This is a genomic window from Accumulibacter sp. (genome assembly GCF_023806635.1).
In the GTDB taxonomy this organism is placed as follows: Bacteria; Pseudomonadota; Gammaproteobacteria; order Burkholderiales; family Rhodocyclaceae; genus Accumulibacter.
In genome coordinates this window covers 1-57,671 of the sequence record NZ_JAMTDQ010000083.1, presented here as the reverse complement: position 1 = coordinate 57,671, position 57,671 = coordinate 1, and the positions used below count along the sequence as shown (strand labels likewise).

General features: G+C 66.7%; 44 protein-coding genes (1 of these 44 running past the window's edge). 34 read left to right on the top strand and 10 right to left on the bottom strand.

What is annotated here, in order from left to right:
* From NFW30_RS14540 to NFW30_RS14515, 6 genes are all read left to right on the top strand, one after another.
* Positions 1-641, top strand: the 3' portion of a protein-coding gene (locus tag NFW30_RS14540; protein ID WP_295356875.1) for a CHAD domain-containing protein. The gene continues 418 nt to the left of window position 1, outside the view; only the last 641 of its 1,059 coding nucleotides appear in the window; its start codon lies beyond the left edge, outside the window; it ends in the stop codon at positions 639-641.
* 102 nt (positions 642-743) lie between these two features.
* Entirely contained in the window at positions 744-1,454 is a 711-nt protein-coding gene (locus tag NFW30_RS14535; RefSeq protein ID WP_295356872.1) for a hypothetical protein, read from the top strand.
* A 99-nt stretch (positions 1,455-1,553) separates the two neighbouring features.
* On the top strand, positions 1,554-2,267 hold the full coding sequence (locus NFW30_RS14530) for a hypothetical protein (RefSeq protein ID WP_295356869.1): 714 nt from the start codon (positions 1,554-1,556) through the stop codon (positions 2,265-2,267).
* Positions 2,268-2,429: 162 nt separating this feature from the next.
* A complete protein-coding gene (locus tag NFW30_RS14525) occupies positions 2,430-4,643 on the top strand; it encodes a SulP family inorganic anion transporter (protein WP_295356866.1) in 2,214 nt (737 codons plus the stop codon).
* Between the two features lie 204 nt (positions 4,644-4,847).
* A complete protein-coding gene (locus tag NFW30_RS14520; protein ID WP_295356863.1) occupies positions 4,848-5,354 on the top strand; it encodes a universal stress protein in 507 nt (168 codons plus the stop codon).
* Between the two features lie 49 nt (positions 5,355-5,403).
* Positions 5,404-6,069 carry a DNA-3-methyladenine glycosylase gene (locus tag NFW30_RS14515; protein ID WP_295356860.1) on the top strand — a complete coding sequence of 222 codons (666 nt, stop codon included), beginning with the start codon at positions 5,404-5,406 and terminating at the stop codon, positions 6,067-6,069.
* Positions 6,070-6,147: 78 nt separating this feature from the next.
* On the opposite strand, the gene ppc is transcribed toward NFW30_RS14515, so the two are convergent.
* The 3 genes from ppc to NFW30_RS14500 form a co-directional block, all read right to left on the bottom strand.
* A complete protein-coding gene (gene ppc, locus NFW30_RS14510) occupies positions 6,148-8,904 on the bottom strand; it encodes a phosphoenolpyruvate carboxylase (RefSeq protein WP_295356857.1) in 2,757 nt (918 codons plus the stop codon).
* 293 nt (positions 8,905-9,197) lie between these two features.
* Positions 9,198-10,436, bottom strand: a complete 1,239-nt coding sequence (locus NFW30_RS14505; RefSeq protein WP_295356854.1) for an OmpA family protein — start codon at positions 10,434-10,436, stop codon at positions 9,198-9,200.
* Complete coding sequence (locus NFW30_RS14500; RefSeq protein WP_295356850.1) at positions 10,433-11,491, bottom strand: toll/interleukin-1 receptor domain-containing protein; 1,059 nt, start codon at positions 11,489-11,491, stop codon at positions 10,433-10,435. Before NFW30_RS14500 ends, NFW30_RS14505 begins: the two co-directional genes overlap by 4 nt.
* Positions 11,492-11,784: 293 nt before the next feature.
* Here NFW30_RS14500 and NFW30_RS14495 point away from each other — a divergent pair, with 293 nt between their 5' ends.
* The 5 genes from NFW30_RS14495 to scpB all read left to right on the top strand — a co-directional run bounded on the left by NFW30_RS14495 (position 11,785) and on the right by scpB (position 19,584).
* Positions 11,785-14,001 carry a SulP family inorganic anion transporter gene (locus NFW30_RS14495; protein ID WP_295356847.1) on the top strand — a complete coding sequence of 739 codons (2,217 nt, stop codon included), beginning with the start codon at positions 11,785-11,787 and terminating at the stop codon, positions 13,999-14,001.
* A 152-nt stretch (positions 14,002-14,153) separates the two neighbouring features.
* Positions 14,154-15,122, top strand: coding sequence for an acetyl-CoA carboxylase carboxyltransferase subunit alpha (locus NFW30_RS14490; RefSeq protein WP_295356844.1), 969 nt, complete (start codon positions 14,154-14,156; stop codon positions 15,120-15,122).
* Between the two features lie 27 nt (positions 15,123-15,149).
* Positions 15,150-16,598 (top strand): tRNA lysidine(34) synthetase TilS, encoded by a 1,449-nt coding sequence (gene tilS, locus NFW30_RS14485; protein WP_295356841.1) that lies wholly within the window; start codon positions 15,150-15,152, stop codon positions 16,596-16,598.
* Positions 16,599-16,871: 273 nt separating this feature from the next.
* Positions 16,872-18,770: a potassium transporter Kup gene (locus tag NFW30_RS14480; protein ID WP_295356904.1), complete on the top strand. Its 1,899-nt coding sequence runs from the start codon at positions 16,872-16,874 to the stop codon at positions 18,768-18,770.
* A 34-nt stretch (positions 18,771-18,804) separates the two neighbouring features.
* Positions 18,805-19,584: a methylmalonyl-CoA decarboxylase gene (scpB, locus tag NFW30_RS14475; protein ID WP_295356838.1), complete on the top strand. Its 780-nt coding sequence runs from the start codon at positions 18,805-18,807 to the stop codon at positions 19,582-19,584.
* 61 nt (positions 19,585-19,645) lie between these two features.
* On the opposite strand, the gene NFW30_RS14470 is transcribed toward scpB, so the two are convergent.
* Both NFW30_RS14470 and NFW30_RS14465 read right to left on the bottom strand, forming a co-directional pair.
* On the bottom strand, positions 19,646-20,245 hold the full coding sequence (locus NFW30_RS14470; protein ID WP_295356835.1) for a response regulator: 600 nt from the start codon (positions 20,243-20,245) through the stop codon (positions 19,646-19,648).
* The gene (locus tag NFW30_RS14465; RefSeq protein ID WP_295356832.1) at positions 20,242-22,233 is read right to left on the bottom strand and encodes a PAS domain S-box protein; all 1,992 of its coding nucleotides are present in this window, start codon (positions 22,231-22,233) and stop codon (positions 20,242-20,244) included. The genes NFW30_RS14470 and NFW30_RS14465 overlap by 4 nt, the downstream gene beginning before the upstream one ends.
* 195 nt (positions 22,234-22,428) lie before the next feature.
* Between NFW30_RS14465 and NFW30_RS14460 the strand changes: the two genes are divergently transcribed.
* The 13 genes from NFW30_RS14460 to NFW30_RS14400 all read left to right on the top strand — a co-directional run bounded on the left by NFW30_RS14460 (position 22,429) and on the right by NFW30_RS14400 (position 35,867).
* Entirely contained in the window at positions 22,429-23,442 is a 1,014-nt protein-coding gene (locus NFW30_RS14460; RefSeq protein WP_295356829.1) for a TRAP transporter substrate-binding protein, read from the top strand.
* 83 nt (positions 23,443-23,525) lie between these two features.
* Complete coding sequence (locus NFW30_RS14455; RefSeq protein ID WP_295356826.1) at positions 23,526-24,224, top strand: TRAP transporter small permease; 699 nt, start codon at positions 23,526-23,528, stop codon at positions 24,222-24,224.
* Entirely contained in the window at positions 24,221-25,504 is a 1,284-nt protein-coding gene (locus tag NFW30_RS14450) for a TRAP transporter large permease subunit (RefSeq protein WP_295356824.1), read from the top strand. Before NFW30_RS14455 ends, NFW30_RS14450 begins: the two co-directional genes overlap by 4 nt.
* A 246-nt stretch (positions 25,505-25,750) precedes the next feature.
* Positions 25,751-26,179 (top strand): nucleoside-diphosphate kinase, encoded by a 429-nt coding sequence (gene ndk, locus NFW30_RS14445; RefSeq protein ID WP_295356821.1) that lies wholly within the window; start codon positions 25,751-25,753, stop codon positions 26,177-26,179.
* A gap of 30 nt (positions 26,180-26,209) precedes the next feature.
* Positions 26,210-27,331, top strand: a complete 1,122-nt coding sequence (gene rlmN / locus NFW30_RS14440; RefSeq protein ID WP_295356817.1) for a 23S rRNA (adenine(2503)-C(2))-methyltransferase RlmN — start codon at positions 26,210-26,212, stop codon at positions 27,329-27,331.
* Positions 27,322-28,122 (top strand): type IV pilus biogenesis/stability protein PilW, encoded by an 801-nt coding sequence (gene pilW / locus NFW30_RS14435; RefSeq protein WP_295356814.1) that lies wholly within the window; start codon positions 27,322-27,324, stop codon positions 28,120-28,122. The genes rlmN and pilW overlap by 10 nt, the downstream gene beginning before the upstream one ends.
* Entirely contained in the window at positions 28,119-29,042 is a 924-nt protein-coding gene (locus NFW30_RS14430) for a helix-turn-helix domain-containing protein (protein ID WP_295356811.1), read from the top strand. The genes pilW and NFW30_RS14430 overlap by 4 nt, the downstream gene beginning before the upstream one ends.
* A gap of 25 nt (positions 29,043-29,067) precedes the next feature.
* The gene (gene ispG, locus NFW30_RS14425; RefSeq protein WP_295356808.1) at positions 29,068-30,312 is read left to right on the top strand and encodes a flavodoxin-dependent (E)-4-hydroxy-3-methylbut-2-enyl-diphosphate synthase; all 1,245 of its coding nucleotides are present in this window, start codon (positions 29,068-29,070) and stop codon (positions 30,310-30,312) included.
* Positions 30,309-31,607, top strand: coding sequence for a histidine--tRNA ligase (gene hisS / locus NFW30_RS14420; RefSeq protein ID WP_295356805.1), 1,299 nt, complete (start codon positions 30,309-30,311; stop codon positions 31,605-31,607). Before ispG ends, hisS begins: the two co-directional genes overlap by 4 nt.
* Entirely contained in the window at positions 31,607-32,290 is a 684-nt protein-coding gene (locus NFW30_RS14415; protein ID WP_295356802.1) for a tetratricopeptide repeat protein, read from the top strand. The genes hisS and NFW30_RS14415 overlap by 1 nt, the downstream gene beginning before the upstream one ends.
* Positions 32,290-33,432 carry an outer membrane protein assembly factor BamB gene (bamB, locus tag NFW30_RS14410; protein ID WP_295356799.1) on the top strand — a complete coding sequence of 381 codons (1,143 nt, stop codon included), beginning with the start codon at positions 32,290-32,292 and terminating at the stop codon, positions 33,430-33,432. Before NFW30_RS14415 ends, bamB begins: the two co-directional genes overlap by 1 nt.
* Complete coding sequence (gene der / locus NFW30_RS14405; protein WP_295356795.1) at positions 33,429-34,868, top strand: ribosome biogenesis GTPase Der; 1,440 nt, start codon at positions 33,429-33,431, stop codon at positions 34,866-34,868. Before bamB ends, der begins: the two co-directional genes overlap by 4 nt.
* Before the next feature lie 465 nt (positions 34,869-35,333).
* Complete coding sequence (locus tag NFW30_RS14400) at positions 35,334-35,867, top strand: low molecular weight protein-tyrosine-phosphatase (RefSeq protein ID WP_295356793.1); 534 nt, start codon at positions 35,334-35,336, stop codon at positions 35,865-35,867.
* A gap of 42 nt (positions 35,868-35,909) precedes the next feature.
* Here the strand turns inward: NFW30_RS14400 and NFW30_RS14395 are convergent, their stop codons facing one another.
* From NFW30_RS14395 to NFW30_RS14385, 3 genes are all read right to left on the bottom strand, one after another.
* Complete coding sequence (locus NFW30_RS14395; protein ID WP_295356790.1) at positions 35,910-36,584, bottom strand: hypothetical protein; 675 nt, start codon at positions 36,582-36,584, stop codon at positions 35,910-35,912.
* Positions 36,557-41,173, bottom strand: a complete 4,617-nt coding sequence (locus tag NFW30_RS14390) for an EAL domain-containing protein (RefSeq protein ID WP_295372310.1) — start codon at positions 41,171-41,173, stop codon at positions 36,557-36,559. The genes NFW30_RS14395 and NFW30_RS14390 overlap by 28 nt, the downstream gene beginning before the upstream one ends.
* Before the next feature lie 265 nt (positions 41,174-41,438).
* A complete protein-coding gene (locus NFW30_RS14385; RefSeq protein ID WP_295356784.1) occupies positions 41,439-42,266 on the bottom strand; it encodes a formylglycine-generating enzyme family protein in 828 nt (275 codons plus the stop codon).
* Positions 42,267-42,535: 269 nt separating this feature from the next.
* On the opposite strand from NFW30_RS14385, the gene NFW30_RS14380 reads away from it, so the two are divergent.
* From NFW30_RS14380 to NFW30_RS14360, 5 genes are all read left to right on the top strand, one after another.
* Positions 42,536-43,243, top strand: a complete 708-nt coding sequence (locus NFW30_RS14380) for a TIGR04283 family arsenosugar biosynthesis glycosyltransferase (protein ID WP_295356901.1) — start codon at positions 42,536-42,538, stop codon at positions 43,241-43,243.
* Positions 43,218-43,871, top strand: coding sequence for a TIGR04282 family arsenosugar biosynthesis glycosyltransferase (locus NFW30_RS14375; RefSeq protein ID WP_295356781.1), 654 nt, complete (start codon positions 43,218-43,220; stop codon positions 43,869-43,871). Before NFW30_RS14380 ends, NFW30_RS14375 begins: the two co-directional genes overlap by 26 nt.
* A 112-nt stretch (positions 43,872-43,983) precedes the next feature.
* Complete coding sequence (moaA, locus tag NFW30_RS14370; protein ID WP_295356778.1) at positions 43,984-45,075, top strand: GTP 3',8-cyclase MoaA; 1,092 nt, start codon at positions 43,984-43,986, stop codon at positions 45,073-45,075.
* 78 nt (positions 45,076-45,153) lie between these two features.
* Positions 45,154-46,437, top strand: a complete 1,284-nt coding sequence (gene glp, locus NFW30_RS14365) for a gephyrin-like molybdotransferase Glp (protein ID WP_295356775.1) — start codon at positions 45,154-45,156, stop codon at positions 46,435-46,437.
* Between the two features lie 91 nt (positions 46,438-46,528).
* Positions 46,529-48,055, top strand: a complete 1,527-nt coding sequence (locus NFW30_RS14360) for a mechanosensitive ion channel family protein (RefSeq protein WP_295356772.1) — start codon at positions 46,529-46,531, stop codon at positions 48,053-48,055.
* A 12-nt stretch (positions 48,056-48,067) separates the two neighbouring features.
* Here the strand turns inward: NFW30_RS14360 and NFW30_RS14355 are convergent, their stop codons facing one another.
* Entirely contained in the window at positions 48,068-49,174 is a 1,107-nt protein-coding gene (locus tag NFW30_RS14355; protein WP_295356770.1) for a lipocalin-like domain-containing protein, read from the bottom strand.
* 740 nt (positions 49,175-49,914) lie between these two features.
* The gene (locus tag NFW30_RS14350) at positions 49,915-50,520 is read right to left on the bottom strand and encodes a plasmid pRiA4b ORF-3 family protein (RefSeq protein WP_295356767.1); all 606 of its coding nucleotides are present in this window, start codon (positions 50,518-50,520) and stop codon (positions 49,915-49,917) included.
* 302 nt (positions 50,521-50,822) lie between these two features.
* Between NFW30_RS14350 and NFW30_RS14345 the strand changes: the two genes are divergently transcribed.
* The 5 genes from NFW30_RS14345 (at position 50,823) to NFW30_RS14325 (ending at position 57,647) form a co-directional block, all read left to right on the top strand.
* On the top strand, positions 50,823-53,957 hold the full coding sequence (locus NFW30_RS14345) for a DUF499 domain-containing protein (RefSeq protein WP_295356764.1): 3,135 nt from the start codon (positions 50,823-50,825) through the stop codon (positions 53,955-53,957).
* 3 nt (positions 53,958-53,960) lie between these two features.
* Complete coding sequence (locus NFW30_RS14340) at positions 53,961-54,587, top strand: DUF3780 domain-containing protein (protein WP_295356761.1); 627 nt, start codon at positions 53,961-53,963, stop codon at positions 54,585-54,587.
* A 95-nt stretch (positions 54,588-54,682) separates the two neighbouring features.
* Entirely contained in the window at positions 54,683-54,916 is a 234-nt protein-coding gene (vapB, locus tag NFW30_RS14335) for a type II toxin-antitoxin system VapB family antitoxin (protein WP_287670474.1), read from the top strand.
* On the top strand, positions 54,913-55,314 hold the full coding sequence (locus NFW30_RS14330) for a type II toxin-antitoxin system VapC family toxin (RefSeq protein ID WP_295356755.1): 402 nt from the start codon (positions 54,913-54,915) through the stop codon (positions 55,312-55,314). The genes vapB and NFW30_RS14330 overlap by 4 nt, the downstream gene beginning before the upstream one ends.
* Positions 55,311-57,647 (top strand): DUF1156 domain-containing protein, encoded by a 2,337-nt coding sequence (locus tag NFW30_RS14325; RefSeq protein ID WP_295356752.1) that lies wholly within the window; start codon positions 55,311-55,313, stop codon positions 57,645-57,647. Before NFW30_RS14330 ends, NFW30_RS14325 begins: the two co-directional genes overlap by 4 nt.
* The last annotated feature ends 24 nt before the right edge of the window (positions 57,648-57,671 follow it).

Below are 57,671 nucleotides of genomic sequence, written 5' to 3'. Positions count from 1 at the left end.
TCTGGCAGGCGCTGGCGAGGCAACTCGGCGAGACCCGCAACTGGGACGTCTTCCTTGCGGAGACCTTGCCGACGATCCTCGCCGCCTTCCCCGAATGCCCGCAGGCGCATGAACTGACCGATTACGCGCGCCGACGCTGTGCCGTCAATCGCCAGGTGGCGGGCAGTGTGCTGAGTGCGGGCGACTACTCACGCCTGCTGCTCGACTTCACGGCCGCCGTCCTGGCCCTGCCCGAGCGCGACACCCGTCGTCTGGACCTGTTTGCTCCCCGCTGCCTCGACAAGCGCGCGCGCAAGGTCTGGCAGCTGGCGCAGGAGGCATCGGGTGGCGACGCGGCCGCGCGTCATCGTCTGCGCGTCGCGTACAAGCGCCTGCGCTATGCGCTCGAGTTCTTCGCGCCACTGTTCCCTGGCGACCTGTTGCGCGAGTACCACCTCGCAGCCAGCGGACTGCAGGAAATGCTGGGCCAGCTCAATGACCTCGCGGTGGCGCGCGAGCTGATCGAAGAGGCACTGCCGGGCGCTCGTGGCGATCGCGTCCGCTGCTGGCTGGAGGCACGCAGCAACGGCCTGCTGCCGCAACTCGGAGGGCTGCTCGACGACTTCCACGGGCAGCGGGTTCCCTGGCATCCGGGTTCCTGACCCGGACGCGACGGGGAGCAGGTGAGGGCTGTGGCGATGATTGAACCGAGCTCGATGGTGCGAAGGTCGCGGCCGATCGCTCCGGCTGCCGGATGGTGTGGCGTGTTCAGCACGATGGAGCAGCAGGCGCAGACGCTCGTCCGGCTGGCGAAAGCGGCTGATGCGGTCGTGCAGGGCAGGGAATCGGCGCATTCGGTGCGCCTGTTCGATCTCGACCAGTGCCGCGAGAATCTCTGGCGGCGCAGTTGTGCCGTCATCGACTCGCTGGCGGATCACGGTCGCAGCGGCGAACTCGAAGACCTGCGGTGCACCAGCGAGCGGCTCGACCGGGCGGCTGCCGGCTTGTTCCGGACCGCCACCGCCTGCCGCTGTGTTCACGCCGCGTCCGGTGCATTGATCGGCCAGATGCTGCGACGCATCCGCTGCGAGGGCGAAGGTCTGCGGGACGCCTGTGCCGGCCTTGCGAGCGGCGAGCCGTCGGTGCCGCCGTCCGCCGCCGGCGATGCCTGCGGCAGCCTCAACCCACTCGGCAGCTATCGTTCGCTGGCCCTGCTGGAACTGCTGCCGGGTACCGGGTTGGTCTGGCGGCAGGCGCCGGACGAGCTGGCGGCGATGCCAGGGCCGCATGCAGCCAGTAGCGAGTCCTGGGCCACGCAGATGCATGCCGCCCTGCACGAGGTCGTGCGCGAGTTGGCAGGTGCCGGAGAGATCCTGAGACGTCTGGCGCAGCGACTGGCCGACGGCCTCGCACTGCAGCAGCATGGTGCGGGTGATTCATGTCTCGTCGCGCAGCAGGGGTACGCGGCGACCTGATGCCGACGCCACCGCGAGCGGCGCTGGCTACGGCAGGCGCAGGCAGACAGGACACCAGGGGCGAGAGCAGTTTTCTTTTTTTTGTGCAGGAGAAGTCAAATGGAAACGCAGCTTCGAGTGGCAGAGCGGTCGGCTATCTCGACATCGATCGAATACAGTCTCGACAGCTATCTGGACGGCGTCGCCGATGCGACGATGATCTTCCGGTCGGCCGTCGATGCCCACCTGCACGATGGCTCCGAAGGGGCCTGCTGGCAGCTGGCCAGGCGCATTGCCGACCTCGTCCGCGGCCTCGAGGACATGCAGCAGGCGCTCGAGATGCGCCCTGCCGCGCTCGCGCCTCTGGAAGACGCGAGTGGAGCCGCCACGCTCGCGACGCTGACGGGTCTGGGCCGCTTGCTGCGCGACATGAAGCGCCAGGTCACGGGCCTTGCCATCGAGTCCGGTTTCACCCGGCGCGGCCGTCGCGTGCCGGCGCATCTGGCCGTCGATGTACAGGAGCTGACGGACGAGGTTTGCGCCGCGATCGATGCGCTGGTCGAAACCTGCCGCCCGGAAAGGCAGCAAGAGCCGGCTGCGGAGGAGGGCAGGCGCGGCGTCGGCTGGCATGAAGCGCAGGCAGATCGCCTGTCGATGGCCCTCCTGCGCCGGATTCTTGCCGACGAAGCGCTGGATGTCGACACCCGGCTGCTGCTCGCACAGTTCGTCGAGGAGATCGACCGGGTCGCCGACCAGGCCGAGGCGGTGGCCCGTGAGCTGCCGACCGACGGCCGCGCGGCAGTCGGCACGCCGGGTGGCGCTTATGCCCATTGACCGACGGCTCGCCGTTTGGCGAGGGCGATGCGGGTGCACCCGTTCGGTGCCCGGAGAGGCCCTGTCGGCGGCTGACCGCGCGCGCTGTCCGGGCCTGGACGACCGGCCGCGACCGGGCTGCCCGCAGCCGCTCGGGAACCGTGCAACCAGGGGGTCGGACCGGTGGAATTGACCGCAACCCTGCGCAATGACCGGCTGGTCGGCGACTTCTGGGGCGGGCTGGCGGCGATGCTCGTCGCCTTGCCGTCGGCGATTGCCTTCGGGGTCACCATCTATGGCGCCATTGGCCCGGCCTACGCCGGTCTCGGCGCGCTCGCGGGGATCCTCGGCGCCACTGCGCTGGGCCTGGTGGCGCCGGCGTTTGGCGGTACCAACCGGCTGATCACGGCGCCCTGCGCACCGGCGGCGGCGGTCCTCTCGGCCTTTGCCATCGAGCTCGTGCAGCATGGTGTCGCGGCGCCGTCGATCGTCCTGATGCTGACCGCGCTCGGGCTGGTGTCCGGTGTGGTGCAGTTGCTGCTCGGCTTCATGGGTATCGGCAGCCTGATCAAGTACATCCCTTTCCCCGTCGTCAGCGGTTACCTGACCGGCGTCGGCCTGATCATCATCGGCAGCCAGATTCCGAAGTTCCTCGGCGCGCCCGGCGGCACCTCCTGGTGGCGGACCCTGATCTCGCCCGAACTCTGGCAGTGGCAGAGCGCACTGATCGGCGCCGTGACGGCGGCCGTGATGCTCGGCGCGCCGCTGCTCACGCGCGTCGTGCCGGCAGCGATCCTTGGCCTGCTGGCCGGCGTGCTGAGCTACTTCGGCCTGGCCTCGATCGACGACTCGCTGCTGGTGATGGAAGGCAACAAGATGATCATCGGCCCGCTCGGTGGCACGGCGTCGAGCATGCTCGAGGCGATCACCGATCGCTGGCAGGAGATCGGCGAGCTCAAGCTCAGCCAGATCGGCAGTCTCCTCGGGACCGCCTTCACGCTGGCGGTGCTGCTGTCGATCGACACGCTGAAGACGGCGGTCGTCCTCGACGCATTGACGCGCGGCCGGCATGACTCCAACCGCGAGCTGGTGGCACAGGGCCTCGGCAACGTCGCCTCGGCCTGCGCCGGTGGCATGCCCGGCGCCGGGCAGATGGGGGCGACGCTGGTCAATCTGGCGAGCGGTGGCCGGACGCGGGTCTCCGGCGTCGTCGAGGGCGTCCTGTCGCTGATTGCCTTCCTCGCCCTCGGCAGCTTCATTGCCTGGATTCCGGTCGGCGCGCTGGCGGGCATCCTGATCGTCGTCGGCATCCGGATGATCGACCGGCACAGCCTGCACCTGCTCGAGTCGCCCTGGACGCTGCTCGACTTCATGGTGATCGTCGCCGTGGTCGTCGTTGCCGTCGGCTACAGTCTGATTGCCGCCTCGGGCGTCGGTATCGCCCTGGCGATGTTCCTGTTCATCCGCGAGCAGCTGAGCAGTACCGTGATTCGTCGCAAGCTGGATGGTGGCAGCCGCTATTCGAAGCGGGTGCGCCTGCGTCATGAGATGGAACTGCTCGAGAAGCAGGGGCATCAGACCGCCATCCTCGAGTTGCAGGGCAGCCTGTTCTTCGGTACCAAGGACCAGTTGTACACCGCGCTCGAACCCGAACTCGCCAGGCGCCGTTTCGTCGTTCTCGACATGCGGCGGGTGCAGTCGGTCGATGTGACCGCCGTTCATCTGTTGAGCCAGATCCGAGACTCGCTGATCGAGCGCGACGCTTTCCTGATCTTCAGCAGCCTGTCGCACGTGCTGCCGAACGGACGCAACATCGGCGAGTTCTTCGATCAGATGGAACTCACCCGGATGACCCAGCATGTCAAGGTATTTCCCGAACTCGACGACGCGATCGAGTGGATCGAGGACCAGATCCTGGGCCAGAGCCCGGCGCAGGATCCGACGCTGCCGGCGCTGGAGTTGAATGACCTCGAGCTCTTCCGCGACCACAAGGAAGAGACCCTGATCGACCTCGAAGCCTGTCTCGAGCGCCGTACGATCGAGAAGGGCGGCAAGGTGTACACCTTTGGTGACCCGGGCAACGAACTCTACCTCATCCGCAAGGGTGCGGTGCGCATCACGCTGCCGGCCAGCGGCGGCGACGCCGCCGGGCACCACGCCCTGACCTACGGCCGCGGCGACTTCTTTGGCGGCATGGCGTTCCTGTCGCAGATGACCCGCTTCAACGATGCCACCGCTCTCGAGGAGAGCGAACTCTTCGTCCTGCAGCGCGAACAGTTCGAGAAGCTGCGGGAAGAGCACAAGCGCCTCGCCTGTCATCTGGTCGAGGCGGTCGCCAAGGTGCTCGCGCTGCGCCTGCGTTACTCGGACAAGGAACTGATGGCCATGCAGGAGTAGGCCCGGCGTGTGCCGGCGATCCTCCAGTCGCCACGGTGGCGCTCATCCCGCCGGCGGAACGCCGCAGCGGGTGCGTTGTCGCGCCGGTCCGTCGCTGGCGGACTCTTGCAATGGCGCCGGAATCGGGCAACCGCCGTCGGTTCCGGGTATCATCCGAAGTGCGCCGTGGGGACCAGCCGGCGGAGCCCCTTGGGAGAAAAAAGAATGTTCCAGCATATCCTGCTGCCGACCGACGGCAGTCAACTGTCGCGCGACACCGCTGAACGGGCCGTGTCCTTTGCCAAGGCGGCCAACGCGACGATCACCGCCCTCTACGCGAAGCCGATCGGCAACACCGACAACATCGGTGATCTCGTCGAGCCGGCTGTCCTCGACCGTCTGGTTGCGGGTGCCGACAGCAAGTCGAAGGATTATCTCGGCTTCATCAAGAAGCTGTGCAAGGAGGCCGGGGTCGAATGCACGACGCTGTCGGTGGCCAGCGACTCGCCATGGGAAGCCATCGTGAACGTCGCCGAAGACAACGACTGCGACCTGATCTTCATGTCGAAGCATGGGCGCGGCGGTCTGACGTCGCTCTTGCTCGGCAGCGAGACCTATCGCGTGCTGACCCATTCGAGCATCCCGGTGCTGGTCTACCGGCCGCCCGAGATCGACGCGAGCCGCCGCAAGGCCAAGGAGAAGGCCAGGGAGAAGGAGCGGAAACGGGCCTGATCGCAGCGGCAGCAGCACTCGTCCGCGCCACTTCCGGAGCGGCGACCGGGTGCCGGGGCGGCGCCAGCAGGCGGCAGGCTGCCTGGCCGTCATCGTGCTGACACCACCCTACTGGCAACAGGCTTCGAGCGAACTGGCGCTGGCCGATCCAGTCCTCGGCGGCCTCGTCGAGCGCTTTGCCGGCATGGCGCTGGTTTCGCGCGCCGATCCCTTTCTCACGCTGCTGCGCTCGATCGTCGGCCAGCAAATCTCGGTCAAGGCCGCCGACACGGTCTGGGCGCGCCTGCAGGTGGCCGTGCCCGACATCACGCCGGACAGCATCCTCGGTTGCCCGGTCGAGGGCTTGCGCGGCTGTGGTCTGTCGGCGCGCAAGGTCGAGTACGCGGTCGATCTGGCCGGGCATTTCGCCAGCGGGCGGATCGACGTCGAACGCTGGTCGCGGCTGGCCGACGACGAACTGGTGGCGGAGCTGACCAGGGTCCGCGGCATTGGCGTGTGGACCGCCGAGATGTTCCTGATCTTCAACCAGTTGCGGCCGGATGTCCTGCCGCTCGACGATCTCGGGCTGCAGCGCGCGGTGGCGATTCACTACCACGCCGGCGAACGGCCGGCGCGGCGGGTGCTCGTCGCGCACGGCGAGCGCTGGCGGCCCTGGCGTTCGGTCGCCACCTGGTATCTTTGGCGCAGCCTCGACCCTCTTCCGGTGGAGTACTGAGGCTTTGGCGCCAGGCGGCCGGCGGCCGCGGCGCCAGCTTGCCGGTCGAGCCTGCAGCAAGCCGGCGCAGACGCTGCTTCAGCCGCTGTTGCGCAGACCGGCGGCGATGCCGTTGATCGTCAGGTGAATCGCCCGTTTGACGTGTTCGTCTTCGTTGCCGGCGCGCAGGCGCTTGATCAGCTCGATCTGCAGGTGGTTCAGTGGATCGAGGTAGGGGAAGCGGTGGCGGATCGAGCGGGCGAGCAACGGATTGTCGGCGAGCAGCCGGGTCTGGTCGCTGATCGCCAGCAGCCCGTCGACCGTGGCGTGCCATTCGGCCTGCAGGCGGGGGAAGATCGCCGCCCGCAGCTCCGCGTCGCTTACCAGTTCGGCATAGCGCCGGGCGATCGCGAGGTCACTCTTCGCCAGCACCATGTCCATGTTCGAGAGCAGGGTGCGGAAGAACGGCCACTCGCGGTACATCTGTTGCAGCAGCCGCAGGCCATCCGGGTGCGCCGCCAGGAAGTCGTGCAGCGCGCTGCCGAAGCCATACCAGCCGGGCAGCATCAGGCGGCACTGCGCCCAGCTGAAGACCCACGGGATCGCCCGCAGATCCTCGATGGCGGTGGTCTTGCGGCGCGAAGCCGGCCGGCTGCCGAGGTTCAGGTGAGCGATCTCGGAGATCACCGTCGATTCCCAGAAGTAGCGCTCGAAGCCGGCAGTTTCGTACACCAGCGAGCGATAGGCGCGATGCGCCGACCGCGACAGTTCGTCCATCGCCTCGAGATAGTGCGGCTGCGGCGCGGCAGCCGCCGGGGCGAGGAGGGTGGCTTCGAGAACGGCGGCGGCGACGATCTCCAGGTTGCGCCGGCCCAGCTCGGGGTTCGAGTACTTGCTGGCGATCACCTCGCCCTGTTCGGTGACCCGCAGCCGGCCCTGCACGGCGCCGCCGGGCTGCGCCAGGATGGCCTGGTAGCTCGGGCCGCCGCCACGGCCGACCGAGCCACCACGGCCGTGGAACAGGCGCAGCCTGACGCCATGGCGGGCGAACACCTCGACGAGCGCAATCTCCGCCTTGTACAGCTCCCAGCCCGAGGTCAGGAAGCCACCATCCTTGTTGCTGTCAGAGTAGCCGAGCATGATCTCCTGCAGATCGCCGCGGCTGCGCAGGAGCTCGCGGTAGGGGGGCTGTGACAGCAGCTCGTCCATGATCCGCGGGCAGTTGCGCAGATCCGGAATGGTCTCGAACAAGGGGACGATGTTCACCGCCAGGCTCCGCCCCGACGGCAGCAGCAGCCCGCATTCCTTCAGCAGCAGCGCCACTTCCAGCAGGTCGGAGACGCCGTCGGTTTTGGCGATGATGTAGTTCTCGATCGCCTGCGCGCCGTAGGCCCGCTGTGCCGCGGCTGCGGTGCGGAAGATCTCGAGTTCATCGCGCGTCTCATCGCTGTACGCCAGATGCTGTGAGGAGAGTGGGCGCGCCGAGCCGATCTCCGCCAGCAGCAGGCTGACGCGCCCGGCTTCGTCACGCTGGTGGTAGGCGGTGCCGGGCATCGCCATTTCCAGAAGCTCGCCGACGACGCGCTCGTGCACCTCCGAGTTCTGCCGCAGGTCGAGCGACGACAGGTGAAAGCCGAAGACCCGTGCCGCCCGCCGCAGGTCCCGCAAGCGGCCGCGTGCCAGCAGCGCCGAGCCATTGGCGACCAGCGAGCGGTGGAGGATGTCGAGCTCGCCGACGTATTCACCGGCGTCGGCGTAGGGCGCCGCTTCGCCGACCGCATGCCGCTCCGGTTCGATGCCGTCGAGACGGCGCGCGGTCGCCGCCAGGCGCGCGTACACGCCGGTCAGCGCGCGTCGGTACGGTTCGTCGCTGCGGGCGGCGGAAGCATCGGGTGAGCGCGCGGCGAGTGCCTGCAGCGCCTCGGAGACGCTGACCAGGCCGTCAGCGAGAGAAAGCTCGGCACCGAGGGCGTGCACCTCGTCGAGATGGAAGCGCAGCGCGCGCGCCGATTGCAGGCGCAGCGCCTCGCGCGTCACCGTTGCCGTGACGTAGGGGTTGCCATCGCGGTCACCGCCGATCCAGCTGCCGAGGCGCAGAAAGGCCGGCAGTTCGGCGTTGCGCAGTCCGGCCTGGGTAGCCGCCAGATGATCCTCGAGCCAGCCGTAGAGGCGCGGCAACTCGCGCAGGAAGGTGTAGTCGTAGTACGACAGTCCGTTGGTCACTTCGTCGAGCACCAGCAAGCGGGTGTTGCGCAGCATGCGCGTCTGCCACAGGCCGAGAACCGCGCGCCGCAGTCCCTCGTCGACAGCGTCGTGTTCGTCGGGCGTGAGCTGGCCGCGGTCGCGCCGTCGCAGCAACTCGGCGATCTCGCGCTGGGCGTTGAGGGTGCTCTTGCGCTGCACCTCGGTCGGGTGGGCGGTGAGTACCGGCACGATCGTCGCTCCGTCGAAGAAGCCGCGCAGGCACGTCGCATCGATTCCTGCCGCTGCGGCCCGCTGCAGCGCGTGCGCCAGGCTGCCCTCGTGCGCTGGCGATCGGGCGACGAGATGGGCGCGTGAGCGGCGGATGTGATGCTGGTCCTCGGCGATGTTCGCCAGGTGCGAGAAGTAGCTGAACGCGCGGACGATGGTCTGCGTCTGCTGCCGCGACAGGTTGTCGAGAATGGCCGTCAGCTCCTGACGGGCGTTGCTGTCATCGTCGCGATGGAAGCGGATGGCGCTGACGCGAATGCGCTCGACCAGTTCGAAGCTCGCCTCGCCCTCCTGCGCGCGCAGCGTATCGCCGAGGATGCGGCCAAGGCACCGGATGTCCTCGCGCAGCGGCAGATCCTTGTCAATGGTGTCGTCTTCGGGCATTGCCTTCTCCTGTCTCCCGTCGGTGGTTTGCGTACCGGCTGCGGCGGCGACCGCCCCCCGTCCAGGTGGCCGCCGTGAACCGTCCGGGCCACGACGCCAGGCATGCGCGGTCGCTGTCCGCGGATCGCTGCCGGCCACGCAGGGAGCAACTTTACGGCACTCGGCAGCCGCTGTGAACGGCATGCACGGCGATTGCTCCCGCCTGCGACGGCCGTGTTGCCCGGGGCGGGCGAAGCCGCCCCTGAGGGCCCACCGCATGCGGCTGCGGCGCCGGGCCGGGTGCGGCGGTGCAGTCAGCAGTCGAGCACGCGGAATTCGACCCGTCGGTCGAGAGCGTCGCCGGCATCGTCGGTTCCGGTGCCGACGAGGTTTTCACGCGAGCCGACGCCGCTCGCCACCGTGCGCCTGATGAGTTGCGGCTCGCTGCCGTCGAGACGGTCCTTGATCGCTTGCGCCCGCAGGACCGACAGCCTCTGGTTGATCGGCTCCGGGCCGCTGCGGCTGGTGTGGCCGACGATCTCGAGGCAGGCCCTGTTCTGGACGCTGCGCCGCGCGATCTGGTTGAGCCACATGGGGTAGGGACCGCTGATCTGCGCATCGTGGATGAACTGGGTCGACCCTGGGCGAAAGAGGAACTTGAGGGCGAGTTGGCGGCTGGCGAGACCGTGGTCGACCAGACGGGCGAAGGCCTGTGTCGCCTCGTCCCGTCGTTTCAGCTTCCAGGCTGCGAGGTAGGCGCCGTTGTGCGCGCGCAGTTGATCGCCGCCGGCGGTGTCGAGCGCGCGTCGATAGAGTTCGAGCGATTCCTGGTAGCGGCGGCCGTTGTAGGCATTGCCGGCGTCGTTGAGCAGGGCCGCGGCCATGATCCGCGCGACATAGACCGGGTTGATCGGGTCGCCTGCCTTGCTGCCCTGACAGGTCCTGATGTAGCCGTCGATCGCCGCATCCCGGGTCCACGCGGGGCTGTCGGCGTCGAAGGGCAGTGGCGTCGTCTGCACCCCATCCGGGCGGGCGCGGGCGACCCCCTTGGCGATGACCTTGCCGCTTTTCAGGTCGGCGAGCGCGAGGCAGATGCGGAAAGCATCGCGTTCGCCGCTCGGCTGGCCGGCGCTGTTGTTGATCGGCGTCAAGGTGCCGACAAGCACCAGGGGTTGACCGGCGAGGTTGCTCGTACTGAAGGCCTGCACTTCGAGCTGCGGGTAGTCGCGGCGGACGATCTCGACGAGCCGCTGTTCCATCGAGCGGGTAGCGAGCGACTGGCTGCCGGTGACGCCATCCACCAGCGGGTCGATCAGCAGCGCCTGCCGCTGGCCGCCGGCCAGCGGCAGTTGCGCCTTGGCCAACAACTCCTTGGCAGCCTTGAGAATGGCGTCGTCGAAGGCGATCGGCGCCGGCGCTGCCGGCGTCGGAGCCGGCTGCTCCGGGTCGCGTGGTGCCGGCGCCTGGCAGGCGAGCAGTGCAAGGCTGCTGGCTGCGAGCAGCAGCCAGCGATCGAGCCGCCGCCGGCGAGGGAACAGGTCGGGTGGGTTCATCGTCTGCATTCCTTTTGAAAGTAGGACCGTTCATCGGCGCTCAGGGAGTCGCCAAGGCTCTGGCGCTCGATGAGGTCGGTGCAGCGGCCAGCGCGGGCAGGGCGCGCGCCGGGCTCGACCGCCGGCTTCGCCGGTCTGCCGCCACTGGCGGCGGCACTGGTGAGGGTCGTCGTCTCCCCGGGCCGGACCGGCGCCGGATCGCCGCGCGGTTTCGCCTCGTTGCCGGTCGCGGCCGTCTCACCCGGGCGTAGCGATGCCGTGGTTGCGGCCTTGCCGTCGCGTGTCGACACGGTGCTTGCCGCAGGCGCTGCATCTTCCGTGCTGCCGCGACTGGCGGTACTCGTGCTGGCGGCTGGCCGCGCCTGCTCCGGCGCTGGCGCGCTGCTGCCTGCCACTCCGCCAGCTCCGGGCGGCGATCCAGTCGCTGCCGTCGACAGTGACTGTCTGCCGGCCGCTGGCGGGCTGTCGGCAGCCGGCCCGCTCCCGCCGTCGCCTCGTGTCGCCGATGCCGCTGGCGCTGCATGCTGCGCGTACCAGAACCACGTGCCGACGGTCAGCACGAGCAGCAGGCAGGCAGCGACGCCGGCCATCCAGCGTCGGCCGCGGTCGCTACCATGGCGGCTGGTGTCGGCACCCGCGGCGACCGGCCTGCCGGCACCGCTCCGGCCAGGGAGGAAACCCTCGACGCCCGCCACCAGGTGGCGGAAGCCGGCTGCTTCGCCGGAGCCATCCCAATCGATCAGGTCGGCGGCCTGGATGCCGCGAAAACCCAGCGGTGGCAGGACGGCCTCGATCAGTGCGGGCACCAGCTTGCCGCGCATGCGTGCCTCTTCGGCTTCCTCGCTGACCCAGGTGCTGGCGAGCGAACTCTGCGACCAGAGAACCACCATGCAGCCCATTTCGTTCAACGCTGACTCGATCACCTGCCGCCAGGTCATTCCCGCCGGGATCTTCCGGTCCCACCAGACGCTGAAGCCGAGCGCTTCGAGCTGATCGGCCACCGCGCCGGCCGTCTCGCGGTCCTCGGTTGCATAGCTGAGAAAGATGTCTGCCACCTGCCGCTTCCCCCGGATGACATGGTTGAGACCATATTACAGCAGCCCTCGTTCGCCGGTTCGGTCAATCGCCATGACCGGCAGGATCCCTAAAAAGGCCGGCCGGGCGCACAAAAGATGTGCCGAAGCGCGATATGGCGCGTGTTTCGTGCGCGCCAGGGGCTGCAGCGGCGCCCAGCGTGTTAGGATCCGGCATTCCTGACAATCTTGATCGGGAATTGCGCCGTTTCCCCCGCCAGGGGGAGGCTGCAACGGCGTTTCTGCAACGCGGCATCCTGCATGGGAGGCGAGCCATGGAACTGGCGATGACGGTCAAGAACGACAAGCTGATCGGCGATTTCTGGGGCGGACTGGCGGCGATGCTCGTCGCGCTGCCGTCGGCGATCGCTTTCGGCGTCACCATCTACGCATCGATCGGCCCGGCTTACGCCGGTCTCGGTGCGCTCGCCGGAATTCTCGGCGCGACCGCCCTCGGTCTTGTCGCGCCGGCCCTCGGCGGCACCAATCGCCTGATCACGGCGCCCTGTGCGCCGGCGGCAGCGGTGCTGTCGGCGTTCGCCATCGAACTCGTGCGGCAGGACGTCGATCCCGTGTTCATCGTCCTCATGCTCACCGCGCTCGGCCTGGTGGCGGGAGTGATCCAGCTCCTCCTCGGCTTCATGGGAATCGGCAGCCTGATCAAGTACATCCCCTTTCCGGTCGTCAGCGGCTACCTGACCGGCGTCGGCCTGATCATCATCGGCAGCCAGATCCCGAAGTTCCTTGGTGTCTTCGGCAATGTTCCGCTGTGGCGGACGCTGATCTCGCCCGACAGCTGGCAATGGCAGAGTGCGCTCATCGGTGGCGTGACGGCGCTGGTGATGGTCGGCGCGCCCGTGCTGACGCGTGCCGTGCCGGCGGCGATCCTCGGCCTGCTGGCCGGCATCGCGACCTATTTCGGGCTGGCGCACTTCGTCGACGAGTCGCTGCTCGTGCTCGAGGGCAACAAGATGATCATCGGCCCGCTGGGCGGTTCGGCGTCGAGCATGCTCGAGGCGATCACCGGTCGCTGGCGCGACATCGGCGAACTCAAGCTGAGCCAGATCGGCAACCTGATGGGCACCGCGCTGACGCTCGCGGTCCTGCTGTCGATCGACACGCTGAAGACGGCGGTCGTGCTCGATGCGCTGACGCGCAGCCGGCACGATTCGAACCGTGAACTCGTGGCGCAGGGTGCCGCGAACGTCGTCTCGGCCTGCGCCGGCGGCATGCCGGGAGCCGGCCAGATGGGCGCGACGCTGGTCAACCTGGCGAGCGGCGGGCAGACGCGCGTCTCGGGCATCGTCGAGGGGGTGCTGGCGCTGATGGCCTTCCTTGCGCTCGGCGCGTTCATCGCCTGGATCCCGGTGGCGGCGCTGGCCGGCATCCTGCTGGTCGTCGGCGTGCGGATGATCGACCACCACAGCCTGCACCTGCTGCAGTCGCCGTGGACGATACTCGATTTCGTCGTGATCGTCGTCGTCGTCATCGTCGCCCTGGCCTACAGCCTGATCGCCGCCTCGGCGGTCGGCATCGCGCTGGCGATGTTCCTCTTCATCCGCGAGCAGCTCGGCAGCACGATCATCCGCAACAAGGTCGATGGCAGCAGCCGCTTTTCGAAGCGCGTGCGTCTCGCGCACGAGATGGACCTGCTCGAGCGGCGGGGCGAGCAGACCATCATGCTCGAACTGCAGGGCAGCCTGTTCTTCGGCACCAAGGACCAACTGTTCAGTGCGCTCGAACCGGAACTCGGCAAGCGCCAGTACGTGCTGCTCGACATGCGTCGCGTGCAGTCGGTCGACGTCACCGCCGTGCATCTGTTGAGCCAGATCCGGGACTCGCTGAGCGAGCGCGGCGCCTTCCTCATCTTCAGCAGCCTGACGCACACCCTGCCGAACGGGCGCAACATCGCCGAGCTGTTCGGGCAGATGGATCTCACCACGGACAGCCCGCAGGTCAGGGTCTTCCAGGAGATGGACGACGCCGTCGAGTGGATCGAGGACCAGGTGCTCGGCGAAAGTCCGCAGCGCAGCGCCGAACTGCCGCCGCTGGAAGTCTGGGAGATGGAGATCTTCAAGGACGTCAAGGAGGACGCGCTCGTCGACCTGGTCGAACGTCTCGAACGGCGGGTCGTGCCACGCGACGAGAGACTCTTTTCGATCGGCGACGCCGCCGACCAGCTCTTCCTCATCCGCAAGGGCGCCGTGCGCATCTCGGTGCCTGTCCCGGGAACCAACCTCAGCCGACATCGCCTGACCTACGGTCGGGGCGATTTCGTCGGCGGCATGTCGTTCATCACGCACGCCGCGCGTTTCAGCACCGATGCCACTGCAATCGAGGACAGCGAGGTCTACGTGCTGCGCCGTGAGGATTTCGAGCTGCTGCGCGAACAGCATCGGCGACTCGCCTTCCAGCTCATCGAGGGGGTGGCGCGCGTGCTCGCCTTTCGCCTCGGCTATGCCGACAGGGAACTCCTGGCGATGCAGGAATGACCGGAGCGATGGTGCCGCGATGCCGCCGCGCGGGACGGCGTCGCGGTCGCTCGCGGTGTCGGTCCGGGGTTGGGGCGACGCCGAGGATGGCGGTTTTCGGGTTACAATCGCAGCCCTCACCACCCACCTGCACGCCGCTTCGGCGGGGCCCGATGAAAACCAGCTTTCTCGACTTTGAACAACCGGTTGCCGACCTGGAGAGCAAGATCGAAGCGTTGCGCTCCGCACAGGAGAAGTCCGGGGTCGACATTTCCGAAGAGATCGACGGCCTCGAAGAGAAGAGCCGGCTGCTCACCCGTGACATCTATTCCCGCCTGACGCCGTGGCAAGTCTGCCAGGTGGCGCGGCATGCGCAACGGCCGTACACGCTCGACTACCTCGACCTGATCTTCACCGACTTCGAGGAACTGCACGGTGATCGCGCCTTTGCCGACGATCGTGCGATCGTCGGCGGGCTGGCGCGGCTCGACGGCGAATCGGTGATGGTCATCGGCCACCAGAAGGGCCGGGACACCAAGGAAAAACTGTTCCGCAACTTCGGCATGCCGCGGCCCGAAGGTTACCGCAAGGCGCTGCGCCTGATGCGCCTGGCCGAGAAGTTCGGCATCCCGGTGCTGACCTTCATCGACACGCCCGGCGCCTATCCCGGAATCGATGCCGAGGAGCGTGGCCAGTCGGAGGCCATCGGGCGCAACCTGTACGTGATGGCCGAGCTGCAGGTGCCGGTCGTCGTCACGGTGATCGGCGAGGGCGGTTCGGGCGGTGCGCTGGCGATCGGTGTCGGCGACGTCCTGCAGATGCTGCAGTACGCGACCTACTCGGTCATTTCGCCGGAGGGTTGCGCGTCGATTCTCTGGAAAAGCGCCGAGAAGGCGAGCGAGGCGGCGGCGATCATGGGCATCACGGCGCAGCGGCTGCAGTCGCTCGGGCTGGTCGACCGCATCGTCCCCGAACCCGTCGGCGGTGCGCACCGTGACCACGCAGCGATGGCGGAAAATCTGCGGCAGGCGCTGCGCGCCTCGTTGCAGCAGTGCAGGGAGATTCCGCTGGCAGACCTCCTGCAGAAGCGCCTCGACCGTCTCCTGTCGTACGGGGCGGTCAGGGAACTGCACCCCGGCTGAGCCGGAGTACGGCGGGGTCCGGCGAGGTTGCCGAGCAGTCGCGCGACGCGCGGCGGGGGTCCGTCCGGACAGGGCGACGCCACCGTCGAGCCCACACTGGCAGCGATCCTCAGGCGATTCATCGCACCGCGGCTGGCGCACGGACGCCGCGTCTGCGTTGCGCTTTCCGGAGGTCTCGACTCGGTGGTGCTGCTGCACGCCCTGAGCCGGCTGCGCGCCGCGGGGGTGGGCTGCGAACTGTCGGCGCAGCATGTTCAGCACGGCCTGAGCCCGCATGCCGACGCCTGGGTCGACTCTTGCCAGGAACTGTGCCAGCGGCTCGACGTGCCGCTGGCGATCGCGCGAGTGCAGGTGCCCCTGGGAAGTGGCGAGGGGATCGAAGGGGCGGCGCGGCGGCAGCGGCAGGCGGTCTTCGCGCGCTGCGAGGCGGACTGGCTGGCGCTCGCCCAGCATCGCGACGACCAGGCGGAGACCGTCCTCTTCCGGCTCCTGCGCGGCGCCGGCGTGCGCGGCGCCGCCGGCATGCCCGAGGAGCGAAGCCAGGCTGCCGGCCCACGTCTGATCCGGCCACTGCTCGGCTTGTCGCGGGCGACGATCGCCGCTTATGCGGCCGAGCAGGCGCTGTCCTGGGTCGAGGACGAGAGCAACGCCGACCTTCGCCTGCGTCGCAACCACCTGCGGCACGAGGTCCTGCCTTGCATCGCGCAGCAGTTTCCGGCAGCCGCACAGGCGCTGGCGCGCGCTGCCGGCCACTTCGCCGAGGCAGCTCGGCTGCTCGACGACCTCGCGGCGATCGACCGCTCGCGGGTCGCCGGCGCGCACGGCCGCATCGATCTGCGGCGCTTCAGTCTCCTGAGCGCGGCGCGGGCACGCAACCTGCTGCGCCATGAGCTGCTGGTGGCAGGCATGCGGGCGCCGGAGACGCGCTGGCTCGACGAAGCGCTGCGGCAACTCGCGAACGCCGATGCAGCCTCGGCGACCTGCGTCGGCACCGTCGATGGCGAACTCCACGTCTATCGCGACGAGATCCACGTCGTTCGCCAGCGGCCAGCGGTGCCGACGGTACCGCTGGCTTGGCACGGCGAGGCACAACTCGCCTGGGGCGCCGACCGGCTGTCCTTCGCTCTGGCGACGGGCGATGGCATCAGTCGCCGGCTGCTCGCCGGCGATGCCGTCTGCCTGCGGACGCGGGGCGGTGGTGAGGCATTGCAGCCAGACCCGCGGCGGCCGCGCCGATCCCTGCGCAAGCTTTTCCAGGAGGCCGGGGTACCGCCGTGGGAACGCAACCGCCTGCCGTTGCTGTGCTGTGGCGAACGCGTCGCGTGGGTGGCTGGATTCGGCGTCGATGCGGCGTTCGCCTGTGCGCCCGGGGAAGCCGGCATCGTGGTCGCCCTGCACAGCGGCGCACAGCAGCGAATCGAGCAGGGTCTGGGGTCGCCGCCCGGGGCCGCACGAGGTGGGTCGAGCGGGCGTTGACGGCTCTCTGGGCGCGAGCGGGTCGGTACGCGCTCTGGCACGGCACCGGCGGCGCATCACGGGCCAACGCGAAAACCCGAAAGCATTGCTGGTCCATTGCCGGCGCTGTACAATCGCCGCGGTTGATGCGGTGCACAAATCGGCATCACGACGTCGGGAAACTGCGGCTCTTGCGATTGACCGAGGTCGCTGGCGGCGTCGACCGGACGCGCCGGGATGCGAGCGCGACGCGTGTTCTTCTTCTTCTTCTTCTTCTTCTTCTTCGGAGGGCACATGACCGCGACGACCGCGCACGGCGAGCAGACTGGACTGGCGACGACGGCACTGGCGGCGATGGGTGTCGTCTTTGGCGACATCGGGACCAGTCCGCTGTACACGATGAAGGAGGTGTTTGGTGGCCACCATCCGCTGGCGGTCACCCAGTCCAATGTCCTCGGCATCCTGTCGCTGGTGTTCTGGGCGCTGACGATCACCGTCTCGCTGAAGTACGTGCTGTTCATCATGCGCGCCGACAACAAGGGCGAGGGCGGCATCATGGCGCTGACGGCGCTCGCGCTGCGAACGGCGAACGCCGCGCCGCGGGTTCTCTGGCTCGTGTCGGCGCTGGGGATCTTCGGCGCCGCGCTGTTCTACGGCGATGCGGTGATCACGCCGGCGATGTCCGTGCTGTCGGCGGTCGAGGGGCTGGAAGTGGCGACACCGCTGCTCAAGCCCTACGTCTTGCCGATCACGATCGCGATTCTGGTTCTGCTGTTCATCTTTCAGCGGCACGGCACGGCGACGGTGGGTGCGCTGTTCGGTCCGGTGATGATGTTCTGGTTTGCCACGCTCGGTGCTCTCGGCCTGTGGAATGTGGTGCAACATCCGTCGGTGCTGGTCGCAATAAACCCCTGGTACGCGCTGTCGTTCTGCATCGAGCATGTCGGCATGGCCTTCCTGGCGCTCGGCTCGGTGGTGCTGGCGATCACCGGTGGCGAGGCGCTGTACGCCGACATGGGACACTTCGGCCGGCGGGCGATCAAGTGGGCCTGGTTCGCCTTCGTCTTCCCGCTGCTCTACCTCAACTATCTCGGCCAGGGAGCGCTGATCCTCGCCGACCCGAAGGCGATCGAGAGCCCCTTCTTCCTGCTCGTGCCGGACGAACTGCTGCTGATTCCGCTGGTGATCCTCGCCACGACGGCGACCGTCATCGCCTCGCAGGCGGTGATTTCGGGCGCCTTTTCGCTGACCAGCCAGGCGATGCAACTGGGCTACTGTCCGCGCATCCAGGTCAGGTTTACCTCGGAGCGCGAGAAGGGTCAGATCTACGTGCCGAACATCAACTGGCTGCTGCTGCTGACGGTAATGATCGTCGTCCTTGGTTTCCGCTCCTCGTCGAACCTGGCGTCGGCCTACGGTATCGCCGTCACGCTGACCATGATGATCGACACCATCCTCGCCTTCGTCGTCGTGCGCGCGTTGTGGCAATGGAGCTGGCCGCGTGCGGCACTCTTCCTCGTCTTCTTCGTCCTCATCGATTTCGCCTTCTTCTCAGCGAACGTGATCAAGGTCCTCGATGGCGGCTGGTTTCCGCTCGCCCTCGGCTGCACGGTATTCGCGCTGCTGTCGACCTGGCGGCTCGGTCGCAAACTCCTCTACGAGCGCTTGCAGAGGGATTCGGTCCCGCTCGAGGCCTTCATCAACAGCCTGGCCGCCGGCGGACCCCATCGCGTCGATGGGACCGGCGTCTTCATGACCGCCGAGCCGAACGGGGTGCCGCGGGCGCTGCTGCACAACCTCTATCACAACAAGATCCTGCACGAGCGGGTGGTGCTGCTCAATGTCGTAAACGAGGACGTGCCGCACGCCGACGAGCAGAACATTCGCATCGAGCCGCTGCCGGCCGGCTTCTACCGGGTGTTCGTGCGCTACGGCTTCAAGGACGATCCGGACGTGCCGCAGGTCCTGGAGCGGTGCGGCGACCTGGGCCTGCCGTTCGAGATGATGGAGACCTCGTTCTTCCTCGGTCGCGAGACGGTCGTCACGATGCCGATTTCCGGCCGTACGCGGATGGCGTACTGGCGGCAGATCCTGTTTACCTGGATGTTCCGCAACGCCGACACGGCGACGGCCTTCTTCAAGATCCCGCCGAACCGCGTCGTCGAACTCGGCGCGCAGGTGGAATTGTCGTAGTCTGCGCCCGCCCGGCGGGCACTGGGGAGATGCTGTGGCACTGATCATCACGGAAACCCGCGACGCGGTCGGCACGATCGTCATGAATCACCTGGCGCGGCGCAACGCGCTCAGCGAGGCGTTGATCGGCGAGATCACGACGGCGCTCGGCGCGTTTCGCGAGCAGGCGATGCGCGCCATCGTGCTGCGCGCTGCCGCCGGCAGCAAGGTCTGGTCGGCCGGACACGACGTCAGCGAGCTGCCGGCCGGTGGCCGCGATCCGCTCGGCTGGAGCGACCCGCTGCGGGTTCTCATTCGGGCGATCCAGGAGTATCCGGCACCGGTGCTCGCCCTGATCGAAGGCGGCGTCTGGGGCGGTGCCTGCGAAGTGGCGATGGCCTGCGACATTCTGGTGGCGACCCCTGAGGCAACCTTCGCGATCACGCCGGCCAAGCTCGGTGTTCCGTACAACCTTGGCGGTCTGCTGACCGTGTTGAACATGATTCCGCTGCCGGTGGCCAAGGAAATGCTGTTCACCGCCCAGCCGATTCCCGTTGCGCAGGCACTGAACCTCGGCGTGGTGAACTACGTACGCCCGGCCGACGAGATCGAGCCCTTCGTTTACAGCTTGGCCGAGAACATCGTCGCCAACTCACCCCTGAGCATCGCGGTGATGAAGGAGGAGCTGCGTCTTTTGTCGAGCGCGCGTTCGGTGACGCCGGAACTGTTCGAGAGGATCCAGGGGCTGCGGCGCGAGGTCTACGACAGCCATGACTACCAGGAGGGACTGGCGGCCTTTGCCGAGAAGCGCAAGCCGCGCTTTCTCGGCCGCTGATCTCCCTGCCGTCGCGCGGGGCCCCGCCCGCCGCCTGGCGGCGCCGGCGCGGCGGTCGCCCTCAGCGCTTGCCGGCGAGCAGTTGCGCCAGTTCGACGGCGGTGCGCACGCCCATCTTGTCGAAGAGATTGGCGCGGTGCACCTCGACGGTGCGCATGCTGATCTGCAGTTCGTCGGCGATCAGCTTGTTCAGCTTGCCGGCGAGAACCAGTTCCATGACCTCGCGCTCGCGCGTCGTCAGGCTGCCCAGGCGGGCACTGAGCGAGTCGGCGTCGGCGGCGGCAAGCCGCTGGTTCGCATCGAGTTTCAGCGCCTCGACGACGCGGTCGACCAGTTCGTTGTCGTTGAACGGCTTCTCGACGAAGTCGAAGGCGCCCTTCTTCAGCGCCGCGACCGCCATCGGCACGTCGCCGTGGCCGGTGAGGAAGATCACCGGCATGCGGCAGCCGCGCTCGCAGAGGACGTCGAACAGTTCGGGTCCGCTCATGCCGCCCATGCGGATGTCGAGCAGGATGCAGCCGGTGCATGAGGGCAGCCATTCGGCGAGGAAGTCCTCGGCCGAAGGGTAGCTGCGGCAGGCGACGCCGCAGGACTCGAGCAGCCAGGCCAACGAGTCGCGGATCGCGTCGTCGTCGTCGATCAGGTGGGCGCAGGGCGTCATTGGCGGTGGATCGGCAGGGTGATGACGAAGATCGAACCGCCTTCAGGGTTGCCTTCGACCCACAGGCGGCCGTGGTGGAACTCGATGATCGAGCGGCAAATGTTGAGGCCCATTCCCATGCCGTCGGCCTTGGTCGAGAAGAGCGGCGTGAAGAGTTTCTCGAGCGCTTCCGGCGGGATGCCTGGGCCGCGGTCGATGACGCGGATTTCCATCTGCGCCTCGACCTGCGTGAGCCTGACCGTCAGCCGCCGGCGTTCGGCCGGCAAGCCGGCCATTGCCTCGATGCCGTTGCGCATCAGGTTGAGCAGCACCTGCTCGAGCATCACCGGGTCGGCCAGCAACTCCGGCCGCATGCCCTGGATTTCGCGCACGATGCGCACGCCGCGATTCCGTGCCGCCGCCTCGATGAAGCCGACGCTGTCGTCGATCACCTCGGCGAGATCGCAGCGCGTGAGCTTCGGTTCGCTCTTGCGGACGAAATCGTGCACGCGGCGGATGATCTGGCCGGCGCGTTGCGCCTGCACCGCCAGCTTGCCGAGCGCCTCGCGGATCTGCAGCGGGTTGAAGTTGCCGGAGTCGAGCTTGTTCAGGCAGCCGGCGTTGTAGCTGGTGATCGCCGCCAGCGGCTGGTTGAGTTCGTGCGCCAGCGTCGATGCCATCTCGCCCATGGTCACCAGGCGAGCGGTCGCCTGCAGCTTCTCCTGCTGCTGGCGGGCGACCTCCTCGGCCTGCTTGCGCGCCGTGACGTCGATGATCGACCCCATCCAGCCGGTCTGCCGGCCGTCGGCGTCGATCAGCGGTGCCTCGTAGATCAGCGCATCGAAGCGGCTGCCGTCCTTGCGCATCAGGCGGATCTCGAAGCCCTCGTGCGGTGCGTTGCCCTGCAGGATGTGGTTGTGCACCTGCAGCGTCCGTTCCATCTCCTCGGGCGCCCAGTAGGGCATCGGCGGCGCCCTGCCGATCAGTTCCTCGGCACTGAAGCCGACCATGCGCAGGAACGAGGGATTGGCATAGGTGACGCGACCATCCAGGTCGCGCGCGCGCATGCCGACCATCAGCGAATCTTCCATCGCCTTGCGGAAGGCGTATTCCGAGCGCAGCGCCTGCTCCGCCGAAAGCCGCCGCTGGATCAGCCCGCGCACCGCCCACAGGCTCCAGAAGACCGCCGCCGCGAGGATGATCACCAGGCTCGCGATCAACGTCTGCGCCAGGTTGCCGGGGCTGCGGTAAGCGGTCACCTGCAGCGTCACGCCGTAGCCCGGCGGGTCGAGGCTGATCGGGTGGGTCAGCGTCGTCGGCGAGGCGTCGACGCGTGACTTGCTCGCCAGCAGGCTGCCGTTTCCGTCGACCGCCCGCACCTGATACTTCTCGGCGAACCACCACGGGATCTGGTGCTTGAGCAGCCCGTTCAGCGAGTACACCGCGAGCAGCGCACCGCGATACGCGCCGTCCGCGAAGATCGGTACATAGACCTCGAACTGGGCGGCCTCGATGGTGCGGAAGGCGTCGCTGTAGATCGGCTTGCCGAGTCGCGCGAGTTCGAGCGAACGGCTGACCGGATTGTCGCCAAAGGCCTCGTCGATGACTCGCGGCAGCGTCAGCGTCGGCATGCCGTGCACCACCTTCGCCGCTGCATCCAGCCACAGCACCTGACGCAGTTCGGGGCTGTTGCGCAGCAGGTGGCGGGCGCGCAGGTCGAACAACTCGGCCGGTCTCTGCGCGCGCGTCAGGTCGAGTGCCAGTTGCTGCAACTGCTCGGCGTTCCCCTCAAGATGGAAGCGCAGCGTCTGCTCGAGCCAGAGTACGTCGGCGATCAGCGCCGATCGCTGCTCGTCGATCTCGTTGCGATGCAGCAGCCAGAGCAGGGCAATCAGCAGGATCAGCAGCAATCCCGTCGCCAGCTTGAGGGCGAAGAGATACCAGGTCGACCACCTGAGCGGCGGTGGGCGCCGCCGATCGTACTGGTAGGGTAGGTGTACCTGCCTCATCGGCAGACATCTTACCCAAGTTCGTCGCTTGCCGCCCGTCCTCGACCAGCAGTCCGTGGCCAGCGACCGCCGCAGGACCGTCGCGGCCGGCCCATTGCGGATTTCCACAATTTTCGCGCACGCGGCTTTCTGTGATAGTCGCCGCTGCAGTAACGGTCGTCACCATTTCGACATCATTCCCAAGGAGGAGAAAACATGAGACTTGCCAAGCTGTTCTTCGGTCTGGCTGCCTGCACGCTGGCGGCGACTCCCTTCACCGCCGTCGCCCAGCAGCCGATCGTCATCAAGTTCAGCCACGTCGTGGCGCACGATACCCCGAAGGGCCTCGCCGCCGAGTACTTTGCCAAGCGCGCCAACGAACTGACCAAGGGCAAGGTCAAGGTCGAGGTTTACGCCAACTCGACGCTGTACAAGGACAAGGAAGAGATGGAGGCGCTGCAGCTCGGCGCGGTGCAGATGCTCGCCCCCTCGCTGGCCAAGTTCGGTCCGCTCGGCGTCAAGGAATTCGAACTCTTCGACCTGCCGTACATCTTCGACAACTATGAGGAACTGCACAAGGTGACGCAGGGTCCGGTCGGTCAGGGCCTGCTCAAGAAGCTCGAGCCGAAGGGGGTCGTCGGGCTGGCGTTCTGGGACAACGGATTCAAGTCCTTCTCGGCCAATACGCCGATCAAGACGCCGGCCGACCTGAAGGGCAAGAAGCTGCGCATCCAGTCGTCGAAGGTGCTCGAGGAGGAGATCCGGGCGCTGAGCGCGCTGCCGCAGGTGATGGCTTTCTCCGAGGTCTATCAGGCATTGCAGACCGGTGTCGTCGATGGCACCGAGAACCCGATCTCCAACCTCTACACGCAGAAGATGTACGAAGTGCAGAAGCACCTCGCGCTCACCGAGCACGGTTACCTCGGTTATGCGGTGATCGCCAACAAGAAGTTCTGGGAAGGTCTGCCGGCCGACGTTCGCGGCCAGCTCGAGCAGGCGATGAAGGAATCGACCATCTACGCCAACAAGATCGCCAAGGAGCAGAACGACAAGGATCTGGAGGGTGTGAAGAAGAGCGGCAAGACGCAGGTGTATACGCTGACTGCCGACGAGAAGAACGCCTTCAAGAAGGCGCTGGCACCGGTGCATGTCAAGATGGAATCGCGCATCGGCAAGGATCTGCTGCAGTCGGTGTACAAGGAGACGGGCTTCGATCCGAGCAAGTTCTGATCGCGGCCGGGAGGACGGAAACGGCCCGTTGGGATGTCTGACCCAGCGGGCCTTTTTTCAGGCAGTCGGAGGAGTCATTTCCCATGAAACTACTGGACCACCTCGAGGAGTGGCTGATCACCTTCCTCATGGGGGCGGCAACGACGATCATTTTCCTGTCGGTCGTGCATCGCTATCTCTCGGGGATCGACATCCCCGGTGTGCAGGACTGGCTGCTGTCGCTGAATTTCGGCTGGGCGCAGGAACTGTGCATCATCATGTTCGTCTGGATGGCGAAGTTCGGCGCCGCCTACGGCGTACGCACCGGCATCCACGTCGGCGTGGATGTGCTGATCAACCGCATGGACGAACAGATGCGCGGCAAGTTCGTCATTTTCGGCCTGCTCGCCGGCGCGCTGTTCACCGGCATCGTCGGCACGCTCGGGGCGCACTTCGTCTGGGAGAACGGCTTCCACTACGCCTCCTATACATTGCTTGGCTGGGACGTCGGTGACGTGCCGGAGGGTCCGACGACGCCCGACCTCGAGTGGCCGACGTGGATCGTCTACAGTGCCATCCCGCTCGGTTCGTCGCTGATGTGCTTCCGCTTCCTGCAGGTGACCTGGAGCTTCATCCGCACCGGCGAACTGCCGCACCACGATCATGGCCACGTCGACGGCATCGAGGAGAATCCCGACGTTGCCGAGACCTACCGCCTCGAGGACAACCTGCATCCGCACGATCGCAACTACTCGCAAAGCCATCCGGAAGATCGGCCCGGTCAGGGAGGAGGGAAGAAATGAACGCCACGATCATCTTTGTCATCCTGCTGGTCCTGATGCTGACCGGCATGCCGATCTCGATCTCGCTCGGCCTGACGGTACTCAGCTTCCTCTTCATGTTCACCCAGGTGCCGCTCGAGTCGGTGGCGCTGAAACTCTTCACCGGCATCGAGAAGTTCGAGATCATGGCGATCCCGTTCTTCATCCTGGCCGGCAACTTCCTCACCCACGGAGGCGTCGCGCGGCGGATGATCAAGTTCGCCACCGACGTCGTCGGCCACTGGTACGGTGGCCTCGGCCTCGCCGGCGTGATGGCCTGTGCGCTGTTCGCGGCGGTTTCGGGCTCGTCGCCGGCAACCGTCGTCGCCATCGGTTCGATCCTGATGCCGGCGATGGTCAAGGCAGGCTTCCCGAACCGCTTCGGTGCCGGCGTCATCACCACTTCGGGCGCACTCGGCATCCTGATCCCGCCGTCGATCGTCATGGTCATGTACTCGGTGGCGACCAACACCTCGGTCGGCGCGCTGTTCATGGCCGGCGTCATCCCGGGCATCCTGCTGGCGATGACGCTGGGTGGCGTCACCTGGTACCGTGCGAAGAAGTTCGACTATCCGCGCATGCCGAAGGCCTCCTTCACGCAGCGCGTCAAGTCCTTCCGCGAGTCGGCGTGGGGCCTGTTCCTGATCGTCGTCGTCATGGGAGGCATCTATAGCGGCATGTTCACGCCGACCGAGGCGGCGGCGATGAGCGCGGTCTATGCCTTCTTCGTCGCCGTCTTCGTCTACAAGGACCTGACGATGAAGGACGTGCCGCGCGTCCTGCTGAACTCGGCGAACATGTCGGCGATGCTCCTCTACATCATCACCAACGCCGTCCTCTTCTCGTTCATCATGACCAACGAGAACATCCCGCAGGCGCTGGCGGACTGGATGCTTGGTCACGGGCTGGGAATGATCGCCTTCCTCCTGGCGGTGAACATCATCCTGCTGCTTGCCGGCAACTTCATGGAACCGTCGTCGATCGTCCTCATCTTTGCACCGATCCTGTTCCCGGTGGCGATGAAACTCGGCATCGATCCGGTACACTTCGGCATCCTGATGGTGGTCAACATGGAGGTCGGCATGTGCCATCCGCCGGTCGGACTCAACCTCTACGTCGCTTCCGGCATCACCAAGATGGGCATCACCGACCTGACCGTCGCCGTCTGGCCGTGGCTGCTGTCGATGCTGGTCTTCCTGGTCGTCGTCACCTACGTGCCGATCATGTCGATCTGGCTGCCGAAGACACTCGGCATGATGTAGCCGTTGGCGGACACCGCGGCCTGTTGCGTCGGGGCGCGCGCGGGGCAACCCGAGCGCGCCCTTCGTTTCGCTGCCGCCGGTCGATGAGCCCGCCGCTCGGCGCGCCGCCAGCCATTGATCTGCGGGCCAATTTGCGCCGCTGCCGGCACGCGCGCGCGAGTCTTGGTATAATCTTCAAGTTATCTGTCTAGCAATATGATTTCCTTTCGTTTTTCTTCTTCATCCACCGCATCCGGAGAGTGCTCCATGGCCAGCGAACGTACCCTTTCCATCATCAAGCCCGACGCCGTCGCGAAGAACGTCATCGGCAAGATCTATTCCCGTTTCGAAACCAATGGTCTGAAGGTGATTGCCGCCAGAATGGCCTGGCTGTCACCACAGGAGGCCGGCGCCTTCTACGCCGTACACCGTGAGCGGCCGTTCTTCAAGGATCTGGTTGATTTCATGATCTCGGGTCCGGTGATGATCCAGGTGCTCGAGGGCGAGAACGCGATCGCCAAGAACCGCGAGCTGATGGGTGCCACCGATCCGAAGAAGGCCGAGCCAGGCACGATTCGTGCGGACTTCGCCGAGTCGATCGACGCCAACGCGGTGCACGGCTCCGACGGGCCGGAGACGGCCAGGGTCGAGGTGGCCTTCTTCTTCCCCGAGATGAGCGTCTACGCGGGTCGCTAGGCGGTTCGCGCAAGCTTTGCGGCGCGTGCCATGGCCGTCAACCTGCTCGATCTCGATGCCGCCACGCTGGCGGCTTTCTTCGCCGAACAGGGCGAGAAGCCGTTTCGCGCGCGGCAGGTGCTGCGCTGGCTGCATCGCTGCGGGCAGGCGGACTTCTCGGCGATGAGCGACATCGCGCGCAGCCTGCGCGCGAAACTCGAGGGGCTGGCGGTCGTGCAGCCGCCGCCGGTCGTCGCCGACCGGCTGGCCGAAGACGGCACGCGCAAGTTCCTCTTCGACGTCGGCGGCGGCAACGCCGTCGAGGCGGTCTTCATCCCCGAGGAGGAGCGCGGCACGCTGTGCATCTCGACGCAGGCCGGTTGCGCGCTCGCCTGCTCGTTCTGCGCCACCGGCAAGCAGGGTTTCAACCGCAATCTGACGGTGGCCGAGATCATCGGCCAGCTCTGGCAGGTGCAGCACGCGCTGGGTGGCTGGTCGGAGCGCCCGGCGAACGGCGAACGGTTGATCAGCAATGTCGTCCTGATGGGCATGGGCGAGCCGCTGGCGAATCTCGACAACACCGTGCGCGCGCTGCGACTGATGCTCGACGACAACGCCTACGGCCTGTCGCGGCGGCGGGTGACGGTGTCGACGTCCGGCCTGGTGCCGGCCATCGACCGGTTGCGCGACGAGTGCCCGGTGGCGCTGGCGGTCTCGCTGCACGCTCCCGACGACGGGCTGCGTGACGAACTCGTGCCGATCAACCGCAAGTATCCGCTGCGCGCGCTGCTCGCCGCCTGCCGGCGCTATCTCGAACGGGCGCCGCGCGATTTCATCACCTTCGAGTACGTCATGATCGACGGCGTCAATGATTCGGATGCGCAGGCGCGCGAACTGCTGGCGCTGACGCGCGAGGTGCCGTGCAAGTTCAACCTGATTCCCTTCAATCCCTTCCCGGGCTCGCCGTACCGGCGCTCGCCGGCGACGCGGGTGCGTCGCTTCGCCGACATCCTGCTCGCCGCCGGCGTCGTCACGACGACGCGCAGGACGCGGGGTGACGACATCGCCGCCGCCTGTGGCCAACTCGCCGGGCAGGTGCGCGACCGGACGCAGCGCGGGAGCCGCCGTTTCGTAGTCGAGCGGGTGTCGCGGGAGGCGAGCACATGCGGCTGATGCTTTGTTGCCTCCTCGTTTGCCTGGGCCTTTCTGCCTGCTCTTCCGGCTCGGTGTCGCCGGCAGCGAAGAAGCCCGCCGAGGATGAGGTCGATTCGCGCCAGCCGACCAAGCCGCGCGATCCGCGCACGCGCGCCAAGCTGCATACCGAACTCGGAGCGATGTATCTGCAGAGCGGCAACCTGACGGTCGCGCTCGAGGAGATGAGCATCGCCATCCTGATCGATCCGGACTATGCGACGGCCTACGCGATGCGCGGACTGGCGGCGTACCGCATCCGCGAGCTGCAGCTGGCCGACCAGGATTTTCGTCGCGCGCTCAGCCTCGACGGCAAGGACCCGGAGATCAACAACAATTACGGCTGGTTCCTCTGTCAGGTGGGACGTGAGAAGGAGGGTCTCGGCCATATCCAGACGGCAATGAGGAACCCGCTCTACAAGACGCCGGAAAAGGCCTACCTCAATGCCGGCAGCTGCTATGCCCGGATTGGCGATCTGGCGAGTGCCGAAGCTCATGTCGAGCAAAGCCTGCGCATCCTGCCGGGGAACCCGACGGCGCTGCTCGAACTGGCCAGCATCAATTTCCGCAAGGGTGACGTCGAGCGGGCGCGCCACGAACTCGTCGAACTGCTGCGCCACAACGACCCCAACGCCGAGGCGCTGTGGCTCGGCGTGCGAATCGAGCGGGCTCTCGGCAACCGTCCGGCGGAAGCCCGTTACGCCAGCCAGCTGCGACGCAAGTTCCCGCTGTCGCCCGAGGCGGAGGAGTTGCTGAAGGGAAGAGCGGAATGAGCGAGCAGGGCATTCTCCCGCTCCCGCCCGACGAGCGGCCGGCTGCCGCCGCTCCCACCGGGACGGCAGGCGGATCGCCAGCTACAGCGGCCGGCGGTGTCGGGCATCAACTGCGCGCAGCGCGCGAGGGGCGCGGGCTCAGTCTGGCCGAGGTGGCGCAGTCGCTCAAGCTCGGGCAGGGCCAGGTGGCCGCTATCGAGAATGAGGATTGGCAGCTCTTGCCGGGCAACACGATGATTCGCGGCTTCGTCCGCAACTACGCCCGCCTGTTCAATCTGGACGTCGAGCAGCTGATGCGCGGCCTCGACGCTGCCCGGCTGGAGCAGAAGCCGCAGCTCGCCGCTTCTGCCGGGACCAGCCCCAGCCTGCCATCTTCGTCGGGCCGCCGGGCCGAACGACGCGATTACCTGGCCGCTCTGGGCGGGCTGCTGTTGCTGGCGCTGGCGGTGTTGGTCTACTTCTTTGCGCCGCTCAAGGAGTGGCAGGCGCGGCTGAGCGAGATGATCGAGAGCCGGTCGATGGCGCCGCATGCCGAACGCGCGCAGCCCGCGCCGGTGCTGCCGACAGCCACCGATTCGACGCCGCGTGCGGCTTCTGCCGAATCGGTGACCAGCGTCAGCCCGCCGAATGCCACGGTGCTGGCGGCGGCAGCGTCGTCGTCCGCGGACGCGGCGCCCGCTGGCGGCGGCGATCTCAGGCTGTCGTTTGCCCAGTCGGCGTGGGTCGAGGTGCGCGACGCCATGGGTCAGACGATCGTTTCCGGAATGATGCCGGCTGCGAGCCAGCGCGAGGTCGGTGGTCAGGCCCCTTTTTCGCTTGTGATCGGCAACGCGACGCAGGTAACGCTGCAGTATCGCGGTCGCATGATCGATCTGGCGCCGCACAGCAAGGGTGACGTCGCCCGGCTGACGGTCGAGTGAGGCCGGTGTCCGTGGTGAGCAGACGGTGAACGGTACGGTCGAGGGCACGCTGCGCCGGCCGACGCGGCCGGTCCGGGTGGGGCAGGTGACGATTGGTGGCGCGGCGCCGGTCGTCGTCCAGTCGATGACCAACACGGACACGGCCGACGTCGTCCGCACGGCGATCCAGTGCGCCGAGCTGGCACGTGCAGGGTCGGAACTGGTTCGGGTGACGGTCAACACGCCGCAGGCAGCTGCCGCCGTGGCCCCGATCCGTGAACAGCTGGGCCGCATGGGGGTCGATGTGCCGCTGATCGGCGACTTCCATTACAACGGGCATCGCTTGCTTGCCGACCATCCGGAGTGCGCCGCGGGGCTGGCCAAGTACCGCATCAATCCGGGTAACGTCGGTCACGGCCGCAAACGCGACGAGCAGTTCGCGCAGATGATCGAAATCGCCTGCCGATACGAGAAGCCCGTGCGCATCGGCGTCAACTGGGGCAGCCTCGACCAGGATCTGCTGGCGCGCATCATGGATGAGAACGCGCGCCGTCCGGTGCCGCAGGACGCGGTCGCCGTGATGCGCGAGGCGATGGTCGTCTCGGCGCTCGAATCGGCAGCCCGGGCCGAGGCCCTCGGCATGCCAGGGGAGCGGATCGTGCTGTCGTGCAAGGTTTCGGGAGTGCAGGACCTGATCGCGATCTATCGCGAGTTGTCACGGCGCTGCGACTACCCTTTGCATCTGGGGTTGACCGAAGCCGGCATGGGCTCGAAGGGCATCGTCGCGTCGACGGCGGCGATGGCGGTCCTGCTGCAGGAGGGGATTGGCGACACGATCCGCGTCTCGCTGACCCCGGACCCCGGCGGCGCGCGGACGCAGGAGCTGATCGTCGCGCAGGAGATGCTGCAGACGATGGGGCTGCGCGCCTTCACGCCGATGGTCGTCGCCTGTCCCGGGTGCGGGCGGACGACCAGTACGTTCTTCCAGGAACTGGCGCAGTCGATCCAGGAGCATGTGCGGCGGCGGATGCCGCAGTGGCGGGTCGAGCATGATGGCGTGGAGAACATGACGCTGGCGGTGATGGGCTGCGTCGTCAACGGGCCGGGGGAGAGCAAGCACGCGAACATCGGCATCAGCCTGCCGGGAACCGGCGAGGCGCCGGTGGCGCCGGTCTTCGAGGATGGGATGAAGACGGTGACACTGCGCGGCGAGCACATCGCCGACGAGTTCACCGCCATCGTCGATGCCTACGTCGCACGTACCTACCGGAGAAAGACCGTGACGCGATGAGTACGAACAGGATCCAGTCCCTGCGTGGCATGAGCGACATCCTGCCCGATGAGGCGGAGTTCTGGGACCGTTTCGACGAGACCGTCCGTTCCTGGCTGCGCGCCTATGGTTACCGGCCGATCCGCCTGCCGATCGTCGAACCGACGCCGCTTTTCAAGCGGGCGATCGGCGAAGTGACCGACATCGTCGAGAAGGAGATGTACTCGTTCGTCGACAGCCTCAACGGCGAGCAATTGACGCTGCGCCCGGAAGGAACGGCGGGCTGCGTGCGGGCGGTGATCCAGCACAACCTCGTGGCACAGCAGCCGCAGAGGCTCTATTACATGGGCCAGATGTTCCGCCACGAACGGCCGCAGAAGGGGCGCTATCGGCAGTTCCACCAGGTCGGTGTCGAAGCGCTCGGCTTTGCCGGACCCGACGTCGATGCCGAGCAGATCCTCATGGGCGCCCGCCTGTGGGACGACCTCGGCCTCGATGGCATCGCCCTGCAGCTCAATACGCTCGGCCAGCCGGCGGAGCGCGCGCGGCATCGCGCCGAGCTGATCGCCTACCTCGAGCGGCACGGCGATCTGCTCGACGAGGACAGCCGCCGGCGCCTGCACAGCAATCCACTGCGCATTCTCGACAGCAAGAACCCGTCTCTGCAGGAACTGATCCATGGCGCGCCGCGGCTGCTCGATCATCTCGGCGACGAATCGCTGGCGCACTTCGCAGGCGTGCAGCAGGTGCTGCGCGACGCCGGCCAGCCGTTCGAGATCAACCCGCGCCTGGTGCGGGGACTCGACTACTACAATCTGACCGTCTTCGAGTGGGTGACGGATCGTCTCGGAGCGCAGGGGACGGTCTGTGCCGGCGGTCGCTACGACGGGCTGGTCGAACAACTGGGCGGCAAGCCGGCGCCGGCCTGCGGATTCGCCATGGGCGTCGAGCGGCTGACGACCCTGATCCGCGAGGCTGGCGGCGCCACCGGTTCGCAGCCGGTGGACGTCTATGTCGTGCATCAGGGTGTCGCGGCTTCGCGCCTGGCGGCGCGGGTCGCCGAGTCGCTGCGTGATCGCGGCATCGACGTCCTCTTCCATTGCGGCGGCGGCGGCTTCAAGTCGCAGATGAAGAAGGCCGACGCCTCAGGCGCTGCCTTCGCCGTCATCATCGGCGACGACGAGGCAAGCACCGGCGAGGCGAGCCTGAAGCCGTTGCGGCCACTGGGCGAGCTGCCCAACGAACAGCGGCGCATCGGCGTAGACCGCCTTGCCGACGCGATCATCGATGCAACAATGGATTGGGAGGACGCCTGATGGCTACCTACGACCTCGAAGAACAGGAACAGATCGCCGAGCTGAAGGCATGGTGGAAGCAGTACGGCAACCTCGTGACCGGCATCATCACGGCGGCAGCGCTCGCGGCACTTGCCTGGCAGGGCTGGAACTGGTACCAGCGGCAGCAGTCAGCGCAGGCAGCGGTGGTATTCGCGGGCCTGCAGAAGGCGATCGCCAGCAATGACTCGCAGCGCATCAAGGCGGCGAGCGGCGAGTTGGCCGACAAGTATGGTGGCACGGCCTATGCGCCACTGGCGGCACTGAAGACGGCGCGGGCACTGATCGATGCCGGCGATGTCAGGACGGCAAGAGTGCAACTCGCCTGGGTCGTCGAGCACGGCAAGGATGAACTGCGCGATGTCGCGCGGCTGCGGCTGGCCGCCCTGCTGCTCGACGAGAAGGCTTACGACGAGGCTCTGAAGCTGCTCGAGGCAACGCCTGCTGCCGGTTTCGCCGTGCGCTTCGCCGACGCCCGCGGCGATGTCCTGGTGGCACAGGGCAAGGCAGGCGAGGCCCGTGCCGCCTACCGGTCCGCCCTGAGCGGGCTCGATGCGGCCGACGGCAGCGGCAAGGGAAGGAACACGCTGCAGGACAGCCAGGCCAACGCCGCCTATCGCGAGTCACTGCAACTGAAGCTCGATGGACTTGGGGAGCCGGGTTGATGATGCGACCACTGCTGGCGGCAGCGGCGCTGGTGGCAAGCCTCGCCGGCTGCTCGACGCTCGACGCGCTCAATCCCTTCAGCAGCAGCGGGCCGAAAATGGCCGAGCTGCAGCCGATCCAGGCCAGCGCCGAGGCGCGGGTGCTCTGGTCGGATGCGGTGGGCAAGAGCGAGGACTACACACTCGTGCCGGCGGTCGTCGGCTCGACGGTTTATGCCGCTGCGCGCGATGGGACGATCGTCCGTCTCGAGGATGGGCAGACGGCGTGGAGGATCAAGGCCGGCGTCGCGCTCGCCGGTGGCGTCGGCGCCGACGCGCGGATGCTCGTCGTCGGTACGGCGAAGGGCGAAGTGCTTGCCTTTTCGACTTTCGACGGCAGTCCGTTGTGGAGAGCGAAGGCGAGCAGCGAGGTGGTTGCACCACCGGCACTGAGTTCGAACCTGGTGATCGTGCGCACGGTCGACCATCGCCTAGCCGCTTACGATGCCAGTGACGGCAAGCGCAGGTGGCTCTACCAGCGTCCCAGTACTCCGTTGTCCCTGCGCGTCACCGCGGCGCCACTGATCATAGAGAAGTACGTCTTCGTCGGCTTTCCGGGTGGCAAGCTGATGGCTGTCAGTCTCGACAACGGCGCTCCGCTCTGGGAAGGGACCGTCGCTCTGCCGAAGGGCGCGACCGAGCTCGATCGCGTCGCCGATGTCACCAGCGTGCCGGTGATCGACGGCCGCATGATCTGTGCCGCGGCCTTCCAGGGACGCATCGCCTGTTTCGATCTCGGCAACGGCAACCTTATCTGGTCGCGCGACATCTCGAGTGCCGCAGGCGTCGCGGTCGACAGCCGTTACCTGTACGTCTCCGACGACAAGGGCGCAGTGCATGCCCTCGACAAGGCGAGCGGCGCCAGCCTGTGGAAACAGGACAAGCTCTTCCTGCGCCGACTGACGGCGCCGCAGCCGTTGCGCAACATGGTCGCGGTCGGCGACGTCAAGGGTGTCGTGCATTTCCTCAGCCGTGACGACGGCTCCTTCGTCGCCCGCCTGAACACCGATGGCAGTCCGATCCGGGCACCGCTGCAGCGGCTCGGGAGCAGTCTGCTGGCACAGACCAGCAAGGGCAGTGTGCTCGCGATCGACGCGCAATGAAGCCGAGCATCGTCCTCGTCGGTCGGCCGAACGTCGGCAAGTCCACGCTCTTCAACCGCCTGACGCGGACGCGCGACGCGCTGGTCGCGGACATTCCCGGCCTCACGCGTGATCGTCATTACGGGCATGGACGGCTGGGCAGCAAGCCCTACCTGGTGGTCGATACCGGCGGTTTCGAACCCCTCGTCCGCGATGGCATCGTGCACCAGATGGCACGGCAGACCGAGCAGGCGATCGACGAGGCCGACGTCATCGTCTTTCTCGTCGATGGCCGCAGCGGTATCACCGCGCTCGACAAGGAGATTGCCAACCGCCTGCGGCGCTCCGGCCGCACCGTCCTGGTTGCGGTCAACAAGGCGGAAGGGATGAGCCCTGGCGTCGTCGCTGCCGATTTCCATGAACTGGGTCTCGGCGAGCCCGTGCCGATTTCGGCGGCGCACGGCGAGGGCGTGCGGTCCCTCATCGAGATCGCCCTGCAGCCCTTTGCCGAGCCGTCGCTGGAGGAGGGCGGCGGCGATTCGATCCGGGTGGCGATCGTCGGTCGGCCCAACGTCGGCAAGAGCACGCTGATCAACACCCTGGTCGGTGAGGAGCGGGTGATCGCCTTCGACCAGCCGGGGACCACCCGCGATGCGATCGAGATCGAGTTCGAGCGCGCTGGCCGCCGCTACAGCCTGATCGATACCGCTGGCCTGCGGCGCCGCGGCAAGGTCTTCGAGACGGTCGAGAAGTTCTCTGTGATCAAGACGCTGCAGGCCATCGAAGGGGCTCAGGTGGTGGTGCTCGTCCTCGACGCCAGGCAGGACATCTCCGACCAGGATGCGCACATCGCTGCCTTCATCCGCGAATCCGGGCGCGCGCTCGTCGTCGCGGTGAACAAGTGGGACGGGCTGACGCCGTACCTGCGCGAGCAGATCAAGGTGGCGCTGGAGAGCCAGCTGTCGTTCATCGACTTTGCCCGCTTCCACTACGTCTCGGCGCTGCGCGGGCAGGGGCTGGAAACGCTGTTTCGCTCGGTCGATGCCGCGCATCAGGCAGCGACCGTCGATCTGCCGACGCCGCAACTGACGCGGGTACTGATCGACGCCGTCGCCCGGCAGGCGCCGCCGCGCAGCGGCCAGTTCCGGCCGAAGCTGCGCTACGCACATCAGGGAGGCCGCAATCCGCCGCTGGTCGTGATCCACGGCAATGCGCTCGACAAGGTGCCCGAGTCGTATCGTCGCTACCTCGAACACGCCTTCCGGGAGGTCTTCAAGCTGCAGGGGACGCCGCTGCAGATCCAGTTCAACGTCAGCGACAACCCGTTTGCCGACAAGCGGGCAGCCGAGCAAGACCGCCGCCGCCCGTCGTCAGGCGGGCGCGGCAAGGCGACCGCTGCAGAGGCACCTGCGGTCGCGCGGCCAGCGATCAGACGGAAAGTTCCCGGCCGCAGCTGAGCGGTCGTCCGGGCATCGTCGCCAGCGCTCAGACCGTGTTGGCGGCGTCCTCCGTCACGCTGCCGGCAACTTCGATCGTCTTTGCAAGCGCTGCCGCCGCAGCTTCCCTGGCCTGATCCAGAATGCTCATCTTGATTACCCCTGTGTGGTAGACCTGTCGAGGCCGAACTCGCATTACAGAGGGTCGAACGCGCTGCTGCCGCCCCCTCCAGAGCAGCCTGTGCCCGGGCCCTTCGAGACGGCAGGCGCGCGACTGCGGGACAAGCCGATCGACTGCCGCACGATTGGCTCCCGATGCGATGACGGGCGGGCTGGGACGGGCTCTTTGATATTGCACTGGAGCCGGTTTCCACCGATCATTACGCCTTCGCAAGTCGCGCCTGCAGCCGCGCATGCGCTCCCCGGGTGCCGCGGTCCGGGGTGCAGCGAGCCGGGGCAGGCTTCACGGTAGCCGGATAACTGAAGGTGATCAAGGTCCTGTTCGTCTGCATGGGAAACATCTGTCGATCGCCGACGGCAGAAGGCGTGTTCCGCCATGTCCTGCGACAGAAGAGTCTTGAGGACCGCGTCGAGGTCGATTCGGCCGGGACCCATGGCTACCATGCCGGTGAGGCACCGGATCAGCGAACGCAGCGCGCGGCTGCGGTGCGCGGTTACGACCTTTCCGAGATGCGGGCGCGCAAGGTCGCGTCGCAGGACCTGGAGTATTTCGACCAGATCCTCGCCATGGACCGCAACAATCTCGATGTCCTGAAGCGCATCTGTCCACCGGAGAAGCACGACCGCCTCGGGTTGCTGATGAGCTACTCGAAGAGCTTCGACGATGACGAAGTGCCCGATCCCTATTACGGCCTCGGGCACGGTTTCGACCTCGTCCTCGACATGATCGAGGACGCGGCGCAGGGGCTGGTCGAGAGCATCGAGCAGCAACTGCTCGCCGCCCCTGTCACCGGGTCGCCCGGCGACCGCGGCGGGGTCGACGGCGAGGAGGGCGGCTGAGGGCAGGCGGCCCGCCGGTCGCCCAGCCGCAGGTCCGCCGCGTTACTGGCCCGCCGGCGCGACCCGCTTGCCGGAGCGCGGCGCGGGTGTCGCCGCGTGCAGGCGCGGCGGAAGTCCCCGCAGGCAGTCCGGACAGACGCCATAGACCACCATCAGGCTGCTGGCGCCCGCCAGCGACGGGTCGTTCCGGGCATCGCCAACCTCGACCCAGTCCTGGCGGAGACGAATGCGGTTGCACATGCTGCAGCGCTTGATGAAGCCGGCGGTGGAACCGCTGGCTGCGGCGACGACGGAAACCGGTTGCGGCACCGGTTCCTGCCGCAGCTGCCAGTGACGGACGTCGAGCCGGTCATCTGCCTGCGGCACGATGCTCATCTGCAGCAGGCGCCGGACTTGCGGCGAGTCGCAGCGATACGGACGACAGACTGCGCGCTGCAGCGTCCTCGCCGACATCAGCATCGTGCGCACGAACATCCGCGTCACGTCGCCGGTGATGAAGTCGTCGAGTCGGCGACCGATGATCCGCGCCGCCAAGAGGGACTGGCAGCCATTGGCCAGTGCCAGCCGGTCCCAGTCACCGGCGACGGCGACGATCGCATCGTCGGCGTCGAGGGTGTAACTCAGCGCCGGGATTTCCGGCGGCTGGCCGCTGCCGCCCGGAATCCTGTTGTCGCAAGCCTGCTGCGGCCTCAGGTCGCCGGCCGTGCCTGCAGCCATTGCGCAAACTCGTCGGCCGTCAGTGGCCGGGAATAGAGGAAGCCCTGTCCGTGGTGACAGCCCGACGCGTCGAGTTCGGCATGCTGCTCCGGTTGCTCGACTCCCTCGGCGACGACGCTCATCCCGAGGTTGCGCGCCAGGGCGATGATCGCCGAACCGATCGCCCGGTCATCGGCGCTGTTCGAGATGCCGTCGACGAAGCCGCGGGCGATCTTCAGCTCGTGGATCGGGAAGCGCTTGAGGTAGGAAAGAGACGAGAAGCCGGTGCCGAAGTCATCGATGCTGATCGTCAGACCGCAGGCGACCAGTTCGGCGAGCATTCTCTGCGCGCGGTCGAAGTCCATCAGGACGCCTTCGGTGATCTCGATGCAGATCCGCTGCGGGGCGACGCCGTGCGCGTGGACGATGCGCATCAGTTCGCCGGCCATGCCTTCCTTGCGGAAATGGCGAGCCGAGATATTGACGCTGATGCGCACGGGCGGCAGCCCGCCCGCGTCCCACGCCGCGATCTGGCGGCAGACCTCGCCGAGAACCCAGTCGTCGAGTTCGACGATCAGGTTGCTCTGCTCGGCGACCGGGATGAACTCCACCGGCTCGATCGTCTCGCCGTTGTAGTGCCAGCGGACCAGTGCCTCGGCGCCGATCAGCCGCTGGCTGTCGAGGACCACCTGCGGCTGGTAGCAGACCGTCAGCTCCCCGCTCTCGATCGTGCGCCGCAAGCCGGCCTCGAGGGTGAGGCGGCGTGCGGCATGCCTGGCGAGATCGGCAGTGAAGAAACGGAAGGCATTCTTGCCGTGATCCTTGGCGCGGTACATCGCCGAGTCGGCGTTGCGCATCAGCGCGCCGGCATCGGCGGCATCCTCGGGAAACATGCTGAGGCCGATGCTTGCACTGACGAAGCACTCGTGTTCCTCGAAGTGGTAGCTCGCACTCAGCGCGCCGAGCAGGCGCTCCGCAGTTCGCGTCGCTTCCCTGCGGTCGGTGGTCTCGAGCAGGACGACGAACTCGTCGCCACCGAGACGGGCCACCGTGTCTTCCGAACGGACGCAGTCGAGCAGCCGCAGCGCAGCCTGCTTCAGGAGGCGGTCGCCGGTGACGTGGCCAAGGGTGTCGTTGACGACCTTGAAGTTGTCCAGATCGATGAAGACGACGCCCATGCTCTGCTGCTGTCGTTCGGCGCGTGCCAGCGCGAGGTGCAGCCGGTCGTTGAACAGCGCCCGGTTGGGCAATCCCGTCAGCTCGTCATGCGTCGCCAGATACTCGATGCGCTGCTGTGACTCGCGTACCTTGGTGATGTCGCTGAACATGCCGACATAGTTCACCACCTTGCCGTTCTGGTCCTTGACCGTGTTGATCGACAACCACTCGAGGAAGGGCTCGCCGTTCCGGCGCCGGTTCCAGATCTCGCCCTGCCAGACGCCAAGCCGGTTGATGCGCTCCCACATCTCCTCATAGAGCTCGGGCGGCGTCAGGTTGCACCGCAGCAGGCTTGGCTTCTCGCCGATCACTTCCTCACGGGGGAAGCCGGTGAGTACGGTGAAGGCATCATTCACGGTCAGGATGCGCTGCTCGGTGTCGGTGACCATCACACCTTCCGATGCGCGGTCGAAGACCATCGCCGCCAGCCGCAGTCCGTCTTCGGCCTCCTTGCGCGCGGTGATGTCGGTGGCCTGGAAACACAGGCCGGTGATCGCGCCATCGTCATCCAGCAGCGGGAAGCGCACGGCCAGGAAATGACGCGGCCCGCCCGGCAGCGGCAGCGCTTCCTCGCGTTCGATTCCCTGCCGCAGGCGCATCGCTTCGAGTTCACTCTCGCGGAAGACCGCGCAGACCTCGGCCGGGAAGAGCTGCAGGTCGGTCTTGCCAATGACCTCGCCGCCGGCGAAACCGAAGGTCGCCTCGAACTTCGGATTGGCGAACTGGTAGCGCCCGGAGGCGTCCTTGACGGCCATCAGCGAAACCGAGTTGTTCATCACGGCGAGCAGCCGCACCTGCGTCTCGCGCGCCGAGCGCTCGATCTCGTAGAGGTTGGTGTTGTCGGCAAACAGCAGGATGACGCCGGCGATGCGCTGTGTGTCGCGCAACAGCGGCACGATGTGCAACGCATAGTGCCGGCGGTCGGCGTTTACGATCTGGCAGTCGAGAGCTGTCTGCGACTCGATCACCTCCTGGCTGTTCGCAACCAGATCGGGCATGCCTGGCGGCAGCGGCAGGTCGCGCAGGTGACGGCCGCTCTGTGCCGCACCCAGCTTGAAAAGCCGCGCCGCGGCGCTGTTGAAACGCTGCAGGCCGAGGTTGCGGTCGAGCACCAGCAGCGGGTAGTCGACGCTGTTCTGGATGCATTCCAGCTCGATGTTGAGTTCCTGCGTCTCGGCGGTCTTGATCTGCAGTTCCTCGTTGACCGTCGCCAGCTCCTCGTTGGTCGACTGCAGTTCCTCGTTCGATGCTTCGAGTTCCTCGTTCGAGGCCTGCATCTCCTCGTTCGACGCCTGGATTTCCTCGTTCAGCGCCTGCATCTCCTCGTTCGAGGTCTCGAGTTCCTCGACGACCGTTTGCAGGTGCTCGCGGGTCGCCGCGAGTTCATCCTCCAGTTCCTTGTCGGTGCTGTTGTTGTTGGTGTCCTCGATGGCGCTCCTGCCCGCCGCCGGCTGGATCCATTCGATGCAGACCATGAACAGTGCTTCGCTGCCCATCGCCGGCAGCGGGTGCACCGACAGGCGAACGCCGCGCGTGGCGTCGAGCGCCTTGATGTGGCGCGGACGTCCGTAGGCGACCGCCTGCTTCACCTGCGCCTGGCGCATCAGCACCTGCACTTCGGTGCGCAGTTCGCGCCGGATGAGCGAGATCAGGTCGAAGGCCGGCTTGCCGGGCGAGACGTTGAGCAGCCGGCTGGCGTCGCCGTGGATGTGGCGGATCTCGAACTTGCCGTTGATCAGGATGCTGGTCGGGATGAAGTAACGCCCGGCGGCCTCGAGCAGGATGTTCTCGAAAGCCAGCGGTGTCGCCGGCTTGCCGACCCGCTGGTGCTGGTTGAGACCGGCTGCCGGCGGTTGCATCTCGGTACGCAGCAACGGCAACCGCGTGCTTACGCCATGCCGCCGGTACAGGCGCCCATCCTTGTCCACCACCCCGAACAGCGCTTCCTGCTGGAAGATTCCCTCCGACTTGCCGAGAAAGAGATAGCCGCCGGGGTTGAGAGCGTAATGGAACACCGACAGCAACCGCGCCTGCAGCTCGCTCTGGAAGTAGATCAGGACGTTGCGACAGCTCACCAGGTCGAGCCGCAGAAACGGCGGATCCTGCACCAGGTCCTGGCGGGCGAAGATGACCACGTCGCGCAGGTTCTTGTTGATCTCGTAGCGATCGCCGTGCGGCGTGAAGTGGGCGCGGATGCGGCCACGGTCCATGTGCGCCAGGCTCGATGCGGCAAAGACGCCGCGGCGGGCGAGCGCCATCGCATCGAGATCGATGTCGGTGGCGAAGATCTGCAGCCGATACTGGTCGAAGGCAGCGCCGAGGCGCTCGGAAAACAGGATGGCCAGCGAATAGGCTTCCTCGCCGGTGGCGCAGCCGGCAACCCAGACGCGGATGTCGTCGCCGGGCTGCTTGCCGCCAAGAATCTCGGCAACCACCTTGTCGAGGCGGGCAAAGGCATCGGTGTCGCGGAAGAAGGCGGTGACCGAAATCAGGATGTCCTTGCACAGCTTGTCGAGTTCGACCGGCGTTCGGTCGACCACCTGCAGATAGTCATGCAGCGTGCTGACATGGTTGGCTGCCATCCGCCGCTCGATTCGCCGCCACAGGGTGGGCTCCTTGTACTGCGAGAAATCGACCTTGGTCCGGCTGCGCACCTTGCCGAGCAGCGTCTTCAACGTTGCCGGGGCAGTCGCAGCCTGCGTCGCGACCGGGATCAGGCCACGGTTGAGGACGATCAGGCTGATCTCGGCACCCATGTTCTCGGGCGGCAGGATCCAGTCGACGCTGCCGGTGTCGATCGCCGACTGCGGCATGCCGCTGTACTTGGCGGTCTCGGGATCCTGCGCGAAGGTGAAGCCACCCGCCGCCTTGATCGCATGGATGCCGGCAGCGCCGTCGGAACCGGTGCCGGAGAGGATGATGCCGATCGTCGACTCGCCGATCTCCTCCGCCAGCGAGGCGAAGAAGCGATTCACCGACGGCTTTGGCATCGACTCGCGGGCCGGCTCGACCAGCCGGAAGTGGCCACTCAGCAGCGTCAGATTGCGATTCGGCGGCGTGATGTAGACGGTGTTCGGTTCCGGCGACATGCCGTCCTCGATGTCGCGGACCGGCATCGTCGTCTCGCGGCCGAGCAACTGCGACATCATGCTGCGATAGGTCGGGGACAGGTGCTGGACGACGACGTAGCTGAGGCCGAGGTTCTTCGGCAGGCCGGGCAGCAGCAGGCTCAGCGCCTCGAGGCCGCCGGCCGACGCGCCGATGCCGATGATGAAAGGCCGCTCGTCGGCGCGTGCGTGTGCGCCGTCGGCGTCGGCGGGCTTCGCACTCACCGCCGCACGTCGTACGCTTGCACGCCTCTTCTTCGGTTCTTCTTCGCTGGCGATGTTCATCCGTGTCTCTTCCAGATCCATTCCAGTGTGTGTTGAAGGACTGTCCAGTTGGTCCACTGACCGGTGCCGCAAAGCGCCGGTTCCCTGCCGCTGCGGCGTTGCGCCTGCCGTGGAGCCACTCCGCCCGGTTGCCGTGGCGCCGATTGTACGCCGCTGGCGGGAGCCGGGGTGAAGACGAACACTTGCAAGCGGAGCGCGGCGTCGGCAGCGCCGACGGCGGGCATGCCATCACCGGCGCCGCCGGCGACGATTCGTCCGCAGGTCCTCAGGGGGGACCCAGGGCCAGTCGGAAACCGGTGCTGCGCGGGCGGTAGACCGGCTCGATGCGGCTGCGGGTGGCGGAGCGGGCGTAGCGTGCGGGGTCACTCCAGGTGCCGCCGCGGAGCACGCGCATCTTGCCGAAGGACGGGCCGCGCGGATCCACCTGCGGCTCCTGCGGGTAGTCGGCGTACCAGTCTTCGCACCACTCCCAGACGTTGCCGTGCATCTCGTGCAATCCCCACGCGTTGGGCGGCAACGAGGCGACCGGTAGCGGACCGTGGCGGGAGAGGCCCGGCTCGCCGCCAGGGTAGGGGAAGGCGCCGTGATAGTTCACTTCGTCGGTCGATACGGTCATGCCGAAGGAGAAGGGCGTCGTCGTCCCGGCGCGGCAGGCGTATTCCCACTCCGCCTCGCTGGGCAGGCGCGCCTGCACACCGGGCAAGCGGCGGTTGAGTTCGCCGATGAAGCGCTGCGCGTCATGCCAGGCGACGTTCTCCACCGGGTTGCGTGGATCGTCCGCGAAGTGGCTGGGATTGACGGGCCATACCGCCATCCACAGCGCCTGCGTGCAGGCGGTGTCGGCAAGCCAGAAACCGCGGCTCAAAGTCACCTCATGCAGGAACTCGGCGCTGCCGCGAGCAGCTTCGTCGACCGGCGATCCCATCCGGAAATGGCCGGGCGGGATCCAGCGGAAGGTCTGCCTGGCCCGGCCGACGGCAAGCGTCAGACGCGGCCCGAACGCGTCATCGGCCTGCCGCTCGACGCCGGGGACGGCGTAAGGTAGTCCCGCTCCGTCTGCTGTGCGGGGGCTCTGAAGGTCACGGGAACTCATCATTCGGCTTCGCTGCGATGGGCTGCGGCGCCAGCTCCTCTGCGAGCCTTCGCTGCCGCAAGGGGCACACTATACCCTGAAGCGTTGTGCGGCGAAGCGGGTTTTTTCACACCGGGCGCGCAGTCGCGGCGCAGCGTCGGCCATCGTCGCCGCGGCACGTGGCGGACGAACCGGCCGGTCGACGCTGCGCGATAATGCGGTTTGAGAAGGATGCCTCGATGACCTGTTCGCCTGCCCGAAACACTGCCGCGAGCGCGGCGCCGCCCGCGATGGCCCCGCTGGCGGCCCGGTGGCTGTCCGTGATCGTTCCCGTGCTCGACGAGGCCGCGACGATCGCGTCGCAGCTTGCTGGTCTGGCAGCGTTGCGGCGACAGGGGGCGGAACTGCTCGTGGTCGACGGTGGCAGCACCGACGAAACGCTCCGGCTGGCGCACCCGCTCGCGGACCGCGTGCTCGCTTCGGCGCGTGGCCGGGCGGCGCAGATGAACGCCGGTGCCGCTGCCAGCGGCGGTGAAGTACTGCTTTTCCTGCATGCCGACACAGGCCTGCCGCCGGCGGCTGCCGAGCTGATCCACGCCGCGCTGGCCGGCGGTGCCGTCTGGGGCCGCTTTGACGTGCGCATCGACGGTCCGCAACGCATGCTGCGCGTCGTCGAGCGGATGATGAACTGGCGTTCGCGACTGACCGGAATCGCTACGGGCGACCAGGCCGTCTTCGTCCGCCGAGAGGTCTTCGAGCGGATTGGCGGCTTTCCCGACCTGCCGTTGATGGAGGACATCGCGCTGGCGAAGCGCCTGCGGCGGGTGGGGCGCCCGGCCTGCCTGCGCCAGCCGGTGCGCACCTCTGCCCGCCGCTGGCAGAAGCACGGCGTTCTGCGCACGATCCTGCTGATGTGGCGCCTGCGCGCGAGCTACTTCTTCGGCGCCGATCCGCGGCGCCTGGCGATACGCTATGGTTACTCGCCGCGCGACGACTGACGAGGTCGCCATCGCCGTCTTCAGCCGGGCCCCTGTGGCCGGAGAGACGAAAACGCGGCTGATTCCGGCGCTCGGCGCAGTCGCTGCCGCCCGCCTGCAGCGCCAGCTGACGCTACGCGCGCTGGCGGTGGCGCAGCGGGCGGCGATCGGCAGCGTCTGCCTGTGGTGCGCACCGGACGAGCGGCAGCGCTTCTTCCGCGCCGTGCACCGGCGTTGCCGTGTCGCGCTGCGCCCGCAGGCAGCCGGCGATCTCGGTCAGCGGATGGCTGCCGCCTTTGCCGCCGACAGCGGGCCGCTGCTGCTGATCGGCTGTGACTGCCCGGCGCTGCGGCCGGCCGATCTGCAGGCCGCAGCCGCCGCGCTGCGCGACGAGGCGGCGGGCGGCCCTGACGCGGTCTTCATCCCGGCGGAGGATGGCGGCTACGTACTCATCGGCCTGCGCCGTCCACAGCCCTCGCTGTTCGCCGGCATCGACTGGGGCGGCGAACGGGTGATGGCGCAGACGCGCGCGCGCCTGGCCAGCGCCGGCCTGCGCTGGCTCGAGCTGCCGGCTCTGTGGGATGTCGATCGAGTGGAGGATCTGTGGCGCCTGGCGGGCTTCGAGGAGCTGGCTGCCTGGAGCGGCTGATCGCCCGCCGGCGCCGCTGGCGGCGGGCCGTCGGCGGGCGAAGTGGGCTATAATCCGCGGCCACGGTTTCCTCCCTTTCCTTCTCACCGGCACACCCGCGGGAGTCTCGCCGATGCGCCTTGAATCGCTGCCACCAGACGTCGTTGCCGAGCCGCCGGCCGGCGGCGAGGCTGCTGCGTCTTCGGAGCCCTTGACCGGCGGCCAGGCCCTGGCGGCGACACCGCTCGTCGACAGGTATGGGCGGCGGGTCAGCTACATCCGGCTGTCGATCACCGACCGCTGCGACTTCCGCTGCAACTACTGCATGGCCGAGGAAATGGAGTTCCTGCCGCGCGCGCAGGTGCTGACGCTCGAGGAGTGCCTGCGCGTTGCCTGCACCTTCGTCGAACTCGGCGTCAACAAGGTGCGGATCACCGGCGGCGAACCGCTCGTGCGACACGACGTCGTCTGGCTGCTGCAGCGGATCGCGCGCCTGCCGGGCCTGCGCGAGTTGGTGTTGACGACCAACGGCTCGCAACTGGAACGCTTCGCAGCGGACCTGCGGACGGCCGGTGTCAGGCGGATCAACATCAGCCTCGATACCCTGCAGCCGGGGCGCTTCCGGGAGATCACCCGCGTCGGCGACCTGGCGAAGGTCCTGCGTGGCCTCGACGCGGCGCAGGCGGCCGGCTTCGAACGGCTGAAGATCAACACGGTGATGATCCGCAGGGTGAACGACGACGAGCTGGTCGATCTTCTCGACTTCGCCGTCGGGCGCGGCGTCGACATCTCGTTCATCGAGCAGATGCCGCTGGGCGATGTCGGCCATGCGCGCGACGAACGCTTCTTCGGCAGCGACGAAGCGCTTGCCCGGCTGCAGGCGCGGCACGTCCTCGTGCCTTCCGCCGAAAGTAGCGGCGGCCCGGCGCGCTACTGGCGGATACCGGGCAGCCAGACGCGTGTCGGTTTCATCTCGCCGCACAGCCACAATTTCTGCGACAGCTGCAACCGGGTTCGCATCACCGCCCGCGGCGAGCTCTACCCCTGTCTCGGCAGCAATGGCGCCGTGCCGCTGCTGCCGGTGCTGCGCGCGCACCCGATCGACCCGCAGCCGTTGCGTGCGGCGATCGTCCAGGGGATGGGAATCAAGGCGAAGGGACATGATTTCGCCAGCCAGATGGACTCGCCGCAGGTGCTTCGCTTCATGTCGATGACCGGTGGCTGAGCGCTCGGGACGAACGCGTCGCAGGCTGGCCGCCATGCCCGGAGCGCGCGGACGAGCAGACCGGTCGGATGGACGGCCATGAGCCTTTCCTCGCGTTTCAGTTGCCTTGATGGACACGACCCGGATGCCCTGACGGTCGAGCAGGCACGCGCCTTCATCCACAGCCAGCTGCGGCCGCGACTGGCTGGCGAGCGCGTCGCGCTGCGCGCCGCGCTCGGTCGCGTTCTGGCGCGCGACCTGATCGCGCCGTGCAACGTTCCCGCTGCCGACAACTCGGCCATGGATGGCTATGCCCTGCGCCACGCCGACCTCGACGATGTCGGCACGACGTCGCTGCGCGTCGTTGGCACTGCCCTGGCCGGTCGCCCCTGCGCCGGGGCGGTGGCGGCCGGCGAGTGCGTGCGCATCATGACGGGCGCGGTCCCGCCGCCGGGCTGCGATACCGTCGTGATGCAGGAAGTCGCCCGCGTCGATGGTGAGCGTGTCCTCATCCCCGGCGGCCAGCGCAAGGGCCAGAACATCCGCCTGGCGGGCGAGGATCTGGCGCGCGGCAGGCCGGCGCTGACCGCCGGGCGGCTGATCCGCCCCGCCGAACTCGGCTTGGTGGCCTCGCTGGGATTCGCCGAAATCAGCGTCTTCCGCCGCCTGCGGGTCTCCTTCTTCTCCACCGGCGACGAACTGTCCTCGATCGGCACGCCACTCGCGGAAGGCGAGGTCTACGACAGCAACCGTTACACCCTGTTCGGCATGCTCAGCCGACTCGGCTGCGAGTTGCTCGATCTCGGCGTCGTCGCCGACGATCCGCAACTCCTCGCCGAGACCTTCCGCCAGGCGGCTGCGGCGGCCGACGTGGTGATCAGCAGTGGCGGGGTGTCGGTCGGCGAGGCCGATTTCGTCAAGCCGCTGATGGCCGAGCTGGGCGAAGTCCTGTTCTGGAAGATCGCCATGAAACCCGGGCGGCCTCTGGCCTTTGGCCGCATCGGCGGGGCTGCCGGCGGTGCCGACGGCGGCGCCTGGTTGTTCGGGCTGCCGGGAAATCCGGTGGCGGTGATGGTGACTTTCTACCAGTTCGTCCGCGCGGCGCTGTACCGGCTGATGGGTGCCGATCCGCTGCCCCTCGAGCCGCTGCTGCCGGCGTTGTGCGAGCAAGGCCTGAAGAAGGCGCCGGGGCGCAGCGAATACCAGCGCGGCATCCTCAGCCACGCGGCCGGCCGCTGGCGTGTCCGGCCGGCCGCCGCCCAGGGCTCGGGAGTCCTGCGCTCGATGACCGAGGCAAACTGTTTCATCGTCCTCGGGCACGAGCGCGGGCCGGTTGCTGCCGGCGATGTCGTCGAGGTACAACCCTTCGACGGCCTGATCTGATTTCTCGCGGACAGGGGATGGCGCCGGCCATGGCGGTCGCGCCGGGGCGACATGGAGGCAGGATGGTGACCGGTCGATTGGATGAGGCGCGATGGACCTGATGCTGCAGAGGATCTGGGCCTACTTCTGGCTGCCCGAGACGAAGTACATCATCGCGGCCGCGGTCGGCGTGACGCTGCTCTCTGTCCAGTTGCTGGCCAAGGAACGGCGGCGAGTGGCGGCGACCTTCGTCGCCTTCGTCCTCTGCCTGCTCGGCCAGCTCATCGGCGCCGTGCTCGAAGCACTCGACTACTCGCGGCTGGCGGTGATGGTGCACGAGCTTTTCGTCATCGGCTCGGGCATGGCGCTGTTCCGGCTGCTGGCGATCTTCGTCTTCCGGGCGATCCTGCCGCGCGTCGGCATCGTCGTCGCGCGCATCGCCGAGGACATCAGCGTGCTGCTGGTCTATGCGCTGTTCATCGTCGCCCGGCTGCACTTCGTCGGCCTCGATCCATCGAGCCTGCTGACCACGTCGGCAGTCATCACCGCCGTGCTCGCCCTGGCCATGCAGGACACGCTGGGCAACATCCTGGCCGGCGTCGCGCTGCAGCTCGACAACTCGCTGCGCACCGGCGACTGGATCCGCATCGACGACATCAACGGTCGCGTGGCGCAGGTGCGCTGGCGGCAAACGACGATCCGGACACGCAACGGTGAGGTGGTGGTGGTGCCGAACAGCCAGTTGATGCGTGGCCGTTTCACCGTCTATGGCCGCGAGGAGGTCGCGAGCTGGCCGTGGCGGCGCTGGCTGTGGTTCAACCTGACCTACGATTCGCCACCGACGCAGGTGATCGCTGCCGTCGAAAAGGCGATCAGCGTCGCCGAGATACCCAACGTGGCCGACGATCCCAAGCCATCCTGCGTGCTCATGGAATTCGGCCCGGGTTACGCCCGCTACGCGCTGCGCTACTGGATGATCGATCCGCAGGCCGACGACCCGACCGACTCGGCGGTACGCGTGCACCTGCTCGCCGCCCTGCAGCGTGGTGGCATGGAACTGGCCGTGCCGGAGCAGTCGCTGCTGGTGACCAAGGAAAACGCGGCGTATCGCATGTCGATCGAGCGCCGTGCCGGCGAACGGCGACTGGCCGATCTGCGCGGCTTCGAGATCTTCGCCAGCCTGCAGGAAGACGAGCTGCTGACCATCAGCCAGCACCTGATCCATGCGCCCTTCGTCAGTGGTGACGTGATCTACCGGCAGGGTGACGTCGCCCACTGGCTCTATCTGCTGACCGCCGGCGAGGCGGACGTGTGGCTCGAGTTTCCGCAGCAGCCACGACAGCTGTTCCGCACCATCGCCGCCGGCAGTACCTTTGGCGAGCGCGGCGTCCTGACCGGCGAACTGCGCCGCGACACCGTCATCGCCCGCAGCGACCTCGTCTGCTACCGCCTCGACCAGGCGACGGTCGAGCAACTCGTCCAGTCGCGGCCGCAGATCGCCGAGGCGTTCGCCGGCATCCTCGCCCGCCGCGAGCAGGAGATCGACGAGTTCTCGCAACGTTACGTCGAGATGCCGCCGGGCGGGACGAAGGCCGAGGCAGGCATGCTGGACAGGATTCGCACCTTCCTCGGGCTGTGACTGTTGCCGGCATCAGTTCGCTCCGCCTCCTCCAGCTTCGCCGCCGACGCGCAGGCGACCCGCATAGCCGGTCATTTCGAGATAGCCGCGACCGGCGAGGCTGCCATCGACGCGCACCAGGCCCTCCCAGTAGCTCACCGGCGTCGGCACGGTCGTTGACAGCTCCTGATCGTCGATGACCGGGCGTGTGCGGATGCGCTGCTCGCCGAAGCGGACCTCGATCTCTACCGGATAGCGGGCGCCGTTGCGCGGCGATTGCCAATGGCGCAGCGGCGTGAAGTCGACCTCGTCGCTGGCGAACTGCCGCAAGCGACCGCCGGCATCGCGCCAGGCGGCGTGCGCGTAGAGCGTCGTCCCGGCTGCGTCGCGCATGCGGAAGGCCATCAGCGCACCGCCATCGGCCAGGTTGATTCCCAGCCAGTCCCAGCCGACCGCGCCGTCGCCGAGCAGCACGGTCGACCATTCGTGGTCAAACCAGGCGCGGCCGTCGACCGCTTGCCGGCGGCCCTGGCGCAGCAGCGTCCCGCTGACCAGCAACTGCGGCCAACTGACGTAGTGGCTGGCCAAACCGGGTGCGTGCCCCTTGCGTGAATGGCCGCCGTCACCCTGCAGCAGCAGCGGTTGCGATGGAGTGAGCGACAGATCCCAGGCGAAGGACGGGCTCTGCATGCGCAACCGCAACGACTGCCGGCCGCTGCTCTCCTGCCGCAACATGCGCCAGGCACCGATGCTGACGTCCAGGTCGTGGCTGGCGAAACGCGCACCCAGGCCGGCACGGGCGGCACGCTCGACGTGCTGCAGGCCCTCGCCGGGGACGGTCAGCGCGGCGTGCGCGAAGACGATCTGGCGCGCGGCGATCGGCGATCGCAGGCCTTCGGCGATTCCCGGCCGGCTGCGGAAGAAGGTGAACTGGAAACCGACATCGGGCTGCGGTGCGTCGAGTGCACCCGTGACATACCACCACTCGGTGCGAAAGGCGGGGTGGGCACCGTGATCGCGCGGGAAGGCCAACTCGGCACCGGCTTCGACGGCCGGGTAGTCGACGGTTGCCGCAACCGCCGCCGCGCTGCTCAGGCTCGGCAAGAGCAGCGGAGTGGCGAGGAAGCTGCGACGGTGCATGGTGCGGCCCTTGCCGTCAGCGGGCTGGCAGCAACCGGCGGGACGGGGCGCTCAGGCGGGGGGCTGCCGTCATCGCGCCGGGAGGGCGCCAAGAGGACTGCATGCGCCTCGTCGATGGCTGCGACACTGCCGTCTCCCGCCGTCGCTGTCGCGACCCCTGTGGGACCGAGTCCGCGCAGCGCCGTGTGCAGATCCGCCGGGCGATGCCTGCGGGGGGGGCCGTCGGACGCCGACTTCACCGCAGGCGTCGCCTACTTCGAGGGTATGCAGGTGCCTTTCGTCATTTGCGAACTGAGCAGACCCAAGGCCTCGCTCGTGGCACCTGACTTCTTGCTCTGACTGTACGTTTCAGACCACTCTTTTCGCATTTGAGACTCGGCGGCAAGACAATCGGACAGGCTGTTGAAAATGAGGTCCGTCCTGACGGGCGTATTCAATACGATTGCAACCAACAGCCATTTCATGTTCGCTCCCTGGTTCTTCGCTCGAGCCCGACATCCGCCTCCTTCTCTGTGGATTTCTGCGGACGCCCGGAAAGTCCCTCGACAGGAATCGAACAAGTGCGCAAAGAACCGCAAGTGCAGATGGATACGGATCGTCGTTGGCCAATCATACCCCAAAATGTACCCCACGCCGCACTGACGCGCGTTCGTCGTTGCGTCGTCCAATGGTTGCCGATGTGTCACCGGCCGGGCGTGCTGGTGACGATGGCTCGGAATGCCGCGCCACATTCACCCGCCTCACTTGACCCAGCCATTCCAGAACATGCGGTCGATCGCCGCATTCGCCGCCGGGCGATCGAAGCGGGCGGGATCGAAGTCGAGCCCGGCCCAGGTGCGGACGTCCTCGGTCTGTTCGCCGTAGGGGTCGTGCTCCCAGCGCGCCAGAAAGTCCTGGTACGCATCGATGCCGCCAGCGTCCTCGGGGGGACACGCGCGCGCTCCGCTCTCGACCCGGGCGACACATCCATCGCCATGGCGATCGCCGACGTCCTTCACCTGCTCGACGCTCAAGCGATGCTTCCAGCCGTCGCCAAAGTCGTAGAGATAGGTGAAGGTGGTGCCTGTGCCGAGCAGGCGGTTGAGGCGGACGCTCTTCTCGATTGCGGTCGGCCGGTCGGGGTTGTCGTACTCCGGGTCCGGGACGCCGATGCTCCGTTCACCGACCCGAAACTCGTGCAGGTGCGCGTCGTGCCAGCCCATCGCGGCCTGGATGACGTGGTGGAGTACCGCGAAGCTCGCGTGACCGCTGATCACGATCCGGCGCCAGATCAGCGGCTGGCTGTCGACCAGTTCGATCCTCAGGGTGAAGACGGTTCGCGCGGGTTTCTTCGATGCGGTGGCCACGGCAGATCCTTGATCAGTGTTTCGCTCATTTTACGGAATCCTGGCCCATGCCCCAATCGATCCGCGACGAGAGTTGTCCCCGGCTCCATCAGGAAGTGGAGGATGCGAACAGCGTGGGCGTGAGACAGGAGGTACTGCTGGTCTCTCGGCTCCAACTCCTACTTGTCGAAGGATCTCCACGGCGGACGTGATCTCGGCGTGCGCCCTGGCAGCACATCACCGTCAAGAGTCTGTTAACCTAGCGTCCTCTTCTGCGCGCCTTTCTCAACGAGCTTTCGTTCAATCGTGTTCGACGACGATCCATGACACTCAAGACTCTTTGCAATCCCCGAGCCTCCGTCTTTGCCGCTGACCGCCGGGCCACGGTTCTCAGCCTCGATACGTTCCTCAAGGGTCAGGTTCACGGTTCCGAGTTTTTCGACGAGAACTACTTCACCAATGGCATGGTGACCCTGGTTGATCGTGCGTTTCGGCACCTCGCAGGCTCCGGGGCCGGTTCGTCGGTTTTTCTGCTGTCGCAGGCGATGGGGGGCGGCAAGACGCACAGCATGATCGGGCTTGGTTTGCTCGCACGTGATCCGGAGTTGCGTCGCCACGTTCTGGGCAGCAAGGATCCGGCACCGAAATTGGGGCGCTGTCGTGTGGTGGGTTTCAATGGGCGCAACACCGATGCCGCCGGAGGTATCTGGGGGTCTGTCGCCGAACAACTTGGCAAGGCGGTTCAATTTACCCGCTATGTGTCGCCGCTGCTCAGCGCGCCTGGCCCGGAGGCCTGGAAACAGTTGCTCGGTGGCGACCCGTTGGTGCTTTTTCTGGACGAGTTGCCACCGTACCTTGAATACGCGGTGACGGTTCCGGTCGGCAATGGCGATCTGGCTGTCGTCACGACCACGGCGCTCGGCAATCTCTTTGTCGCCGTTGCCGAGATGGACAACGTTTGCCTTGTTCTGTCCGATCTTGCCGGAAGCAATTTCAGCCTCGGCCAGGCGAACCTGCAGGCGGCGTTTGACCGTGCCGTCAAGGGTATCTCCTCAGAGTCTCGTCGGATTGCCGTCCCGATCACCCCGGTGAATCCGAACGGTGACGAGCTTTATCACATCCTGCGTAAACCGCTGTTCGAGAGCGTTGCGTCCCAGGCAGACAGCGAGCGGGTTGCCGCTGCCTACCGGGATGCGCTGCGCGAGGCGGTGCGCATGAACCTGACCTCCACCACGCCGGAAACACTCTATACGCGGGTGATCGATGCCTACCCCTTTCATCCCGATTTGCGTGAGCTTGTCGGCAAGTTCAAGGAAAACGAAGGCTTTCAACAAACCCGTGGGGTCATCCGCCTGATGCAGATGGTGGTCTCCGACCTCTGGAAATCCGGCAAGGCAGCGGCGAAGGACCTGATCAGTCCATACGATATTGATTTCAACGTCGACGAGATCGCTTCCGAGATCCGTACCATCAATCCCTCGTTGAGTGAAGCCATAGCGCATGACATCGCGCACGGTGGTGACTCCGAAGTCGAGCAGATCGACCGGGCCAATGGGAACGCCGACGCCTCCGAGGCGGCGCGCGTCATTCTGGTCGCCTCCCTCTCCAGTACGCCGGGCGCCATTCACGGGCTGCGCGAGTATCAACTGGTCGATTGTCTGCAGCGGCCCGGTCGTGACCTCTCCACCTTCAAGGCCAACGTCCTCGACAAGCTGGCAACGCGTGCCTGGTATCTCCACAGTTCAGCGGACGGTCGCCTGTTCTTCAAGAACCAGCAGAATCTCGCCGCCAAGCTGCGGTCAACGGCGCTCTCATTGCACGCCGAAACCGTCGACCGGATGCTCCGCGAACACCTGGAGTCGTACTTTTCCGCTTCGCTCAGAGACTGCTACCAGGTCGTCAAAGTCCTGCCCCCGCCGGACGAAGTTCAGGTCGATCAGGAAAAGACCACCCTGGTCATCGTACGGCCTGGCGGCCAGGCAAACCAGTTGCCCATCTCCGCGGACTGGCAGGCGTGGTGGGGTCAGCAACAGTACAAGAATCGCGTCCTCTTCATCACCGGCTCGCGCGACACTTTCCAGAAGGTGCTCGATTCGGCGCGGCAGACTCGTGCCCTGCAAAGCATTGACGACGAGCTCAGAGCGGAGAACACGCCGGCGGACGATCCGCAGTGGCGCGCCCTCGATGTGCTCCGCGACCGCGTCAGTCTGCAATTCACCGCCGCGCTGAAGGAAGCCTTCGACCAGATCGCTTATCCGTCGATCAGTTCCGCACTGCGAGCCACCGGCACCGATCTCGCTTTCGCCGGCAACCAGAGCGGCGAAGCCACCATCCGCAAGACCCTCGAGGGCGCGCAGAAATTCACCACCAGGATCGACGACGAGAGCTTCCGCACGCGGGCCGAGGTTCGCCTGTTCGGTTCGGCGCAGAGCAAAGTCGTCCTGTGGTCAGACTTCAAGCGCGCTGCCGCGGTCAATACCAACTGGCCACTGCACAAGATTTCAGCGCTCGATGACCTCAAAGCCGACTGTGTTCGCCGCGGGCTCTGGCGCGAAGAAGGCAATCACATCCGCCGCGGCCCGTTTCCCCCGCCCGTCCCCGAGGTTTCTCTTCGCGAACTCTCGGTGCAGGAAGACGGCGACGGTCACACCTATCTGAAGATCGAACCGCTGCATGCGCCGTGTCTCGTCTATGAGACCGGTGACTCGGACCCCACCAGCGCTTCCAGTCCCGTGCCGACGCCAAGCCGCTTTGAAGCTGTGGGCCTGCGTTATCGTTTCCTCGCCTTCGATCCTGCCGACATGGCTCGTGTCAGTGCGGTGAAGGAATGGTCTGCAAAGCTCCGGCTCAAGTATCAGCTTCACAACCGGGGTAGTCATCACGAAGTCGAGTTGCTGGCCCTGCCGAGGACCAACGGGGTCACCGTCCGCTACAGCACGGATGGTTCCTCGCCAACCAGTGCAGGCTCTGCGACTTACGATGGGCCATTCCGCGTGCCGGCGAATTGTCGCGTGGTGTGCGCCATGGCGGTATCAAGCGCCTATGACATGAACTCCGAGACGCTGCGGATCAGCATCCCACAGCAAGGACGGGCGGAACGCCCACCCATAGACCCCGGACTCCCGGCCCGCTGGAACCAGCAAACGAAGCTTGATGACGCCGGCGCGGTTTGGGACTTCATCCAGCGATTGGCGTCAGCCAGCGGTGTCCGGGCGCACGACATCAGCCTCACGGCGGAGAGCAGCGATGGGCAGCAGAACGTCGACTATTCCGGAGCATTGGACGACGGCTACGATGCTGCTGCAGCAAGAGCGGTCGCCGAGAAGCTCCAGGAGATCGTCCAAGACGGCAGCCTGCGCATGACTGCGGGCTCTCTCGCGTTTCCTACCGGGCAGGCGCTGCTCGACTGGCTCAAGACCACCAATCAGCCGTTCGACGTTGCCAAAGTGAGCCAGTAGGCGATGGCAGGCTCTCCCTCATCACCCACACGCAAAGTCGTCGGTCTCGGTTTTCTGCCGGACGAAGCCCGCCATGGCTTCCTGATCGACATCCCGATGGGTAGCGGCGCCAGTGGACTCATCTGCATCACCGAGCATCGCGGCAACGACCTCGACCATCTGGGAGCGCGCGCGGTGGATGCGCCGTCCCCCAACGATCCGGCACTGCGTGTGGTCATCGACCGCAACCGCTGGCTGGCGCTGGCCCCAGCCTTTTGGGAGGAGGCCAACCGCCGCCTGCGCGCCAACGGCCTGCCGGCAGCCAGGTTTCAGAAGAACCCTGGCAGGGCGGTGCCAGTGCATCCGTCGCTGGGCAAGGAACTCTGCATCCTCTGCTGGGCGGTGGAAGACGCCTCGCCCGACGACATCCCGAACGCCCTGCACAACTGGGAAGCGCTGGCACCCGAAGAGCGCTGGTGGCTCTACACCATGACCGTGGCGACCACCGGCCAGGCGATGCAGAAGGGTATCGGCTGGCGCAAGGCGCTACGCGCCGCCATTGCGGACAACCCGTTCGTCAAGGGTGAGGGACTGTCGCCCAGGGCGCGCCGCGAACTGCTCGGGCATTCGCAGCTCTCACTTTTCCTCTGAATCCCTGGATGACGCTCTGATCCGTTGCTCGATCTTCGGCTGACACTGCGAGAAAAAGTAGCTATCATTGGTCATTACCTTTTTCGGGGTTTCACATGGATACCGCACGCCTTTTTCGATCGGGCCGCAGCCAGGCCGTTCGGCTTCCCAAGGAATACCGGTTTGCCGGCACCGAAGTGGTGGTGCAGCACTTTGGCAATGGCGTCCTCCTGCTACCTATGGATGACCCCTGGCAAACGCTGGAAACCGCGCTGTCGTTGTTCGAGCCTGGCTTTGTCATGACACGGGAGCAGCCGGCAACGCAGGATCGTGCCGAGATTGCCGCATGATTCTGCTTGACACCAATATCTGCATTTACATCATCAACACCAGACCGCCCGAAGTGCTGGCACGTTTTCATCAGTACCGACTGGGTGACATCGGGCTGTCGAGTGTGGTGGCTGCGGAGCTTGCGTTTGGTGTGGCCAAGAGCGCCTCGGTGCGCAATCGCCAGGCGCTGGAAATGTTTCTGGCTCCACTGGAAGTTCTCCCTTTTGGTAGGGCGGCCATGTGGGCTTATGGCGATTTGCGCGCTGACCTGGAGCGCAGGGGGGAACCCATCGGCTCAATGGACACCCTGATTGCCGCGCATGCACTGAGCGTCAATGCCGTGCTGGTCACCAACAACACGCGCGAGTTTTCCAGAGTCCGGGGTCTGCAACTGGAAAACTGGGCGGCTGGCGAATGAGCACCTTCATTGAAACGCAGTTCCCCATCGCCCGCCTTTCGGCCGAGGCCTACAAGGAGCGCAAGGCGAACAACGGGCAGACGCTCACCCGTCTCGGCAAGTGGTGGGGGCGCAAGCCGCTCATCCTCGTTCGTGCGTCCATCCTCGGCATGTTGATGCCTGCTTCTGCCAATCCAGTAAGGGATCGGGAGATTTTCCTCAAGATTCTAACCATGGATGACGACGGTACCTGGCAGCGCAATAAAGGAAGAATCAGAGACCGTGCCACATTCGACGCCCTGAATTACGCCGAACGTCTCAAAGACTGTGAGCGGCCGGAGAACATTCCTGGACCAACGGTGGAAGCCTGGGCAGAGATCAACGTCCACCTCGGCACCAGGGCCACGAACCTTGCCGAACTGGTCGGGCAGCTTGGCCGGCGCAGCTTCGGCCACACGCCGCGCGTCGGCGATGCCTTCTGCGGCGGGGGTTCGATTCCGTTCGAGGCGGCTCGCATCGGCTGCAACGCCTTCGGCTCCGACCTCAATCCGGTCGCCGGTCTGCTGACCTGGGCCAGCCTAAACCTCCTCGGTGGCGGTAAGGAAGTACAGGAAGAAGTCATGCGCGTGCAGGCCGAGGCGCTGGCTGCCGCCGACCGGCAAGTCACCGAATGGGGCATCGAGCACAATGCGCAAGGCGAACGCGCCGACGCCTACCTCTACTGTGTGGAGGTCAAGCCGGAGGGTTGCGATTACTTCATCCCGCTCGCTCCCAGTTGGCTGGTCGGCGAAAAATCGAAGGTCGTCGCCCGCTGGCAACGCTCCTCCGGGTCGGAACAGCTTACGCCTGAGATCGCGGTCGTGTCTGATGGTGAACTGAACCTGTACAAGGCAAAGAAAGGCGCCACGGTAGTAGACAGCCGCGTCGTCGATCCCTTCGATCCCGGCCGCTCCTGGTCGGTGGAAGCGCTGCGCGGCCCGGAAGGTCTGCGGCGCTGGAGCAACGATGACCTCGCGCCCCGCCCGGGCGATGTGTTTCAGGAACGGCTTTATTGTGTCCGCTGGGTTGGCACGGATGGGGGGCGCCGTTACGCGGCACCCGACGACGCGGATCTGGCCCGTGAAGCGAGAGTGCTTGAACTGCTGCGCCAGCGATTTGCCGACTGGCAGCGCGAGGGCTTTATTCCTTCCAAGTCGATTCCCGAAGGTGGCGACAAGACCGACGAGCCTATCCGCACTCGAGGCTGGACCCACTGGCACCACCTGTTCACGCCGCGGCAGTTGTTGATAATCGGGCTATTGGCCGAACAATCCGGAGCCTTGTCGAATGGCAGGGAGAAGGGCGCGGCTATACTGCTGGGCATAGGACGACTTTCTAACTGGAGTTCCAGGCTTTGTCGTTGGCACACGGGCCTCGCTCACGATAAAGGCGAAGATGTGTTCAGTAATCAAGCCCTGAACACCCTTTTCAATTACTGCTGTCGCCCTCTTGAACCTCTGCGCGCCTCTTGGCCCATTATGGACGACTATGGTCCGGGCTTGGTTGGAACTGGCTTCGTAAACGTCTGCGACGCCCGCGACCTCCACGAGACCTGCGACCTGTGGATCACCGATCCACCCTACGCTGACGCCGTCAACTACCACGAACTCGGCGACTTCTTCCTCGCATGGTACGACAAGCAACTCTCCAAGGCCTTTCCCGAATGGACACCAGACGCCCGCGCCGAACTGGCCGTGCGCGGTGATGGCGAAGACTTCCGTCGCTCGATGGTCGAGATCTACCGCAATCTCGCCCGCCACATGCCGGACAACGGCTTGCAGATGGTCATGTTCACCCACCAGAATCCGGCCGTCTGGGCCGATCTCGGCATGATCCTCTGGGCCGCCGGACTCAAGGCCACCGCGGCCTGGACGATCAGCACCGAGACCGAAGCGGTCGGCATCAAGAAGGGCAACTACGTGCAGGGCACCGTCTGCCTGGTCCTGCGCAAGCGCATCGCCAACGAACCCGGATTTCTCGACGAGGTTTATCCGATGGTCGAGGACGAAGTGAAACGCCAGATCGCGTCGATGCAGGCCCTCGACGAAGACGGCGAACCCAATTTCAACGATGCCGACTACCAACTCGCGGCCTACGCCGCTGCGCTCAAGGTGCTCACCCAGTATGGCAACCTCGATGGCAAGGATGTCGAGCACGAAGTCTTTGCGGTGCGGGCGAAGAACGAGAAGAGCGACTTCCAGACCGTCATCGAGCGCGCCCTTGGCATCGCCTGCGACACGCTCGTCCCGCGCGGGCTGGACGCCTCGTGGCGCGAGTTGTCGCTCGTGTTACGTCTTCCTCTCCCAGAGGGCTGAGGCGCTCGCTCATCCCGCGAACGG

Bases quoted from the DNA above. Each gene is read 5' to 3' on its own strand.
- NFW30_RS14375 (WP_295356781.1), top strand. From the start codon at position 43,218: ATGGTTACTCGCCGCGCGACGACTGACGAGGTCGCCATCGCCGTCTTC.
- NFW30_RS14430 (WP_295356811.1), top strand. From the start codon at position 28,119: ATGAGCGAGCAGGGCATTCTCCCGCTCCCGCCCGACGAGCGGCCGGCT.
- NFW30_RS14390 (WP_295372310.1), bottom strand. From the start codon at position 41,173: ATGAACATCGCCAGCGAAGAAGAACCGAAGAAGAGGCGTGCAAGCGTA.
- NFW30_RS14495 (WP_295356847.1), top strand. From the start codon at position 11,785: ATGGAACTGGCGATGACGGTCAAGAACGACAAGCTGATCGGCGATTTC.
- ppc (WP_295356857.1), bottom strand. From the start codon at position 8,904: ATGCCCGAAGACGACACCATTGACAAGGATCTGCCGCTGCGCGAGGAC.
- NFW30_RS14340 (WP_295356761.1), top strand. From the start codon at position 53,961: ATGGCAGGCTCTCCCTCATCACCCACACGCAAAGTCGTCGGTCTCGGT.
- vapB (WP_287670474.1), top strand. From the start codon at position 54,683: ATGGATACCGCACGCCTTTTTCGATCGGGCCGCAGCCAGGCCGTTCGG.
- NFW30_RS14530 (WP_295356869.1), top strand. From the start codon at position 1,554: ATGGAAACGCAGCTTCGAGTGGCAGAGCGGTCGGCTATCTCGACATCG.
- NFW30_RS14345 (WP_295356764.1), top strand. From the start codon at position 50,823: ATGACACTCAAGACTCTTTGCAATCCCCGAGCCTCCGTCTTTGCCGCT.
- NFW30_RS14330 (WP_295356755.1), top strand. From the start codon at position 54,913: ATGATTCTGCTTGACACCAATATCTGCATTTACATCATCAACACCAGA.
- bamB (WP_295356799.1), top strand. From the start codon at position 32,290: ATGATGCGACCACTGCTGGCGGCAGCGGCGCTGGTGGCAAGCCTCGCC.
- NFW30_RS14355 (WP_295356770.1), bottom strand. From the start codon at position 49,174: ATGCACCGTCGCAGCTTCCTCGCCACTCCGCTGCTCTTGCCGAGCCTG.
- NFW30_RS14360 (WP_295356772.1), top strand. From the start codon at position 46,529: ATGGACCTGATGCTGCAGAGGATCTGGGCCTACTTCTGGCTGCCCGAG.
- moaA (WP_295356778.1), top strand. From the start codon at position 43,984: ATGCGCCTTGAATCGCTGCCACCAGACGTCGTTGCCGAGCCGCCGGCC.
- NFW30_RS14395 (WP_295356790.1), bottom strand. From the start codon at position 36,584: ATGGCTGCAGGCACGGCCGGCGACCTGAGGCCGCAGCAGGCTTGCGAC.
- rlmN (WP_295356817.1), top strand. From the start codon at position 26,210: ATGGCCGTCAACCTGCTCGATCTCGATGCCGCCACGCTGGCGGCTTTC.
- NFW30_RS14480 (WP_295356904.1), top strand. From the start codon at position 16,872: ATGACCGCGACGACCGCGCACGGCGAGCAGACTGGACTGGCGACGACG.
- NFW30_RS14465 (WP_295356832.1), bottom strand. From the start codon at position 22,233: ATGAGGCAGGTACACCTACCCTACCAGTACGATCGGCGGCGCCCACCG.
- NFW30_RS14520 (WP_295356863.1), top strand. From the start codon at position 4,848: ATGTTCCAGCATATCCTGCTGCCGACCGACGGCAGTCAACTGTCGCGC.
- der (WP_295356795.1), top strand. From the start codon at position 33,429: ATGAAGCCGAGCATCGTCCTCGTCGGTCGGCCGAACGTCGGCAAGTCC.
- NFW30_RS14380 (WP_295356901.1), top strand. From the start codon at position 42,536: ATGGCCCCGCTGGCGGCCCGGTGGCTGTCCGTGATCGTTCCCGTGCTC.
- NFW30_RS14470 (WP_295356835.1), bottom strand. From the start codon at position 20,245: ATGACGCCCTGCGCCCACCTGATCGACGACGACGACGCGATCCGCGAC.
- NFW30_RS14325 (WP_295356752.1), top strand. From the start codon at position 55,311: ATGAGCACCTTCATTGAAACGCAGTTCCCCATCGCCCGCCTTTCGGCC.
- ndk (WP_295356821.1), top strand. From the start codon at position 25,751: ATGGCCAGCGAACGTACCCTTTCCATCATCAAGCCCGACGCCGTCGCG.
- NFW30_RS14415 (WP_295356802.1), top strand. From the start codon at position 31,607: ATGGCTACCTACGACCTCGAAGAACAGGAACAGATCGCCGAGCTGAAG.
- pilW (WP_295356814.1), top strand. From the start codon at position 27,322: ATGCGGCTGATGCTTTGTTGCCTCCTCGTTTGCCTGGGCCTTTCTGCC.
- NFW30_RS14385 (WP_295356784.1), bottom strand. From the start codon at position 42,266: ATGAGTTCCCGTGACCTTCAGAGCCCCCGCACAGCAGACGGAGCGGGA.
- NFW30_RS14490 (WP_295356844.1), top strand. From the start codon at position 14,154: ATGAAAACCAGCTTTCTCGACTTTGAACAACCGGTTGCCGACCTGGAG.
- NFW30_RS14455 (WP_295356826.1), top strand. From the start codon at position 23,526: ATGAAACTACTGGACCACCTCGAGGAGTGGCTGATCACCTTCCTCATG.
- glp (WP_295356775.1), top strand. From the start codon at position 45,154: ATGAGCCTTTCCTCGCGTTTCAGTTGCCTTGATGGACACGACCCGGAT.
- NFW30_RS14450 (WP_295356824.1), top strand. From the start codon at position 24,221: ATGAACGCCACGATCATCTTTGTCATCCTGCTGGTCCTGATGCTGACC.
- NFW30_RS14505 (WP_295356854.1), bottom strand. From the start codon at position 10,436: ATGAACCCACCCGACCTGTTCCCTCGCCGGCGGCGGCTCGATCGCTGG.
- NFW30_RS14460 (WP_295356829.1), top strand. From the start codon at position 22,429: ATGAGACTTGCCAAGCTGTTCTTCGGTCTGGCTGCCTGCACGCTGGCG.
- hisS (WP_295356805.1), top strand. From the start codon at position 30,309: ATGAGTACGAACAGGATCCAGTCCCTGCGTGGCATGAGCGACATCCTG.